This window comes from Xenorhabdus bharatensis (assembly GCF_037996705.1).
Lineage (GTDB): Bacteria > Pseudomonadota > Gammaproteobacteria > Enterobacterales > Enterobacteriaceae > Xenorhabdus > Xenorhabdus bharatensis.
Window position 1 is genome coordinate 57672 of sequence record NZ_JBBMXG010000010.1, and the last position, 57671, is coordinate 115342.

General features: G+C 44.0%; 51 protein-coding genes, 1 other RNA gene and 1 pseudogene (2 of these 53 cut by a window edge). 16 read left to right on the forward strand and 37 right to left on the reverse strand.

Features of this window, described 5'->3' with window-relative positions:
- Positions 1-1466: the start of a glutamate synthase large subunit gene (gene gltB / locus AAC855_RS11115; protein ID WP_340609645.1), read on the reverse strand. 2992 nt of this gene lie to the left of the window's left edge; the window shows 1466 of its 4458 coding nt (coding positions 1-1466); it begins with the start codon at positions 1464-1466; its stop codon lies beyond the left edge, outside the window.
- A gap of 667 nt (positions 1467-2133) precedes the next feature.
- Here gltB and arcB point away from each other — a divergent pair.
- From arcB to mtgA, 3 genes are all read left to right on the forward strand, one after another.
- On the forward strand, positions 2134-4473 hold the full coding sequence (gene arcB, locus AAC855_RS11120; RefSeq protein ID WP_340609646.1) for an aerobic respiration two-component sensor histidine kinase ArcB: 2340 nt from the start codon (positions 2134-2136) through the stop codon (positions 4471-4473).
- A gap of 236 nt (positions 4474-4709) precedes the next feature.
- Positions 4710-5363, forward strand: coding sequence for an isoprenoid biosynthesis glyoxalase ElbB (gene elbB / locus AAC855_RS11125; protein WP_340609648.1), 654 nt, complete (start codon positions 4710-4712; stop codon positions 5361-5363).
- Positions 5364-5367: 4 nt separating this feature from the next.
- On the forward strand, positions 5368-6078 hold the full coding sequence (gene mtgA / locus AAC855_RS11130) for a monofunctional biosynthetic peptidoglycan transglycosylase (protein WP_340609649.1): 711 nt from the start codon (positions 5368-5370) through the stop codon (positions 6076-6078).
- Positions 6079-6334: 256 nt separating this feature from the next.
- On the opposite strand, the gene dolP is transcribed toward mtgA, so the two are convergent.
- Genes dolP through AAC855_RS11150 form a run of 4 tightly spaced genes read right to left on the reverse strand, consistent with a single transcriptional unit; the run spans position 6335 to position 9896 of the window.
- Positions 6335-6910 (reverse strand): division/outer membrane stress-associated lipid-binding lipoprotein, encoded by a 576-nt coding sequence (gene dolP, locus AAC855_RS11135; protein WP_340609650.1) that lies wholly within the window; start codon positions 6908-6910, stop codon positions 6335-6337.
- Between the two features lie 11 nt (positions 6911-6921).
- Entirely contained in the window at positions 6922-7512 is a 591-nt protein-coding gene (diaA, locus tag AAC855_RS11140) for a DnaA initiator-associating protein DiaA (RefSeq protein WP_099122317.1), read from the reverse strand.
- A gap of 38 nt (positions 7513-7550) precedes the next feature.
- Positions 7551-7940, reverse strand: coding sequence for a YraN family protein (locus AAC855_RS11145; protein ID WP_340609651.1), 390 nt, complete (start codon positions 7938-7940; stop codon positions 7551-7553).
- Positions 7941-8000: 60 nt separating this feature from the next.
- The gene (locus AAC855_RS11150) at positions 8001-9896 is read right to left on the reverse strand and encodes a penicillin-binding protein activator (protein WP_340609652.1); all 1896 of its coding nucleotides are present in this window, start codon (positions 9894-9896) and stop codon (positions 8001-8003) included.
- A 63-nt stretch (positions 9897-9959) separates the two neighbouring features.
- Here AAC855_RS11150 and rsmI point away from each other — a divergent pair, with 63 nt between their 5' ends.
- Together rsmI and rnpB are read left to right on the forward strand one after the other, a co-directional pair.
- On the forward strand, positions 9960-10832 hold the full coding sequence (gene rsmI, locus AAC855_RS11155) for a 16S rRNA (cytidine(1402)-2'-O)-methyltransferase (RefSeq protein WP_340609653.1): 873 nt from the start codon (positions 9960-9962) through the stop codon (positions 10830-10832).
- A gap of 72 nt (positions 10833-10904) precedes the next feature.
- Positions 10905-11290, forward strand: an RNA gene (gene rnpB, locus AAC855_RS11160) — RNase P RNA component class A.
- A 246-nt stretch (positions 11291-11536) separates the two neighbouring features.
- Here rnpB and lpxP read toward each other — a convergent pair.
- Complete coding sequence (lpxP, locus tag AAC855_RS11165) at positions 11537-12460, reverse strand: kdo(2)-lipid IV(A) palmitoleoyltransferase (protein WP_340609654.1); 924 nt, start codon at positions 12458-12460, stop codon at positions 11537-11539.
- A gap of 234 nt (positions 12461-12694) precedes the next feature.
- Here lpxP and AAC855_RS11170 point away from each other — a divergent pair.
- Positions 12695-12849, forward strand: a pseudogene (locus AAC855_RS11170) (IS5/IS1182 family transposase); the annotation flags it as partial.
- Positions 12850-12892: 43 nt separating this feature from the next.
- On the opposite strand, the gene AAC855_RS11175 reads toward AAC855_RS11170, so the two are convergent.
- On the reverse strand, positions 12893-13615 hold the full coding sequence (locus tag AAC855_RS11175; RefSeq protein WP_340609655.1) for a pirin family protein: 723 nt from the start codon (positions 13613-13615) through the stop codon (positions 12893-12895).
- Positions 13616-13742: 127 nt separating this feature from the next.
- Between AAC855_RS11175 and AAC855_RS11180 the strand changes: the two genes are divergently transcribed.
- Positions 13743-14633: a LysR family transcriptional regulator gene (locus tag AAC855_RS11180; protein WP_340609657.1), complete on the forward strand. Its 891-nt coding sequence runs from the start codon at positions 13743-13745 to the stop codon at positions 14631-14633.
- Between the two features lie 67 nt (positions 14634-14700).
- Here AAC855_RS11180 and AAC855_RS11185 read toward each other — a convergent pair whose 3' ends face one another.
- From AAC855_RS11185 to AAC855_RS11205, 5 genes are all read right to left on the reverse strand, one after another.
- Positions 14701-15096, reverse strand: a complete 396-nt coding sequence (locus AAC855_RS11185; RefSeq protein WP_340609659.1) for a DoxX family protein — start codon at positions 15094-15096, stop codon at positions 14701-14703.
- A gap of 196 nt (positions 15097-15292) precedes the next feature.
- On the reverse strand, positions 15293-15586 hold the full coding sequence (locus tag AAC855_RS11190) for a YqjK-like family protein (protein ID WP_340609660.1): 294 nt from the start codon (positions 15584-15586) through the stop codon (positions 15293-15295).
- Positions 15579-15977 (reverse strand): phage holin family protein, encoded by a 399-nt coding sequence (locus AAC855_RS11195; protein ID WP_340609661.1) that lies wholly within the window; start codon positions 15975-15977, stop codon positions 15579-15581. The genes AAC855_RS11190 and AAC855_RS11195 overlap by 8 nt, the downstream gene beginning before the upstream one ends.
- A gap of 1 nt (position 15978) precedes the next feature.
- A complete protein-coding gene (locus tag AAC855_RS11200) occupies positions 15979-16284 on the reverse strand; it encodes an ElaB/YgaM/YqjD family protein (RefSeq protein ID WP_340609662.1) in 306 nt (101 codons plus the stop codon).
- A gap of 190 nt (positions 16285-16474) precedes the next feature.
- Positions 16475-17143: a DedA family protein gene (locus tag AAC855_RS11205; RefSeq protein WP_340609664.1), complete on the reverse strand. Its 669-nt coding sequence runs from the start codon at positions 17141-17143 to the stop codon at positions 16475-16477.
- Positions 17144-17825: 682 nt separating this feature from the next.
- Here AAC855_RS11205 and sstT point away from each other — a divergent pair.
- A complete protein-coding gene (gene sstT, locus AAC855_RS11210) occupies positions 17826-19070 on the forward strand; it encodes a serine/threonine transporter SstT (RefSeq protein ID WP_340609665.1) in 1245 nt (414 codons plus the stop codon).
- A gap of 89 nt (positions 19071-19159) precedes the next feature.
- Here sstT and AAC855_RS11215 read toward each other — a convergent pair whose 3' ends face one another.
- A complete protein-coding gene (locus AAC855_RS11215; protein WP_340609667.1) occupies positions 19160-21181 on the reverse strand; it encodes an oxidoreductase in 2022 nt (673 codons plus the stop codon).
- A 378-nt stretch (positions 21182-21559) separates the two neighbouring features.
- On the opposite strand from AAC855_RS11215, the gene AAC855_RS11220 reads away from it, so the two are divergent.
- Positions 21560-22156 (forward strand): GNAT family N-acetyltransferase, encoded by a 597-nt coding sequence (locus AAC855_RS11220; protein ID WP_340609800.1) that lies wholly within the window; start codon positions 21560-21562, stop codon positions 22154-22156.
- A 36-nt stretch (positions 22157-22192) separates the two neighbouring features.
- On the opposite strand, the gene AAC855_RS11225 is transcribed toward AAC855_RS11220, so the two are convergent.
- The 3 genes from AAC855_RS11225 to AAC855_RS11235 form a co-directional block, all read right to left on the reverse strand.
- Positions 22193-23137, reverse strand: a complete 945-nt coding sequence (locus AAC855_RS11225; protein WP_340609668.1) for a VirK/YbjX family protein — start codon at positions 23135-23137, stop codon at positions 22193-22195.
- Positions 23138-23597: 460 nt separating this feature from the next.
- Entirely contained in the window at positions 23598-24029 is a 432-nt protein-coding gene (locus tag AAC855_RS11230) for an acetyltransferase (RefSeq protein WP_340609669.1), read from the reverse strand.
- 18 nt (positions 24030-24047) lie between these two features.
- Positions 24048-25232 (reverse strand): MFS transporter, encoded by a 1185-nt coding sequence (locus AAC855_RS11235; protein ID WP_340609670.1) that lies wholly within the window; start codon positions 25230-25232, stop codon positions 24048-24050.
- A gap of 472 nt (positions 25233-25704) precedes the next feature.
- On the opposite strand from AAC855_RS11235, the gene AAC855_RS11240 reads away from it, so the two are divergent.
- Positions 25705-26523, forward strand: a complete 819-nt coding sequence (locus tag AAC855_RS11240; RefSeq protein ID WP_340609672.1) for an HNH endonuclease — start codon at positions 25705-25707, stop codon at positions 26521-26523.
- 97 nt (positions 26524-26620) lie between these two features.
- Here AAC855_RS11240 and AAC855_RS11245 read toward each other — a convergent pair whose 3' ends face one another.
- The 18 genes from AAC855_RS11245 to AAC855_RS11330 form a co-directional block, all read right to left on the reverse strand.
- On the reverse strand, positions 26621-27847 hold the full coding sequence (locus tag AAC855_RS11245; protein ID WP_340609673.1) for a beta-ketoacyl-ACP synthase: 1227 nt from the start codon (positions 27845-27847) through the stop codon (positions 26621-26623).
- Positions 27844-28575, reverse strand: a complete 732-nt coding sequence (locus AAC855_RS11250; RefSeq protein ID WP_340609801.1) for a 3-ketoacyl-ACP reductase FabG2 — start codon at positions 28573-28575, stop codon at positions 27844-27846. The genes AAC855_RS11245 and AAC855_RS11250 overlap by 4 nt, the downstream gene beginning before the upstream one ends.
- Complete coding sequence (locus AAC855_RS11255) at positions 28572-29066, reverse strand: hotdog family protein (RefSeq protein WP_340609674.1); 495 nt, start codon at positions 29064-29066, stop codon at positions 28572-28574. The genes AAC855_RS11250 and AAC855_RS11255 overlap by 4 nt, the downstream gene beginning before the upstream one ends.
- Positions 29066-30232, reverse strand: a complete 1167-nt coding sequence (locus tag AAC855_RS11260) for a beta-ketoacyl-[acyl-carrier-protein] synthase family protein (RefSeq protein WP_340609675.1) — start codon at positions 30230-30232, stop codon at positions 29066-29068. The genes AAC855_RS11255 and AAC855_RS11260 overlap by 1 nt, the downstream gene beginning before the upstream one ends.
- A 3-nt stretch (positions 30233-30235) precedes the next feature.
- On the reverse strand, positions 30236-30799 hold the full coding sequence (locus AAC855_RS11265; RefSeq protein WP_228858800.1) for a DUF3261 domain-containing protein: 564 nt from the start codon (positions 30797-30799) through the stop codon (positions 30236-30238).
- On the reverse strand, positions 30796-33120 hold the full coding sequence (locus AAC855_RS11270) for an MMPL family transporter (RefSeq protein WP_340609676.1): 2325 nt from the start codon (positions 33118-33120) through the stop codon (positions 30796-30798). The genes AAC855_RS11265 and AAC855_RS11270 overlap by 4 nt, the downstream gene beginning before the upstream one ends.
- Complete coding sequence (locus AAC855_RS11275; RefSeq protein ID WP_340609677.1) at positions 33092-33715, reverse strand: LolA family protein; 624 nt, start codon at positions 33713-33715, stop codon at positions 33092-33094. Before AAC855_RS11275 ends, AAC855_RS11270 begins: the two co-directional genes overlap by 29 nt.
- Positions 33712-34134, reverse strand: coding sequence for an acyl-CoA thioesterase (locus AAC855_RS11280; RefSeq protein ID WP_340609678.1), 423 nt, complete (start codon positions 34132-34134; stop codon positions 33712-33714). Before AAC855_RS11280 ends, AAC855_RS11275 begins: the two co-directional genes overlap by 4 nt.
- A gap of 3 nt (positions 34135-34137) precedes the next feature.
- Positions 34138-35865 (reverse strand): glycosyltransferase family 2 protein, encoded by a 1728-nt coding sequence (locus AAC855_RS11285; protein ID WP_340609679.1) that lies wholly within the window; start codon positions 35863-35865, stop codon positions 34138-34140.
- Positions 35856-36215 (reverse strand): ApeI family dehydratase, encoded by a 360-nt coding sequence (locus AAC855_RS11290; protein WP_340609680.1) that lies wholly within the window; start codon positions 36213-36215, stop codon positions 35856-35858. The genes AAC855_RS11285 and AAC855_RS11290 overlap by 10 nt, the downstream gene beginning before the upstream one ends.
- Positions 36202-37569 (reverse strand): class I adenylate-forming enzyme family protein, encoded by a 1368-nt coding sequence (locus AAC855_RS11295; protein ID WP_340609682.1) that lies wholly within the window; start codon positions 37567-37569, stop codon positions 36202-36204. The genes AAC855_RS11290 and AAC855_RS11295 overlap by 14 nt, the downstream gene beginning before the upstream one ends.
- Complete coding sequence (locus AAC855_RS11300) at positions 37566-38117, reverse strand: COG4648 family protein (RefSeq protein ID WP_340609803.1); 552 nt, start codon at positions 38115-38117, stop codon at positions 37566-37568. The genes AAC855_RS11295 and AAC855_RS11300 overlap by 4 nt, the downstream gene beginning before the upstream one ends.
- 113 nt (positions 38118-38230) lie before the next feature.
- Complete coding sequence (locus tag AAC855_RS11305) at positions 38231-38479, reverse strand: acyl carrier protein (RefSeq protein ID WP_340609684.1); 249 nt, start codon at positions 38477-38479, stop codon at positions 38231-38233.
- A 14-nt stretch (positions 38480-38493) separates the two neighbouring features.
- The gene (locus AAC855_RS11310) at positions 38494-38778 is read right to left on the reverse strand and encodes a phosphopantetheine-binding protein (RefSeq protein WP_340609686.1); all 285 of its coding nucleotides are present in this window, start codon (positions 38776-38778) and stop codon (positions 38494-38496) included.
- A 15-nt stretch (positions 38779-38793) separates the two neighbouring features.
- Positions 38794-39588, reverse strand: a complete 795-nt coding sequence (locus tag AAC855_RS11315; RefSeq protein WP_340609687.1) for a lysophospholipid acyltransferase family protein — start codon at positions 39586-39588, stop codon at positions 38794-38796.
- Between the two features lies 1 nt (position 39589).
- Positions 39590-40318, reverse strand: a complete 729-nt coding sequence (locus AAC855_RS11320; protein WP_340609688.1) for a beta-ketoacyl synthase chain length factor — start codon at positions 40316-40318, stop codon at positions 39590-39592.
- Positions 40319-40331: 13 nt separating this feature from the next.
- A complete protein-coding gene (locus AAC855_RS11325; RefSeq protein WP_340609690.1) occupies positions 40332-41405 on the reverse strand; it encodes a methyltransferase in 1074 nt (357 codons plus the stop codon).
- A gap of 100 nt (positions 41406-41505) precedes the next feature.
- A complete protein-coding gene (locus AAC855_RS11330) occupies positions 41506-41898 on the reverse strand; it encodes a hypothetical protein (protein ID WP_241537924.1) in 393 nt (130 codons plus the stop codon).
- Positions 41899-42477: 579 nt separating this feature from the next.
- Between AAC855_RS11330 and atzF the strand changes: the two genes are divergently transcribed.
- Complete coding sequence (gene atzF / locus AAC855_RS11335; protein WP_340609691.1) at positions 42478-44280, forward strand: allophanate hydrolase; 1803 nt, start codon at positions 42478-42480, stop codon at positions 44278-44280.
- The gene (uca, locus tag AAC855_RS11340; RefSeq protein ID WP_340609692.1) at positions 44273-47914 is read left to right on the forward strand and encodes an urea carboxylase; all 3642 of its coding nucleotides are present in this window, start codon (positions 44273-44275) and stop codon (positions 47912-47914) included. The genes atzF and uca overlap by 8 nt, the downstream gene beginning before the upstream one ends.
- Before the next feature lie 981 nt (positions 47915-48895).
- Here uca and AAC855_RS11345 read toward each other — a convergent pair.
- Positions 48896-49690 carry a class I SAM-dependent methyltransferase gene (locus AAC855_RS11345; RefSeq protein ID WP_340609694.1) on the reverse strand — a complete coding sequence of 265 codons (795 nt, stop codon included), beginning with the start codon at positions 49688-49690 and terminating at the stop codon, positions 48896-48898.
- Positions 49691-50107: 417 nt separating this feature from the next.
- On the reverse strand, positions 50108-50797 hold the full coding sequence (locus AAC855_RS11350; protein WP_340609695.1) for a hypothetical protein: 690 nt from the start codon (positions 50795-50797) through the stop codon (positions 50108-50110).
- A 686-nt stretch (positions 50798-51483) separates the two neighbouring features.
- On the opposite strand from AAC855_RS11350, the gene AAC855_RS11355 reads away from it, so the two are divergent.
- Positions 51484-52134, forward strand: a complete 651-nt coding sequence (locus tag AAC855_RS11355) for an Ail/Lom family outer membrane beta-barrel protein (protein WP_340609696.1) — start codon at positions 51484-51486, stop codon at positions 52132-52134.
- Positions 52135-52299: 165 nt separating this feature from the next.
- Here AAC855_RS11355 and tsaD read toward each other — a convergent pair whose 3' ends face one another.
- The gene (gene tsaD, locus AAC855_RS11360) at positions 52300-53331 is read right to left on the reverse strand and encodes a tRNA (adenosine(37)-N6)-threonylcarbamoyltransferase complex transferase subunit TsaD (RefSeq protein ID WP_340609697.1); all 1032 of its coding nucleotides are present in this window, start codon (positions 53329-53331) and stop codon (positions 52300-52302) included.
- 422 nt (positions 53332-53753) lie between these two features.
- On the opposite strand from tsaD, the gene rpsU reads away from it, so the two are divergent.
- The 3 genes from rpsU to rpoD all read left to right on the forward strand — a co-directional run.
- Positions 53754-53969 carry a 30S ribosomal protein S21 gene (gene rpsU / locus AAC855_RS11365; RefSeq protein ID WP_001144069.1) on the forward strand — a complete coding sequence of 72 codons (216 nt, stop codon included), beginning with the start codon at positions 53754-53756 and terminating at the stop codon, positions 53967-53969.
- Between the two features lie 114 nt (positions 53970-54083).
- The gene (gene dnaG, locus AAC855_RS11370; protein ID WP_340609699.1) at positions 54084-55832 is read left to right on the forward strand and encodes a DNA primase; all 1749 of its coding nucleotides are present in this window, start codon (positions 54084-54086) and stop codon (positions 55830-55832) included.
- A 166-nt stretch (positions 55833-55998) separates the two neighbouring features.
- Positions 55999-57671 carry the 5' portion of an RNA polymerase sigma factor RpoD gene (rpoD, locus tag AAC855_RS11375; protein ID WP_099109706.1) on the forward strand. The gene runs 175 nt beyond the window's last position, so only the first 1673 of its 1848 coding nucleotides appear in the window; the start codon lies at positions 55999-56001; its stop codon lies off the right edge, out of view.

A 57671-nucleotide genomic window follows, 5' to 3' on the forward strand; every position in this document is an offset into this window, starting at 1 on the left:
GTGTCATCGCCCATTGAACCGGTTGCTTCCTGACCATTCTCACCGAGTACACGGATAATCTGATCCAACTCTTCATTACTGTAAGCAAACTGTTTTTGATAGGTTGCCAGCATACGATCATCTAAATCTCGTTTACCAACCCGCGCTTCCGGTAATTTTTCGAATGGTGTCAGATGCCTGACGTTTTTTTCCAGCCATTCTTTATAAGGATGGCGGTTTTTTAAATCATTATCTGTTTCCGCAGAGTGCAGAATCCGGCCTTTCCGGGTGTCGATCACCATTAATTCGCCCGGTCCGACACGCCCTTTCTCGACGACTTCATCGGGTTGATAATCCCATATTCCCACTTCGGAAGCACAGGTAATCAGTTTATCCTTGGTAATGACATAACGGGCCGGACGTAAACCGTTGCGGTCAAGGTTACAAGCTGCATAACGCCCGTCAGAAATAACAATACCGGCAGGGCCGTCCCACGGCTCCATATGCATGGAGTTAAAATCAAAAAAGGCGCGCAGATCATCATCCATATCTGGATTGTTCTGCCATGCTGGCGGGACAAGTAAACGCATGGCGCGGATTAAATCCATCCCTCCGTTGAGAAACAGCTCCAGCATGTTATCCAGTGAACTGGAATCGGAGCCTGTTTCATTGACAAAAGGTGCTGCAGTTTGTAAGTCCGGGATCAAAGGAGTGCGAAACTTGTAAGCTCTAGCCCTTGCCCACTCGCGGTTTCCGGTGATCGTGTTGATTTCTCCATTGTGAGCCAGATAGCGGAACGGCTGAGCCAGCGGCCAGCGGGGAACGGTATTCGTTGAAAACCGCTGGTGGAAAAGGCAGATCGCAGATTCCATCCGCAAATCGGCTAAATCCGGATAGAAGCGTGGTAAATCAGCCGCCATACATAGCCCTTTATAAATAGTGACTACATTGGAAAGGCTGCAAATATAAAAATCTTCATCAGTAATGCGTTTTTCCACGCGACGCCGGACAATGAACAGCCTGCGCTCTAAATCCTGCGATCGCCATCCGGCTGGGGCATTTACAAAGATTTGTTCAATACGGGGAAGGCTGGACAGGGCGATATTGCCCAAAATATCCTGATTGGTAGGGACTTCCCGCCATCCAGCGATAGACAGGGTTTCATGTTCTAACTCCTGCTCAATAATATCGCGGCATGCCTGAGCGATTTGGCTATCCTGACTCAAAAACAGCATACCGACGGCGTAGTTTTTTGCCAGCCGCCACGATTGTTCATGAGCGAGCATCTGGAAAAACCGGTCAGGTTTTTGCATTAATAAACCACAGCCGTCGCCGGTTTTCCCGTCTGCCAGAATTGCTCCCCGATGTTGCATTCTGGCTAGTGCATGTATTGCTGTACGCACCACTTTATGGCTTTGTTCCCCTTCAATATGTGCGATTAGCCCAAAGCCACAGTTATCTTTTTCCTGTAATTTGTCATACAACATGGTAAATCCCTCAAGTTCTGTCCGACTCTCACATCAATTACGTGATGATATAAATCATTATTTCTACAGGCGTCTGAATTGCGCCCTCAGTCAAATGTTGCTTGTCTTATCGGCAGTACCATTTACCGCGAATAACAGACAGCAAAAATGATGTTGTGTTTCTGTATAAGGGCACTGCATAAATATGAGCTGGATAAAAAACCAGCAGGTGATTTTCAGTGAATTCCCAACTTAACGAGAAAAATAAAGTAGGTCAAATTGTGTCTAACGGTGTTTTTAATGATGGAAATAGGGTTAATTTATTGAATATATGTAATATTATCGTTAATAACCCGTTTTGTGACGTGTGTCATGACTTGGATATGATGTGATTTATATCACCATTCTACACCTAATGTGCGTTTTGAATATGCTTTAAAACTGGTTTTTATTGGTTTATTAATCTTTTTTTATCGCTTTTGTAAGAATGTATTTGTGTATTTTGTGTTTGTTAAGTGTAAATCATTGTTTGTTTTTTAGCCTGTCGTGGGCAGTTAAATTCGGTATTGATTTATTATTCTGTTTTTGTGATTTTTTATTCCATTCAGGAATGGGAAATAATATCCCCTAACGAAGTCAGGCTTTTTTTAGGCTATGATGCAATCTGGTGATTTTACTTGGAGCTGTTATGAAGTTTATCAGGGGGCTTGCCCAATATTACGTTGATTTAATGATGAAACTCGGGCTTGTCCGTTTTTCATTACTACTGGCGTCTGTTCTGGTAATTCTGGCAATGACGATGCAAATGGCCGTCACTTTCGTCTTGCATGGGGAAGTCCAGCGTATTGATTTAATCCGTTCTATTTTCTTTGGTTTATTAATTACACCGTGGGCTGTCTATTTTCTCTCTATTGTTGTGGAACAGCTTGAAGAGTCACGCCAACGTTTATCCAGTCTGGTAGCTAAGCTGGAGGAAATGCGTCAGCGTGATGCGAAACTGAATCAACAGCTAAAAGACAATATTACCCAACTGAATCAGGAAATCAGTGAAAGAGAAAAAGCGGAACAGGCACATCTGGTTCTGCTGGATAAACTGAAATTAGAGATGGAGCACCGCGAAAAAACACAGATTGAACTTGAACAACAATCCGTTCTGTTACGTTCGTTTCTTGATGCTTCGCCTGATCTGGTTTACTACCGCAATGAAGACAATGAATTTTCCGGTTGTAACCGCGCAATGGAGCTGTTGACCGGTAAAAGTGAAAAGCAATTGATTGGTCTGACACCGACAGAAGTCTACGATGAAGAAATTGCCAATAAGGTAATGGAGACGGATGAAAAAGTCTTCCGGCACAATGTCTCGCTGACCTATGAGCAGTGGCTGGTTTATCCTGATGGGCGCAAGGCCTGTTTTGAGCTGAGAAAAGTTCCTTTTTATGATCGTATCGGTAAGCGGCATGGACTGATGGGATTCGGTCGCGATATCACCGAGCGTAAGCGCTATCAGGATGCGCTGGAGAATGCCAGCAGGGACAAAACCACGTTTATCTCTACGATTAGCCATGAGCTTCGTACGCCTTTAAATGGCATTGTCGGTTTAAGCCGTATTCTGATGGATACCCACCTGACACCAGAACAAGGCAACTATCTGAAAACGATCCATGTCAGCGCAATTACGCTGGGTAATATTTTCAATGATATCATCGAGTTGGATAAGATTGAGCGCCGAAAAATTCAGCTCGACAGCCAACCAATTGATTTTACCAGTTTTATAGCAGATTTGGAGAACATCTCCGGATTGCTGGCACAGCCAAAAGGGATCCGTTTTGTACTGGAACCTGAGCTGCCACTACCGGCCAGAATATTGGCGGATGGAACCCGCCTGCGTCAGATCCTATGGAATTTAATTGGTAATGCCGTGAAGTTTTCCCAGAAAGGGGAAATCAGAGTTCGTATCTGGCGTGAAAAAGGGGATTGCCTGCTATTTGAGGTGACTGATTCTGGTATTGGTATCCCTGCTGATGAATTAGAAAAAATATTCGCCATGTATTATCAGGTAAGAGACAGCGCTGGTGGTCGTCCGGCAACAGGGACAGGGATCGGGCTGGCAGTGTCGAAACGGCTTGCTCAAGCTATGGGGGGAGATATCACAGTCAATAGCACAGTCGGAAAAGGTTCCTGTTTTACCTTATCTATTATCGCTCCTGCGATTGATGAAAATGCGGAAGGGATGGAAGAAGAAGACGCGTTGCCATTACCTGCCCTTAATATTCTCTTGGTTGAGGATATTGAACTGAATGTGATTGTTGCCCGTTCTGTTCTGGAGAAACTGGGTAATAGTGTGGATGTGGCCATGACTGGTGTCGATGCTCTGGATATGTTTGATCCTGATGAATATGATCTGGTGCTGCTTGATATTCAGTTACCGGATATGACGGGTCTGGATGTTGCCCGCGAATTACATCAGCGTTACCCGAATCACACGCTTCCCCCTCTGATCGCTCTGACTGCCAATGTATTGAAAGACAAAAAAGAATATCTTGATGCTGGTATGGATGAAGTACTCAGTAAGCCTCTTTCTGTTAAGGAACTGACTGCGGTAATGGAAAAATTCTGGGGCAGGTCAACGGAGGCTGAAACTGTATTACCGGAATTCACTGAGCCGAAGAAAGAGGAAGAGTTACTCGATACTGAGATGCTTAATCAGTATATCGATCTGGTCGGGCCGAAAATGGTCATCGATAACCTGACTATTTTTGAAGACATGATGCCGGGCTATCTTGCCTTATTGGACTCAAATATGACGGCGAGAGACCAAAAAGGGATTGTAGAAGAGGCTCATAAAATTAAAGGCGCTGCTGGCTCTGTCGGATTGCGTCATCTGCAACAGTTAGCACAACAGATCCAGTCACCGGATTTACCCGCGTGGTGGGATAACGTGCAAGAGTGGGTAGATGAGTTAAATCAGGAATGGAAAAATGATACGGAAACATTAAGAAACTGGTTAACTAACGTTACAAAAAAATAACCCCAACCGAAGTTGGGGTGCGCGAATACTGCGCCAACACCAGGGAAACTTGTTTACCCGCTAATCTAAGATTTTTTTTAGGCGCGAGTAATTAGAGAATTCTTTCACACAGAACACAAGTACCAACATAGCAAAGATAAGATTTTTTGTTACAAGATTCATTAAAATCTGTGATGAAAATTGGTGTTTAACCCTCTAAGGGGTTAAGCATTAATCTACTACAAATGGAGATAAATATGAAATCTGTTGCAGTGATATTAAGTGGATGTGGAGTCTATGACGGGAGTGAAATTCATGAATCAGTCCTAACTATGCTCTCTTTGAGCCGTTTAGGCGCTGAAGTGTCTTTTTTTTCTCCAGATGAGTCACAACATCATGTAATTAATCATCTTAATGGAGAGGAAAAACAAGAAATACGTCACATAATGGAAGAATCAGCCCGCATAACAAGAGGGAATATTCAGCCATTATCTGAAATTAATGCCGACACATTGGATGCACTTATCGTTCCCGGAGGTTTTGGCGCAGCTAAAAATTTATGTAATTTCGCATTTAAAGGATTTGAATGCGAAATAAATAAAGAATTTTTAAGTATCGTTCAGGATATGCACAAAAAAGGTAAGCCGATGGGGTTTATGTGTATTGCTCCTGTGATGGTGCCTAAAATATTAGGCGAACCGATAAAAGTCACCATAGGTAATGATCCTGAAACGGTATCACAGATAGAGAAAATGGGCGGGATTCATATTGAATGCCCGGTTGACGATATTGTTATTGATTTTGAAAACAAAATTGTAACAACCCCAGCATATATGCTGGCTCAATCCTTGTCTGAGGCTGAAATAGGGATCGATAAACTAGTCAGAAAAATATTGGAAATGATTGAGTAACAGGATGCGAAACTCTTTTTCAATATTATGGCGCTGGTTGAAGAAAATTGTGCTTACGATCACTTTTTTGTGGTTTGTTGCTGTAATCACATTTTCATTTCTGCCAGTGCCGTTTTCTATGGTGATGCTGGAAAGACAGGTAGATGCGTTGATCTCAATTAATTTATCTTATGTTTCTCGCTCTGTTTGGGTGGATCAAGATCAAATCTCACCTTATATCGCATTAGCCGTGATTGCTGCCGAGGATCAACGATTTCCAGAACACTGGGGATTTGATTTTTCTGCGATAAAAATGGCCGTGGAACATAATAAAAAAGATCAGAAACGGATACGTGGTGCTTCTACCATCACTCAGCAAACTGCCAAGAATTTATTCCTGTGGGAAGGGCGCAGTTGGGTAAGGAAAGGCTTGGAGGCAGGAATGGCAATGGGTCTGGAGCTGATGTGGTCAAAGAAACGTATTTTAACTGTCTATCTGAATATTGCTGAATTTGGCAGGGGAATTTTTGGTGTGGAAGCCGCGTCCCGACACTATTTCGGTAAACCCGCCAGCCGGCTGACCGCTTCTGAAGCTGCTCTTCTGGCGGCAGTATTACCAAATCCGATACGCTACCGGGTTGATGCACCTTCTGCCTATGTGCTGCAACGCCAGCAATGGATATTACGCCAAATGCAGTTATTGGGAGGGAAGCATTTTCTGACTCAAATAAACTGAAGATATAATGTGGTATATGGTACTGCCTGAAAAAAGATGGCGGATATATCCCCGTCGTCTTTTAAGTTGCCTCTTTGTTGGCTGCGCTCACTCACCCCAGTCACCCAGTCACCCAGTCACCCAGTTACATAGTTATCTATGCTCCCGGGGATGAATTCGATTACAGCCGTGATGCAACCCGAAATCCATAGGGTATAGAAGTACAAGCAAAGCAGCTCTGTTTTATGCTGCTCTGCTTGTAAAAATAACCCGCCGGTTAGTCGAGATAAGTAAATGCGGTAGTTACACGTTTAATGCCATCAGTTTCACTGGCAATTTTTGCCGCATCAGCGCCTTCTTGTTTGGTCACAATCCCGAATAAAAAGACTTCGCCATTTTCAGTCACCACTTTGATATTTGATGACTTCACAGCATCGCTGGCCAGAATTTTTGAACGTACTTTCGTTGTCAGCCAGGCATCTACTGATGCAGTACCAAGAGAAACGGGTTCTCCCTGCCTGATTTCGTTATAGACCACACTGACACCTTCAGTTTTCGACGCTATCTGTTTTGCCCGCTCTGCCAACTGCATATTCGGGCTTTGTCCGGTTAACAGAACCTTTCCCTGATAAACCGTCGTTACGATACGGGACTGAGACTTAATTTGTGGATCTTTGCTAATGGCATTACTGACACGAGCTTCCAGAGTTGTATCGTCCACTTGTTGCCCAACCGTCCGTGGATCCGTTCCTGCTTTGGTAGCAATTGCTGCAGAGCCTACGAGGGCTGCACCAATACACCCCTGTAGTAACATTGTGCTGCAAAATACCAGTAATAGAGAGAGTAACCGCATTATTTGGCTCCTTAGTCATCCTGATGAGGAAATAAAGTATTGTCGATTAAGTCACACAGACAGTTAATTGTCAGCATATGGACTTCCTGAATCCTGACACTGTGGTGAGAAGGAATACGGATTTCCACATCCTGTGGTCCCAGTAATCCGGCTAACTCACCGCCATCGAAACCTGTCAGTGCAACAATAGTCATATCGCGGGTAACGGCGGCTTCTACGGCTTTAATGATAGCCCGGCTGTTACCATGCGTAGAAATAGCCAGCAGAACATCTCCGGCCTGCCCGAGAGCCCGGACCTGCTTAGCGTAGATTTCTTCCGGCTGTCTGCTGCCGGCGATGGCAGTGATAACAACATTATCAGCATTCAATGACAATGCTGGCAGACTTGGCCGCTCTGTTTCAAATCTATTTATCATACTGGCGGCAAAACGCTGTGCTGTCGCGGCGGATCCGCCATTGCCACAGCAGAGGATCTTGTTGCCATTCAGCAGTGATTGAACCATCATCATTGCGGCGCGTGAAATGGCGTCCGGTAATGCCTCTGCTGCCGCGATTTGCGTTTGAATACTTTCGGTAAAGCAGACTTTAATTCTATCCAGCACGTTATGACCTATATTATTGATAATATATTTATTGAAATTCAGAACCTATCAGATAGGTTTTCATTTAAATTGAAGGCATCTTTCAGCCATTCAAATTTTTGACCGGTAATTGCGCAAACATCAAAACGGCAGGCCGCAGTATCAAGAGATTCATTACGCTGGTAAAGCCAGACCGAAGCCGTATGCAATAACTTTCTGCGTTTGCTCTGGGTAATTGTAGCAATGGCATCACCATATTGTGCATTCTGGCGGAAACGAACTTCAACGAAAACCCAGACCTGCTTGTCACGCATAATCAGATCGATTTCTCCACCACGAATTTTCACATTCTCTGCGATAAACACAAGACCTTGTTTTTGCAGAAACTGTTTAACCTGCTGTTCGTAATGGCATCCCTGCGCGTAACGATTAATTCGGGGCTTTTTCATCCTGAAATGACCACTCAAAAGAAGATGTTATTTATTGAGCTGACTTACTGCATTCAGGCTCTATCCGGCATTATTGTCAGTAGCTGAGCTATCTGTAGTATTGTTCAGCGTACTGTCAGTATTTCCGGCTGCGTTATTTTCTGTCATGCGGCTCTCCGACATAATGCGCCCGTTGCTGAATTGCATCCATGGCAACTGGCGATATATTGTACAACCATTTGTGGTGGAGAGTTCACCTGATTCACCATTCATATTAAAACCGCTGGCTTGTTGTAGTTGGGTAAAATGATTAGCCAGTGACCAAGCATCAATTCCCATTGCGTAGAGGCGCATCAGAGAGTAATCATTTCCGAATTTACTGGCAGCCTGCCTCATCAATGGAACATTCGCTCCTGTCAATAATGGGACATCGCTGAACTGCATGCCATCCATTTCCAGACGAAAATCCGGGCCGGCATCGGCTTTATTACTGCGTGAACTGGCATAAAGAGCCGGTTTTTTGCGGGAGCTGATTGCCATATCAATCATTGGCTTGATGAGTGTCAGCTCATCGGTTGTTGCTACAATGTAGACCGCATCAACCGAGCCATGAGATGTGCTGGTGACAACGGGTAAGAGCTTATCTGCTTGTGTTGTATCAGCAAATTGCGTTTCATTGTCATCAGGAGCAGAACTGCTGACCGGGATTGCGGTTCCGGACATACGGATGCCGACACCACGGTTCATGGATTTTCTCATTTCCGCCACTGTGCCGAAGGATTGCTGTAATACTGTGGAACCTCCTAATTGCTGCCATTCAGTTGCGAAGGCATTTGCCACTCTGCTGCCTAATGCAGAGCGTGGTACTAATACCAATGGATTATGTTTCTGTTGCTGCCAGATATGCTGCGCTGCGCTTTTAGCCTCGTCCTCAGGTGACAGGGAGAAGTAACAGAAATTAGGATGAAGTTGTGTTGTATCCGGTTTATTCAATGCCAGAATATTTAACGGAGTATTTATCTGTACTAACTGTTCTACCTGAGGTTTCAGCAGAGGGCCGACGACGAGAGTGACTCCGTCCTGCTCTGCTTGTGCCAGCAGATTAGCCAAAGGCTGGCTGTCGGTATCATAGATTTTCACCACCTGATGATTGACAGGAACTGAATTAATGGTGAATTGCCCTGTCATATCTGTTTCGGCGGTATCCGCTGTTATCGCCTGATCGGCTTCCACTGTCTTGGTCATGCTGCTATCAACAGAATTCGTGTCAACAGAATTGGTATCAACGGAATCAGTATCAACAGAAGTATTAGAAGTATTATCGACGGCACCACTCGGCGTTACAGTTGATGTATTTACAGGCAGCTCAGGCTTTGGCAGCCCTTTTTGTGCATCCAGAAACCCCTGACGAATCGCATCACCAAATGCTTTCGCCTGACCACTCAACGGCAGGAAAAGCCCGATACTGGCCTGTTGGTCTTGAGTGACATGCAACATTTGTTTCAGAGAGGTAGGCAAGCTCTGAACAGCGGGGTTTTCCGGATAACGAATTTGCCAGTCCCGAATGGCAGAACGAAGTTTGTCAGTATCCTGTTTATTGGTCTGATAAGCATTGAGTAGGTCGAGCCAACCCTGAAGAGTGTATTCATTGGCATTAATGACCAATTCGCTGAGCTGCTGGGCAGTGAGGTGAGTCAGTGCCTGCCAAGTATCATCAATGTTTTGCTGGTGTGCGGATTCATTTTCTATCTTGGGCTCCAGTGCGATATAAGCACGGATGACCTCCAGAGAAGGCTGGTTGCCTGCACTATCAATAATGGCTTGATAGCGGTTAATCTCTGCGCTGATCTTGTCTTGTGGCTCAGAAGGTGGTTGCCCTTGTGGTGTAGGCATGGTACACCCTGCAATAATCATAGTTGTCAGCAATGCTGTGCAGACTAAACCAGTTTTGAAACGCACAAAAATTGAGGGAAGCATACTGTATCCAGTGATGTTTTTTTCAAAGATGCTCAATTTTAAATCGGTCATTCGGATGAAACAATGAATCAAACCAATCGAGCAGTGGTTACGACATCTACGCTGTATGTTGTGCCAACTCCTATCGGAAATCTGGGGGATATCACTCAGCGCGCACTTGAAGTTCTTAAACATGTCGATTTGATTGCTGCCGAAGATACGCGACATACCGGCCTGTTACTTCAACATTTTGCCATTAATGCGCGCATGTTCGCACTTCATGATCATAATGAACAGCAGAAAGCAGATCAATTAATTGCGAAATTACAACAGGGTTTAAGTATTGCGCTCGTCTCTGATGCCGGAACACCATTAATTAATGATCCGGGCTATCACCTTGTCCGCCGCTGTCGTGAAGCCGGAATTAGTGTTGTGCCGTTGCCGGGGCCTTGTGCGGCAATTGCGGCATTATCTGCTGCCGGTCTGCCTTCAGATCGGTTTTGCTATGAAGGTTTTCTGCCCGCCAAAAGCAAAGGGCGTCAGGATGCGCTGCGTGATTTGGCACAGGAATCAAGAACAATGATTTTCTATGAATCCACGCATCGTTTGCTGGACAGCTTAGAAGATATTGTTGAAGTCTGGGGAGCAGAGCGATATGTGGTGTTGGCGCGAGAGCTGACGAAAACATGGGAATCTATTCAGGGTATGCCTGTGGGAGAGTTACTGGCATGGATCAGGGAGGATGAAACTCGCCGTCGCGGAGAAATGGTGTTGATTGTTGAAGGGTATCATAAACCCGCAGATGACAGCCTCCCGCCGGAAGCATTACGGACATTGGCATTATTACAAAAAGAGCTGCCGTTGAAGAAAGCAGCGGCTTTGGCCGCTGAGATTCACGGCGTTAAGAAAAATGCCCTGTATCGCTATGCTATTGAACAAAATGAAGCTGAAATGTGAAATCCATTGTGTATAAGGGGAATGTATGAAAACTCCTATACATCAGGAAATAAACCCCTTATAATCCGCGCCGGAGTTGGCTAGACAGTCGCTGCTTTACTGCTCTCTTCGGGGAAAAGTAAAGGGGAGGAAAGTCCGGGCTCCACAGGGCAGGGTGCCAGATAACGTCTGGGGGGTGAAAGCCTACGACCAGTGCAACAGAGAGCAAACCGCCGATGGCTCAGCCTTTCTTCGTGAGAAGCTGAGATCAGGTAAGGGTGAAAGGGTGCGGTAAGAGCGCACCGCGCGGCTGGTAACAGTCCGTGGCACGGTAAACTCCACCCGGAGCAAGACCAAATAGAGGTTCACATGGTACGGCCCGTATCGAACCCGGGTAGGTTGCTTGAGCCAGCGCGTAAGTTCTGGCCTAGATGAATGATTGTCCACGACAGAACCCGGCTTATCGGCCAACTCCACAGATTCAGCCCCATAAAGCGTCAGCTTTATGGGGCTTCTTCTTTTATTCAGGATATTAGGGCGTGTAGACGTTTGCTCGAAGGAAATTGAGTGAATTGGCGCAAAATTATGCCAGCACATTGGCACTGGCATTTGTCATTATCTGGGTATCCATGTGGGTCGAGTCAATGATGGAGACAAAATATCAACACGCTCTAGTCGCATGTGTGGCATGAAACAACCAAATAGATTGGTAACCTACTTTACACTTAGCCATATAGTGATTTTTCACCTGCTGGACGGGTTTTAAAGCGGCGGTGTAACCAAAGGTATTGTTCGGGAGCATACATTATTTGCCTTTCAATGACTTTGTTCATATAAGCGGCTGCGGATGCTTCATCAGTATGAGGATAATTGTTAAGTGCCGGTTCGATAATCAGTTTATATCCATCGTTATTTTTATTACGGATCAATATGATTGGTACCATCGCAGGTTTAGCCAGACGGAATAAAACAAAAGTGCCATTGGTTGTCGCTGCTTTTTCTACCGCGAAAAATGGCGCAAAGGTACTGCCTTTAGGGCCGTAATCCAAGTCTGGAGCAAACCAAACTGATTCGCCTTGTTTCAAAAACCGAACCATCTTTTTCAGATCTCGGCGATCAATCATTGCCTTATTTGAACGCATACGGCCTTTAGTCTGAACATATTCCATGACTAAGTTGTTATGCGGCCGGTACATTGCCATCATCGGTTGGCACAACCCACTGATACGGCCACCCAGCTCCAGTGACATAAAATGTATACCGATTAACATCACTCCATTTTTTTCACCCTGTGCGGAATGTAAATTCTCCAGACCTGAAACATTAAACAAGCGCTTTACTGCACGGTCAGACCAGAACCAAGCGATACCGGTTTCAGCCAGTGCCATCCCCAGCGATGCAAAATTAGCCGCAATCATATTCTCTTTTTCTTCTTCACTAATGTGAGGAAAGCAGAGTTCGATGTTACGGCAGGTAATACGTTCGCGGCGTTTAAGGAAGTGACGGGATAGTTTACCTGCGCCAGCTCCCAGTCGCATCAGAACAGGGTAAGGAAGCTGAACTAGCAACCATAGAATAGTGAGACCAAACCATGTAAACCAATAGCGTGGGTGCAAAAATAAAGGACGGAACCGAACTTCTTTTTTCATTATAACTTTCTTAAGTGGCATTGGGGCGTGTTGACGCTGACTCAAAGGGAATTGATCGGCATGATAATTTGGTATCTTATTTTCGCCAAAAAACTCGTCACCCGAACTATCATGCCACGACCCATGTTATCAGATCCCGTGCGGCAGAAGCTAAGCTATTTGTCTTCATGCTACAAAACCGGCTTGTCTACCATAAAAAACGCATCAAATAACCGGAATTCGGATAAAAAGATGGATAAGGATTTATATCGTTATCGTCATTTAGTCGAAAATAAGTTTTTCAGAATAAAATATTTCCGTGCAATTGCAAAAAGATACGAGAAATTAGCGCAAAATTACGCCAGTACATTGGCACTGGCATGATATGGCTATCTATGTGGGTTGAGTAAATGATGAATACAAAACCTTAATATGCCCTAGTCAGAAAGCAGGTCAGGGTGATTGATTTCCCAAATCGATCAGCACCCCCTGAAATGCAGAAGTTGCCCGCAGGTTCAGTTGTGTTTCATCCTGAATAAATATTCCATCTCCACACCTGATATGGGCATGATTTGCTGTGCCGGACTTACTGTCAGCATGGATTTCAGCATTACCACTGACAGATTGTAGGTAGGCACGTTTCCCCTGTAAGGGAAGGTTATGAGCGTCACCCGCTTGTAGCATAAGGTAGCTTATCCATGCTGATTGGCGCAGGTGCATGCTGTTTTTCCCGGAAGCTGGTGAAGCCAGTAATGACAGTGGCTGAGTGCTTAACCTCCTGCATTGTACCGGTTGCGGAGCCTGATGCGGTTTGGCATCAAGCCAGATTTGCAGGCGATGCAGAGGTTTTTTCTTACTGAGATTATGCTCGCTGTAGCGTAGATCCTGACGAGTGGAAAATAGCAGGCAGTCCCCCTGATGCGCCTGAATGTAGTTTCCTGCGCTATCACGATATTCCGCTTCACCCTGTAGAATAATATTCAGGATATCGACATGAGGATAAGCCTTTGGCTTGAGTTCTGTTTGTGGGGCGAGTATTTCCTGATTAAGAACTCGTAGTGCCCCATAGTTCAAAAAATTTGGGTCAAAATAGTGACCGAATGAAAAAGTATACTGTGCTTTTAACCAACCGTAATCGGCTCTTCCGCACTGATTTGCTGTTCTGGTTATTATCATGAGTATGTTCTCCTTGCCACACACCGTTAGTCTCAATCTTAATTATCTGGACGTTGAAATGTTAGCCAGTTAATCTGCTCCCTATATTCAAATTTACTGACTGAGAAATTGTGGGTAACGGACATATATGGGTAAAGAACGAGCGTTAACACTGGAATCCCTGCGGGTTATGGATGCAATAGAACGTCGGGGAAGTTTTGCGGCCGCAGCGGATGAATTGGGAAGAGTGCCTTCTGCATTAAGTTATACCATGCAGAAATTGGAAGAAGAGCTGGATGTTGTGCTGTTCGATCGCTCAGGGCATCGCACAAAATTCACCAATGTTGGCCGGATGCTGCTCGATAGAGGCAGGGTGCTGCTTGAAGCTGCGGACAAACTTACCACTGATGCACAGGCGCTTGCCCGTGGCTGGGAAACCCATTTATTTATCGTCTGTGAAGCCTTATTTCCCGTTGAGTCACTCTTTCCCCTTGTGGATAAGCTGGCGAATAAATCGAATACTCAGCTTTCATTAGTCACAGAAGTGCTGGCAGGTGCTTGGGAACGTCTGGAAACGGGTTATGCCGATATTGTGATTGCGCCAGATCTTCATTTCAGGGCATCAGCAGAAATCAATTCACGTCCTCTTTACTCCATCAAAAATGTTTATGTTGCTAGTGTGGATCATCCTATCCACAATGAACCCGAACCTTTATCCGATGCCACGCGGGTTAAATATCGCGGGATAGCGGTGGCAGATACGGCAAGAGAACGCCCTGTGCTGACCGTTCAGCTACTGGATAAGCAACCCCGGTTAACGGTCAGTTCACTGGAGAATAAACGGCAGGCGTTGTTGGCCGGTCTGGGGGTTGCAACAATGCCTTATCCAATGGTGGAGAAAGATATTGCAGAAGGTCGTCTGCGGGTTGTTGGTTCGGAATATATCCATGAAACTAACATTATTATGGCATGGCGGCGTGACCGGATGGGAGAAGCCAAGGCATGGTGCCTGCGGGAAATTCCTAAATTATTCAAATAGCCATGATAACAAAGCCCCTGAGTGAGGGGCTTTGCTGGATGAGGGTATTTTGTTTTATGGCAGGTAATTACCAGTTCTTTTTCAGCAAACGGTCAATACTGAATTTGCCCGGTCCCATCATTGCCAGCAACAGATAACCTGCACCGATGGAGAAGTTTTTCAGGAACATCGTCTGGTTCATATCGTCTGAAAAATCATAGTGGAACAGTAGTGCACTCAGGATACAGAAAATAAAAGTAAATACGGCTGTCGTGCGGGTCAACAATCCGAACAGCACAGCGAGACCACCGCCAAGTTCAAGTAAGATAGTAAGTGGCAGTAAAATTCCGGGCACGTTCATGGCTTCCATGTATTCCTGTGTGCCTGCATAAGCACTTCCTAACTTTCCATAGCCTGCAACAATGAACAGGAGTGAAATTAAAATACGTGCGACTAATAAACCACTATCTTCAAATTTTTTCATGAACGTCTCCAGGCGTGTGTTCTAAAAAGTACAATTAAGCTCATCATTTATTGATGGTATTTGTTGATGGAGAGTATTCTAAGGAGAGGTGTCGCTGGTTGATAGTAAGGAATATTAACAATTTAATGCAATTTTTTTGAAGGAATACCTCAATATACGTAAAGAGATTTGAAAAAGAATCATCCGGTAGAAAATATTAACGCCTGTTGAAGATATTGCGGGCAGTATCAATGAGTTTCCAGACCCCAAGCATACGGAGCGACCAACGATAAAGCTTTTTGGGGTGGCGGATGCCATAGAGCAGTAATATACCACTGCCGACAGCAAAATAAGGCTTGAAAGAGAGAAGCGTCTGCCAGCTATGATCGTAAGTGTGGGTGAGAGTGAGCCATCGTTGACTGTGCTCTGAAAGAGACTGGCGCTGTAGCTGGATTTGTTGCAGTAATGTCTGCTTTCGTTGTTCTCTTTGCAGGCGTCGCGACTTATTCATGGTCGTCTTCCAACATATTGCGATCGATTTTGAGTTGTTCCCGGGTGGCATTGAAAAAAGCCAGATGGCGGGATTTTCTGATAATCCAAATCGTGCCAAGCACGGCGAGAAGCAGCAAGGTTCCTGCGGCAATAGCGATAATGGTAATCTGGTAGACCGGATCAACGGCCAGAAAAACCAGTATTAACAAACATGTTATACCAAGGGCTGCGAATAACAGCGTGAACCCTACCAGCAACAGTAATTTAACCAGCGTGGCGGCGCCCTCTTCCAGCTCAACTGCTGCAAGCTGAACTCGGGTTTCAACCATGCCGACAATCAGGGTTGCTACTCGCCGTAAGGTATTAAATATTCCTCTCCCCGGGCCTTGTGAATGGGGTAATTGCGTCATATTAACGTCTTGCCAGTAATACACCCAGTACGATACCTACTGCTGCGCCGATACCCACACCGGTCCAAGGATTATCGCGGACATAATTATCTGCACGATCCGCTATTTCTTTAGTCTGGCCTGTGAGTTTATCACCGGCATCATTGATAACTGCGCGGGCATCTTTCAACATTTTCTCTGCTTTATTGCGAATTTTCTCCAGTTCTGCTTTGGATTGTTCACCAGAGCTGTTGAGAACGTCTTCCAGAGTATCCGCGAGGGATTGCAATTCAGCACGTAATTCGTCAGAGTTTTTTTTCTGTGGCATGGAACTCTCCTCGTATATATACGGTGAATGAATTTCTACCATAGACGTTTTTATAATGAGTTTAAAGGCAAGATGGTGAAAAATTATCACATGATGCGACAGATTAATCCTAAATATATTGCTGGAATTGGCGTTCAACCCCCTGCAACATGGTGATCCGCAATGCTACAGGGGAAATAAAGAGGGAGAATTATTGAGTAGAATTATTTGTGCGTTTTTTGCGCCAGATAAACGTCAGGCTACCAATCAAACCGATAAGTAACAGACCGACTGGCAATAGCACCAGAAAGTTCATCAGATAGTGTTCATACTCGCGGAATAGGGGACTTTTACCGAGAGCATAGCCCAGAGTCATCAGAATAATGACCCATAAGAAACCGCTGAGCCAATTGAATACCTGAAAACGTGTATTATTCAGCCCGGCAAGGCCTGCCAGAGTGGGTAATAATGTTCTGACAAAAGCAATGAAACGGCCGATTAGCAGTGCTGACAAGCCATGACGATGGAAGAGATTATGGGCACGTTGGTGATAATGGGGAGGAAGATGCGACAGCCATCCCTGAACTAATTTTGTGTTCCCCAGCCAGCGTCCCTGAAGATAGCCAACCCAGCAACCGAGACTCGCACCCGCAGTAAGAACAATTAATGTCGTGGAAAAATCCATTGTATCCTGAGCAACCAGAACGCCAACTAATATCAGTAAACTATCGCCGGGCAAAAATGCCGCAGGTAACACCCCATTTTCCAGAAACAGGATGGTGAATAGCAGAAGGTAAATGACCCAAACTAATGAAGGGTTAGCTAGTGTTACGTAATCTTGGTGCCAAAGTGCATAAATAAGGTCTGTTACAATTTCCATCAAATGTTCCTAAAACGCGGGTTAAGGATTACATCTTACTTTTATGGTGTATTTATGATTTTTTACTATTAAATAATCATGATATACAAAAAGTTATATACGGATTGACAATTATAAGCCTTCAAACTCCTTTCAAATGGCATGAATAAATGACAGGGACACTCTAACAAAATCATCAGTAGTGAAACAGAAAATTTTGGTGAGCAATTGAACATTTGTATGAATATAAAAGTAACATCGTCCAGAGATATCAATTAATTAATTCAGTTATGAAGTTTTTATAAAATAACCCTGTTTTCTGATTTTTCCTGTTGTATAGCTGTATTTCTGCTTTTTCCGGCCAGAAAAACTTCGTTTTATCATCACATAGTAAAAAAAATCCATAAATAATATTGGAGATAATGCCGATTGTGGTGACTATCACCAAAGCAGGTTATTCATATATTTATTTGATTTTAAAGTATAAATTTCAATACCTATTCTTTTTGAGATTTCAAGAGTGCCTGATGAAATAGGAAATGTGTAGAATGGATCACACAAATGTGACTATTTTGTTATCGCTTATTGAGTTAGTTGTATATTTTTATTAATTATTATTTTCAGTTCTACGAACTTTCCTATACTGGAAAAGCAAACACAAAACCAACAGGCTGATTAAGCCAAAATATCAAATGGATAGGCTATGGAAAAACAACAAAAAGGCTTTGTGCAATATATTGTACAGGGAAGCCTAGTCACTCAAATTATTATTGGATTAATTGCAGGGATATTACTGGCATGGATAATACCTTCTGTTGCTCAATCAGTCGGTTTATTAGGGGCTCTTTTTGTCGGAGCTTTGAAAGCTGTCGCACCAGTTCTGGTGTGGGTTCTGGTGATGTCTTCTATTGCGAATCATAAAAAAGGCCAGAAAACTAATATCCGACCGATTGTCGTTCTCTATATCATGGGAACCTTCCTTGCTGCTGTTGTGGCTGTTATCGGCAGTATGTTATTCCCCTCGACATTAATACTGGTGACTAATGATGCCCAAATGTCACCGCCGGATAATATCGTTGAAGTCTTGAAGGGAGTATTGCTCAATGTAGTTGCTAACCCGATTGATGCGATATTAAAAGGCAACTATGTTGGTATTCTGGCGTGGTCGATTGGGTTAGGAATTGCATTACGTCACGCGAAGGAATCAACTAAATCAGTAGTTCAGGATTTGGCTGAAGCGGTGACTCAGGTTGTTCGTGTCGTTATTCGTTTGGCTCCTCTCGGAATTTTTGGTCTGGTTGCTTCTACTATTGCGACAACGGGATTCGAGGCATTACTCGGTTATGTACATCTCTTGGTTGTACTTCTGAGCTGTATGATTATTGTGGCACTGGTTGTTAACCCATTAATTGTATATTGGAAGATACGTCGCAACCCTTATCCTCTGGTTTTTGACTGCCTGCGTGAAAGTGGTGTGACCGCTTTCTTTACCCGTAGTTCTGCGGCCAATATTCCGGTTAACATGGCAATGTGCCGCCGGATGAATCTGGATGAAGATACCTATTCCGTCTCTATTCCATTGGGGGCTACTATCAATATGGCTGGTGCTGCGGTGACTATCACGGTATTGACACTGGCGGCGGTGAATACACTGGGTATATCAGTTGATATTCCAACGGCAATACTGCTGAGTGTGGTTTCAGCAATTGCAGCGTGTGGAGCATCGGGGGTAGCGGGGGGATCACTATTATTAATCCCTCTGGCGTGCAGTATGTTCGGCATCTCCAATGAACTCGCCATGCAGGTTGTTGCGGTAGGCCTGATCATCGGTGTATTGCAGGATTCGGCTGAAACTGGCCTTAACTCCTCAACCGATGTACTGTTTACTGCCGCAGCCTGTCAGGCTGAAGATGCCAAACGGGTACCTGAAGAGTTAGCACGGCGCTAATGATAAACAGGAAGGGTGACTATAAATTGTAGGATTAAGTCACCCTTTTTTATCCGCTCTTTATTTTGTATTACCTCTGCATTTCTGCACTAAATCTTGACTGCCAGCCGGGTTCCCTGATCGATCGCTCTGCGGGCATCCAGCTCGGCTGCGACATCGGCTCCACCAATTAAGTGTACGTTTTTACCCATTGCCTGTAGTGGCTGATACAGTTCTTTCAGCGGCTCCTGTCCTGCGCAGATAATCACATTATCGACTTCAAGACATTGTTGCTCACCCTCACGGCTGATATGTAATCCTTGCTCATCAATTTTCAGGTATTGCACATTATTCAGCATCGTGATGCCGCGCATCGACAGACTGGTTCGGTGGATCCAGCCCGTGGTTTTACCCAGACCTTCCCCGACTTTAGTCTCTTTGCGTTGTAATAGATAAATTTTCCGGGGTGCACGTTCTACTCGTGCCCCTTCTGGCTGTAAGCCGCCTCGGTAAGAAAGTGTCTGGTCGATCCCCCATTCCTGAGAGAATGCGTGGCTGCTCAGGCTACTGCTTTGCCCACTCTGGCTCAGATACTCCGCCGTATCAAAACCAATCCCACCGGCACCGATAATAGCAACGCGCGGTCCGACATGACGTTTATGCTTTAACACATCCAGATAAGTCAGGACTTTTTCATGATGAATGCCATCAATAGCGGGTGTTCGTGGTGTAATGCCGCTGGCAATGACGACTTCATCAAACGAAGCAAGTTGTTCTGTTGTTGCCGTGTGATTGAGTTTGACGTCAACACCATTCAGCGCCAGTTGACGTTCAAAATAACGCAGTGTTTCATGGAACTCTTCTTTACCCGGAATCTGCTTAGCAATATTAAATTGCCCACCAATTTTATTTTCACGCTCAAATAATGTGACATGATGCCCACGGTTGGCGGCTGTGACGGCAAAGGATAAACCAGCCGGCCCGGCTCCGACTACGGCAATAGTTTTGGGAGAAGTCACAGGTTCAGCAGTAAATTCTGTTTCATGGCAGGCGCGTGGATTGACCAGACATGAAGTCAGTTTGCCGACAAATATTCTGTCCAGACAGGCCTGATTACAGCCAATACAGGTGTTGATTTCATCTGCCCGATTTTGTTCTGCTTTTAGCATAAATTCCGCATCGGCAAGGAAAGGGCGAGCCATAGAAACCATATCGGCACAGCCTTCGCTGAGTATCTGCTCTGCAACATGAGGGTCATTGATACGGTTAGTCGTAATCAAAGGAATTGTTACTTTTCCCATCAGTTTCTTAGTAACCCAACTAAATCCGGCTCTGGGCACCATTGTGGCGATTGTCGGGATACGGGCTTCATGCCAGCCAATACCGGTATTGATGATGGAGGCACCAGCCTGTTCAATAGCCTGAGCCAGTTGCTCGATTTCCTGCCAGTTAGATCCCTCTTCCACTAAATCCAGCATGGAAAGGCGGTAAATAATGATGAACTGCTCCCCGACAATAGCGCGCACGGTTTTGACAATTTCTATGGCAAAACGCATGCGGTTTTCGAAACTGCCTCCCCATTGATCCTGCCGATGATTAGTACGGGCAACCAGAAACTGATTAATGAGGTAGCCTTCTGAACCCATGATTTCAACACCATCATACCCGGCTTGCTGCGCCAGTTGAGCACAGCGGGCAAAGTCACTGATGGTTTGTTGTATATCCTCTTCAGTCATTTCTTTGGGGATAAATGGATTAATCGGAGCCTGAAGAGCAGAAGGCGCAACAAGTTTTTTTTGATAACTATAACGCCCGGTATGCAGGATCTGGAGCGCAATTTTGCCACCGGCCTGATGTACTGCATCTGTAATGAACTTATGGTGAGGTAACTCATCTTCACTATTCAGCACACTTGCACCTGCTGAAACTACGCCTTGTGGATTGGGAGAAATACCACCTGTGACAATAAGGGCTACTCCTCCAGCAGCCCGTTCGGCATAAAATTGAGCCAGCCTGCGGGTTCCGTCAGGGTGTTCTTCAAGCCCTGTATGCATCGAACCCATCAGGACGCGGTTCTTTAAGGTAGTAAAGCCTAAATCCAGAGGGGTAAATAAGTGAGGATAATTGCTCATTACAGTCTCCATCGAATAATTTGACGACTCACACATTATTATTGTTTTCAATATGGCTTAGCGATTTGCTAAGTGGTCGGATGAGATTGGTACAAATTTAGACGGTTCCAGTCTGATTGGAATCACTTTGTTAATTGATTGTGACAGATATCATGAAATCATCTTACTCAATGGGTTTGAGGTTTTAGTTAAATAAGTTTCATTTCGAATAAATCTCACAAAAATCACTTCACATTACTTTAATATTTATTTAACTTTTATTTGGGGTGATGATTATTTTTTCAGTTACCCTGTCGTCGGTAAAATCAGCCATGTTATAGGTTTTCTTTAAAAAAGTGCGTAGAAGAAAAAGTGAAAATATTCCAGGATAACAATATGATGCAAAGCATAACTGAACAAGTCACTTTAACAGGGAAACATGTCACTTTAATACCTTTGACACAGGAAAGGCATGATGAGTTCGTCAGCGCTATTGAAGATGGTCAATTACATCAGTTGTGGTACGCAAATGTACCTGCTCCGGATGGTGTGAAAGCCGAAATTGAACGCCGTCTGAGCCTGCATGCACAGGGAAAAATGCTGTCTTTTGCTGTTATTGATAATCAAAGGAATGTGGCAGTGGGGATGACATCCTATATGAATATTGATAACACGCTTCCCAGGCTGGAGATTGGTTCGACCTGGTATGCTGAATCAGCGCAACGTACGCCTATTAATACAGAAGCAAAATATCTGTTATTGGAGTACGCGTTTGAAAAACTTGGTTGTGTTGCTGTGGAGATACGCACTCATTTTCTGAATCAGCAGAGTCGCAGAGCAATTGAACGCTTGGGAGCAAAGCTGGATGGCATTCTGCGTAATCATTTACGGACAAAAAATGGCACAATTAGGGATACTTGCGTATACAGTATGATACTCAGCGAATGGCCTGCCATAAAAACGCATCTTACATGGTTAATGGCGAAGCCTCGCTGAATGTCGTATCAGAAAACCCGTTTTTTGTGATGATTATTAATTGGTGAGAGCACTTTTAATGTGGCTCTCCAAATCATCCAGTAACTGATAACGGCGACGATATTCTGAGCGTTTTTTGCTGGGGATCTCATCCAGTGGTTTTCTTTCAATGATTGATGGCAGATGAAAATCATTATTATCTTTTCTGGAGCCGCTCAGAGATTCCCAAAACGCATTATAGTCAGCCACCATCAGGTGTTTTTTCTTATGCCAATAACGGATACTGCGATAGATATGAGTTTCGTTGCTGACGGCTAAGATCTGTTCACAATTGGTCTGTTCAGCAAAATGACAAATAGACTCGATCAATAAACGTTTAGGGAATAAGCCATGGCACTCTTTTGTTGCATGACGGATAATATCCAGAGAATTATCCCCTTTGGCTGGGCCTTGCAATACACCGATAAATAATGTTTGCTTGTTATTGAGTGTTAATAAAGTAAATGCACATTTTGCCAGAATGACATTTTCTTCTGTAGTCATATATAAAGATAGTTCACCTTCTTTGTTTAAATTATCTAAAGAGTCTATATATATATTAAACGACTCAGTTTTTCCCTGAATAGTTGCCAGTAAATAAGCATCAGTATTAAAAATCTTGTCAATAACAGTTGGCGTAAGCTGTTGGAATAAAATTTTATAATGCTCACTAATTGCATGAACTATCTGGTTTCGTTTGAAGTTAATACTCAAATATGGACGGTGTGGTTTACAGGGTAAACTGGGTTGTTTTTTTAAAATATCCTGATAAATAGGTGTATTGGCAATTCTGTCCAATAGTTTAAATGTAGAAACAGGTGTAAAAAAACTGCGTAAAGCAAATTTCGCCCGATTACTGGAGGAATGCCAGTGTAGCCCTGGTGTAATACGTTTTCCGACAAGATCGGAAAACAGTTTTATGCCTGAATACGTTTTAGTTTCAGATTGTTGTAGATACTTCATTGGTTATAAATCCAAAATAATAAAAGCAGTGGGGCTATTCTACCACTTTTTTATTGGATATATACTCAACATCTTTCAGATTTTCTCTTTGGTGATTTATAGTTACTCGCTAAAGTTACTACTTTGATGAGTCGATGGTTATCTATGAACCCTAGAAAACCGGTTATCTGAGCATTATAATGTCGCTATGAATCTGCCAAGTATCTCATATTGGGTTTAGAGAATTCTTTAACTTTATTTTTGTTATTTTTACATAAATTTTCATTTTTATAGTATTTTCAATATAGATTGTATTTTATAGATGTTGAGTGATCATATTTATTATTTAATGAATATATGAGGTGTTTTCTATAAATAACACGATAACTGTTGATAAACTATTAATCCGAAATGTTAACCCGGAATATTAATTTTTATTCCGGGTGGTGAATATATTTTTTGCAGATAAGATAAATGGATATTACGCAAGCTTCATATGAAGTAACGGAAATGGATTCCCTTGCCCATCAGTTTCTGAGCGGGAAAAAATTTTAAACCCCATATGTTGGTAGAAACCCACACCTTGTTGATTCTGTTCATTCACATCCAGCTCATTAATTTTTAATTCACTGATTGCAAACTCTAACAACATTTTGCCTACGCCTTTGCCACGCATCTCTGGTGATATAAATAGCATTTCCACCCGATTTTTCTCGACACTCAAAAACCCTGCCACGTTATTCTGATCGTTCACTACCTTATAAACGCTCAGATTGGGTAAGTATTCATTTACTAATGGACGCAGCTCATCGATCATCCCCAAAGGTAAAAAATCATGGGTGGCGCGTACTGAGGCTTCCCAAATTTGAATAAGTGCCGGGAAATCATGTTCGGTAGCGTGCTGTATCTGCATTAAAATATCTCCGTGTTTTTAATTTGCCAGTACACGATCTTTGCGACAAATAGCTGCTAATAGCATATAAACCGCAGTAGTCAGTAAGACAAGGAAGAAGAAATCCATTAATCCATTATTCTGCATTGTTCCGGTATGTTGAACCACATGATGTTGAAACATGAAGTTCCCAGCCCCTAATGGACCCATGGCAGAACCGATACTATAACTTAGCAGCATAACCTGAGTAGCGGCAACAATATAGGATGAATCCAGTTTGTCACAGGCAAGTGTGATGGCGAGTGGGTAGAGGGCAAAAGACGACATACCTAACAGCGCCAGCGCCACGATCATGACGATATAACTTTCAGAAAGGTAGGTCATACCGACAGCAAATACACCTAACAGTGAAGCCATGGCCAGTAGCAGGGTTTTACTGACTATAATGGACAATTTGCTGATAATAGGCTGAATGGCCATTCCACCCAGAATAATTGCAGCCATTAATACACCGACCTGTTCGGTATTAAACTTACTTTGGCTCAATGCTAAAGGCATCAGGCCATAGATAGTCCCCATCACAATCCCTGAGGTCAGACAGCCGACAATTGCCGGTTTACTGAAACGAGTAATTTTTTTCAGTGACAGACGCTGATGCTGTAATGCCGGAGGCTGACCCTGACGTAAAAATAATGGCGGCAGTGTTGCAATCAGCAATAATGCTAAAATAACGGCAAAAGGAATCACGCCCTGCGTGCCGATAAAGCCAATGCCCAGTTGACCGAGAGTTGTACCACCATATAGCGATGTCATGTAAAGACCCAGACGTTTTGCACGTTCTTTAGGGTTATCGCCGATCAGTAACCAGGATTCAACCACGACAAAAACACCGGCAACAGCCACCCCAGCTATGCAGCGAATAAGCAACCACATTTCCTTATTGGGGAAAAAAGGCAATACCATAACTGTTGCTGCTAAAAGCAGCAAAAAACTTACAAATGAAAAACGGTGCCCTATTTTGGCAATAACAGGTTCAATCATGAGTGAGCCTATTAATAAACCAACGTAATAAGAACTGGCTAACCAGCTTGCGTAGCTTGTATCAATGCTGAACCCCGCCATTGATAACGGAATTAAGCTCATCAGGTAACCAGAAGCAATCGCAAACACAGTCAAGCCCGCAACAGGTACAAATGCACTGTCATTCTTGCGCAGCAGTTTCACTACTGTCGTCTCCACATAAAAAATCAGTCAGGTATGCGCTGCTTCTCATCAGGATCTTGCCGAATGGCAATAACGACATATACCAAGGACAAGGATATGTCGTAGTGATTCAAGCAGTGATAATTTGCTCAAGAGTCTTGAGTTGTGCGGACTATAGCCCTTTCTATCAAATAGATACAATGAGAAAAACTGATACTGATGAATGAAAAGATTTATGAAGACAGGGAAAATAATGAAAGGATAATTATTCGCATTTATTGTAGTTGAAATCTAATAGTTCATATCAGGTTTTGAATGCAATTAAATTTAAATGATTGTTTTTAAATGATTTACTGGAGTTTGGATAACCATGAGTTTAGTATTAAAATTATTAGGCTAATTATTATAAGAGATCATTAAAATTACTATGCGGTATATGCTATGCCGATTTTATAGCGCTTAAATTTGGCTGAAAATGTCATGAGATAACCCAATGAAAAAAATCAACGCACTTAAGTCAGGTGATGAATTCAATAATAAACAAATTTGTGAGATTTTTTGTTGTGGCCCACAAGGTGGCATGCGCCGATCACATAGAAAAAACGCCTTAATACTCGTTTCCAATCACATAAAGTCTATTTATGAGGATAGATGGGACGGGAATATTCTCCATTACACCGGTATGGGGTCTAAGGGTGATCAAAGCTTGAAATTCAGCCAGAATAAGACTCTTTTTGAGTCTAAATCTAATGGTGTAAAAGTTCACTTGTTCGAGGTGCTTAAAGACAAAAAATACACTTATGTCGGGGAGGTTGAGTTAGCTGATGAGGTCTACACCGAGAAACAACCAGATATCGAAGGAAATGAGCGCTTCGTTTATGTGTTTCCGATTAAATTAGTAACAGGAACGCGTATTGTCTCAAAAGATGACATTTGCTCTATCTATGAACATAAAATACGTAAGGCAAAAAAACTTGGTTCAGATGAGCTTAAACGACGAGCTAAAAGTGCCCGCAGAATCTCAGGACGTTCTACTCAGATGTCGATTCGATATGAACGTAATGCATATGTTTCTGAATATGCCAAACGTATAGCTAAAGGCATTTGTCAGCTTTGTTTAGTTCCCGCACCGTTTTGTAATTTACAAGGAGAGCCCTATTTAGAAACTCATCATATTGAATGGCTTTCAAAAGGGGGGTTAGACACGATAGAGAACACGGTTGCATTGTGCCCAAATTGCCATAAGAAGATGCATATTGTTGATGCGGATAAAGATAAGGAACTCCTTCGTCAAAGAGTCATTGAGCTGTAGTATTGCGCTCTATATTTTGTGTTTTAGCCTGTTTGGGATAAAAACAAGAAGTATCATTTTAACTTCAATTCGACTTCTTGTTTTTCCATTCAAATCATTACCAACGTTTGATTACCAATGAAGTATTAATCCCGCCGAAAGCAAAGTTATTGCTTTGGATAAACTCAGTCTGGATTAAACGCGGCTGGTGTATAATGTAATCCAGTTCTCCGCAATCCGGATCAACTTCATTCAGGTTGATGGTCGGTGCGAACCAGCCTTCATTCATCATTTCAATACTGAGCCATGCTTCCAGAGCACCACAGGCACCCAATGTGTGACCGAAATAGCTTTTCAGTGAGGAGATCGGCGTTCTGTTACCAAAGATGTTGGCAGTGGCCTGACTTTCCGCGATATCACCACGCTCAGTTGCTGTACCGTGAGCGCTGATATAACCAATATCTGCAGGTTGAAGCCCGGCTGATTTTAGCGCCATTTCCATACAAATTTGCATTGTTTCTGATTTTGGCTGGGTGATATGAGAGGCATCACAGTTAGTGGCAAACCCGATAATTTCACCGTAAATTTTTGCACCACGAGCTCGGGCATGTTCCAGATCTTCGAGAATAAGGGTCCCTGCGCCTTCGCCAATCACCAGACCGTCACGATTAGCATCAAATGGGGAAGGTGTTGTTTTTGGTTCGCTGTTTTTCTGGCTGGTGGCGAATAAGGTATCAAATACAGCGGCTTCTGATGGACACAATTCTTCTGCACCACCAGCAACCATTACGGTTTGATAACCATTACGAATGGCTTCCCATGCATATCCGATGGCCTGACTGCCAGAGGTACAGGCACTTGAGGTTGGAATGACTCTGCCACGTAGCCCGAAAAACAGACCGGTGTTGACCGCAGTAGTATGAGGCATCATCTGCACATAAGTTGTACCGGTAATATTATTGGTGTGTTTTTCGGTCAGCATGGTGGCGAATTCACTGACGGGTTTAGTACTGCCTGTTGAAGAACCATAAGCAATACCGGTTTCACCATTTGTCAGGATGGGATCGCCAATTAGCCCTGCCATTTCAAGTGCCAGCTCAGTTGCCCGAGTGGACATCAGTGAAACACGTCCCATAGAGCGGATACGCTTGCGGGTATAGTGATCAGGCAAAGTAAAATCAGTAACGGGGGCGCCGAGATGAGTATTAAGCCCATCATATTCTGCCCATTCTGGCATTTGCTGAACTGCATTCACGCCGGATTTTAACCCAGAGGAGACCGATTGCCAGTCGTGCCCCAAAGCGGTGATCCCCCCCATTCCTGTGATGACTACTCTGCGGGTCATAGCATTCCTCCGTTGACCGAAATTACCTGACGGGTGACGTAGCCTGCAATATCAGACATTAAATAGCTTGCAAGCCCAGCAACTTCATCTGCCTGTCCCATGCGTTTCATCGGGATCATATTCATAGCTTCTTTTAAAGCGATTTCTTCAATTTGGATCATATCGGTATTGATCAATCCTGGTGCAATGCAATTCACGGTGATTTTTCGTTTTGCTAGTTCGATTGCAAGCGCTTTAGTTGCACCGATAATACCAGCCTTAGCAGCACTATAGTTGACTTGTCCACGGTTCCCCATCAAACCGGAGACGGATGACAACGTGATAATACGACCACCCTGACGCAGTCCAATCATTGGCATCACACAGGGATGTATCACATTGTAAAAACCATCCAGATTAGTATGAATAACACTATCCCAGTCACTTCCGTCAAGCATTGGGAATGCAGCATCTTTAGCGATACCAGCATTACAAACAATGCCGTAGTAAGCTCCGTGTACTTCGATATCTTTTTCTAACGTTGTACGGCAGGCACTTCGGTTTGAGATATCAAAATTTAATATCCGTCCATTGCCACCATTAGCCTGAATCTGTTCCAGCGTTTCTTCCGCGCCTTTCACATCGCGGTGATAATGAACAATAATGGTGAATCCATCTGTTGCTAATTGGCAGGCAATTGCTCTACCGATCCCTTTGCTGGCACCAGTAACTAAAACTGAACGCATTATACTGCTCCATCCCGTTTAAATAATTGTTTAAGTTCTTCTTTTTCTGGTTGGTAGGTATTCAGTCGGCCTGTTACCAGTACGGTACCGTTACAGCTAACTTCACCTTCAAAGCTACCGAATTTTTCATCCTGCAATAACAGGTTCATTCGAATATCCAGAATACTACCGTATGTGAACGCTGAAACCTGATTGCGCACTGCCCTACCGCCAAGCAGCATACCCAGAGATGAATCCTCTTCCTGCCGTTCTTTGCGATGCCAGCCAGACCAAACTCCGACAGTTTGTGCCATCATTTCAATAGCAAACCAGTTTGGCAGGTTCTTTTCTGTGTTAAGGAAAGGTGCCAGTACACCTTCATGGTTAACTGTTACCTGACAATGCACGCTTTCACTGGAGACACTAATAACCTTTTCCAATAGCACCATCGGAGTTTCGTGGGGGATATAGTGATGAACAGGTAAATAAGGGTGAGTGGGTGAGTAGTCAGACATTATACAGCTCCTAGAATCAGGCTGGTGTTATTTCCGCCAAAAGCAAAGGAGTTGGACATGACAACAGGTTTTTCTAACGGTACAGGTTGTGTCAGAAGGCCACAACTTGCCAACGAAGTATCTATGCCTGAGCGGGAGAAATCCTGTGCTGGTAATGGTAATTTTTGGTTCAGCAATAGCCAGCATAAACCGGCTTCACAGGCTCCTGCGGCACCGAGGGTGTGGCCTGTCAAATGCTTGGTTGAACTGCATGGTACTTTCTCACCAAAGATCTGATTGATAATCAGCGATTCCATCTGGTCATTGAGTTTTGTCCCAGTTCCGTGAAGGTTGATATAGCCAATCTCTTGTGGGGAGAGTCGTGCATTGCTCAATGCCATATTGATGGCTTCTGTAGCTCCCTTTCCTTCAGGATGAGGGGCTGACATATGCCAAGCATCACTAGATTCCCCAGCACCAAGTAGTGCTACAGAGTGAGGTTCCCGTGTCAGCAGTAATAGGGTAGACGCTTCGCCGATAGTGATGCCCTGACGATCTTGGCAAAATGGCTCGCATAATGTTTCCGAGAGAGCCTCAAGGCTATTGAAGCCGTTAATCGGCATACGGCTAAGGGTATCCGCACCGCCCACAATGGCCACATCTACCATATCCATTTCAATTAGACGCTGACCACTGATAATCGCCCGTGAACTGGATGAGCAGGCAGTGGAAATGGTAAAAGCCGGTCCTGCCAATTCAAGGTAATTGGCAATAAATCGGGAAGGATCGCCTAGTTCCTGCTGATAATAGTGATAGGATTCATCGGATTGTTGATTAACTGCTCGGTTAACATGAGTATCTCCTTCGTTCAGGCCGGAAGTACTTGTTCCCATAATGACTGCGACCCGCTCCCGTCCATATTGTGCTATGGCTTTATCCACTTGGGGTTTTATCTGCATTAAGGCAGCCAGTAATAGCCGATTGTTGCGGCTATTATGCTGGTGCAAATACGAGGGAATAGCAGGCAATTCAGTATCAACGCCTCCCAGACAGCAGGTTTTATCAGGTTGTAACCAACCTGAACGTTCATACATGCCGGGAGCGTGCCCGGAAACCAGATTCAGTGCAATGTCATCTACATTATTACCCAAGGCATTTAGCATGCCTACGGCAGAAATATAAATCATGTTTTACTCTTCTAAATGCTGAATGGCGATGTCATAACCAAAAATAAACTGCCGGACGTGTACCGGATACCGTCTGCCATTTTGGGTATCATATTGAATTTCAGTAATTAAATGACCTTTATTATCATGCAATTGTCTGATGTTATCCGTGTCCTGTAACGTCCATCCTTCGGGCAGGAGTGGAAGCCATGAAGAAACCGGCCAGTAACTGAGCATGATATCGGCCAAAACCTGACTGGCAGGCGGAATTTCCGGTAGTACCAGAGATTGTTCCGCATGGATGCCATTATGGTCATAAGTCAGTTTGAACAGACGAATGCCCAGTGATGATAAGCCAGCTAGTGATAACTGGTCTTCACTAGCGTTTAGCAGAACAATTAATGACTGCTGTTTGCCTTTCACTGTTGCGGTCAATAATTGCTGTTCATTGATGGCTGGTGTGATACCCGGTGCAGGAAGTGAGACACGCACACCCGGTTTCAGCCATGCTCTGGGAGAGCCATTTTCCGGCAAATTAGTACAGGCTGCCAGCAGACATACCAGTGGCAGGATAAATAATCGCATCATGCTTTTTTGTTCCTTTTGGGACGTTCAGGCATTGCTAGTGGTGAAAGTAGAAACGCCGTGAAAATTCCGCTACATAATACAATACCAAAACTACTGATTGCTTGAGTACTGCTGAATACAAGCATGCCCAGAGTGAGCAGTGACGTGCACATTGCAACGGTGATTGCCAGTAGCGAAGTCAGTGGTGTACCACGAGGATTGCTGAAAAACAGGGTATAGTTAATACCGATCCCCAGAACTAGTACTAGTGCCAGTATTGAGAATAGATTGAGACTGTAGCCGCTGAAGCCGAGAACAGCCAGTGCGCAACCGAGTGATAACAGAGATGGCAGGATACTGACCGCACCACAACGCAGGCCAAGCCTGATCATGTAACTGACTCCGATTAAGATAATAGAACCCACCAGCAGCCAGCCGAGTATGGTGCGATAAAACTGGAACATCTCATCGAATGCCAGTTTGCGATCGACCCAACTGATACCGGTTTGTTTCTCGGCTAACTGACGCATAAGGATACTGTCTTTCACACCTGTTACCGGAAGCAGAATCCCACTCTGGCCATTTGGCAACGTAATCCACATCAGGCGCCAGCCCTCGCTGACCACACTGTTGAGCCAGTCATCAGGCATGACAGTCATTGGGTGTAAATCCGGCTGTTTTACCGGCAGCCCTGTTTCTGTCAGACGTGCCATGATATTTGGAACAGCAGCTTTGAGTAGCTTCAGATCTTTCTGCTGCTGAGCAAGAGAAGATAACGGCAGCCGTTGATAGTTTTCGAACGTACCTCGCTGTTTTTCCAACTCCAGTAGGGGGATAAAATTTTCCAGACGTTGTAGTGTCTGTTCTGCATTATCGCCATAAACAACAAACCATTTCTGATCACTCCTTTGTCCGGTTAGTTCGGCGATACGTTTTTCCTGTTGGTGAATATCCTGAGGTAGCGCTTGTAGCTGAGCGATATCATCATTGATGTGTAAACGAGAAATACCGATTAGAGCAAATAGAGTCAGAGTGACAGGCAGCCCGATGTAAAACAATTTGTTACGTCGCCACAATGCCAGCCAGCGCATTAGCATAATCATCGCCGGGATTGGGCGAACGGGCAGATTCTTAGCCAGTATGGGATACCAGCAGATCACTGTCAGGCAAGAAGCGGTTAAGCCCGCAGCAGCAAATACAGCGAGCTGACGTAAACCGGGGAAGGGAGCAAACATCATGATTAAATAAGCAATGACGGTTGTTGCCAGTGCCATCAGCAGAGCAGATAATACTTTGCGCATACTTTGCCACGGATTAACTTCCTGCCCGTGAACCATACGCTCGGTCAGATAATAAATCGCATAATCAGCAGAAATACCGATGATACTGATGCTCATAACCAGTGTCATAAAGTGAAGTTCACCGAATATACCCAGTGTCACAACTGTGCCAGCCAATGCACCCATACTGATGGAAAGAATACACAACAGCAGCGGCTTAAGGGAACGAAACACACCGTAAATCAGCAGTAGCACACCCAGTACGGTTGCACTGCCCAGTGTGGAAATATCATGTTTTGCCTGCTGACTGGCATAATCACTGTAAAACAGAGTTCCCCTTGAGATCACTTTTGCATCAGGGAAACGAGCTTCCAATGATTGCTCCAGCTTACCCAGTTCAGTGACAGCCTGATGTGCCTGCTGCATATCAAACGAAGAGCCATTCAGTTCAGCATGGAGCAGATACCAGATCCTTCCTGTACCGTCTTTGGCTGTTAGCCAGCCATGCTGTAGCCGTAACCGACTGGATGTCTGCTGAAGAGCCAGCTGTGATCCCCTGACCAACATCAGTGGGTCATTGCTGAGTTCTTGCCCACTGACACCTGAGAAAGTTGAATAGACCTGAGACAAAATCCAGTTTGCCTGTTGAATCCCCTCTGATTTCAGCCGGTCACGGGTCGTAGGATCAAGCATGGCATTACGGTGCTTGTAGTAAAAAGTACCCCATTCTTGTTGTTGCTCTGCATTTATCGGTCCTTTGACATGAGCCAAAAACGGTTTTTTTTCCAGCTGTTCCTGCCAATACTCAGCTGGTGCTGAATTATCTTCCGTTCCAGGGCTGACCATCCACACCAACTGGCGATCAAGCCGCTGCATAAATTCATCTTTTAATGCCGGCGGCATATCTCCGGCGCTTTGTGCAGGTAGGAGTGCCAGCACGCTGGTGGACAGACGCGATTGTGGTAGTAGGATCGCTGATGAAACCACGAGAAGAGTGCATATCAACAGCCAAAATAGTGCCAGCAGACGCGGATTAAAATTTGAAGTGTTGCTCTTCTTCATTACTCAGCATCTCTGGTGTTAAACGGTGTTTGGAAAAAAAGAGTTCAGTGCGATCACCTTGTTTATCGAGCAACAGAATCGAATTGAGATTGTCTTTGCCTTTTAGGGTAATGATGGTGAACAGTTTATCCAAAGGGGATGTCTTTGGTGTGAGTTCCAGTTGCCATGTTTCCTGTCCAAGTTCTTTGAACTCAATTTTAAAATTTTCTTCCAATACAGCCCGATCTGCCTGAAATAGAGCACGCATCAGGTGGTTGAACTGAAACATTTGAGGATTTGAATCCGCAGTAATAACCTGAGGTGCTTGCCCTACGATAGCCTGAACCATGCGGTTGTCATCCAGCACTAAGGTGAGAGGAAAAGGTTTTTGCTGATGCCACCAAAGCCCTTTATACTGAGCGACCAGCATTTCACCGCTGGAATTTAGTGGTTGAGGCATACCCTGAATATGGCGCTCTTGAGTGAACTCAGCCCGTACTACAGGTTGTGTAGAGAAGCGTTGTTGCAGTTCTTCAAGCGTGACGGCATGAGCACAGTTATTGATAGCTAGGCTATTAATAGATAATAGAAGTATTGCCAACCAGAACTTTCTCATGGTTTGACTCCCATTCGTTCAAACAGAATATTCGGGCTGACAAAGGACATTTCCTGAGTTTTCTCTGCAACTGCCACCTGAATGGTGTAACCCGTTGTTGTTTTGCTGCCGCTTTCAGCATCAAAAATTTGATAAACCAGCTTTAGACGGTTTTCAAACTCTTTGATGGTGGCTTGTACACGTATTTTCTGACCGAATTCTATTGGGCGACGATATTTAATTTTTGCATCAACAACCGGCCAGACATAGCCTGATGCGATCATTTCACGGTAGCCATAATTGAGCTGTTCCATCAGTGCTTCACGAGCAATTTCAAAATAACGAAAATAATTACCGTGCCAGACTACGCCCATCGGGTCGGTGTCATGGAAGGGTACGGTTAATTCAACCTCGCTGCTAAAACGGGGCGCTGTCAGCATTCCTTACTCCTTGGCTTTATTTGTAGGTAATTGCCAAAAATCGAAAAAGTTAAACCAATCAAGCGGAGATAACAGAGCATAATGCTCGAGGCGAGAGGCATAATGATCAACCGCCTGCTGTAATGCCTGTTCTCTCTGTTTACGGGGAAGTTCCAAAGGATCGGCGAAAGGTTCACAATAAATTCTGAACCGGTGATTTTGCCTGAGAGCAAACATCAGCAAAACCGGGCAGCGTAATACGGATGCCAGAATAAACGGCCCTTGGGGAAAAGGTGCTGAATCGCCAAGAAAAGGGCTCCAGATGACTCTATGCGTACTGATACGGGATGGATTAACGGCGATGCGATCACCGACAATGGCTACCCATTCCCCGGCTTCAATTTTTTCTTTCAGCAAAATAGCGGTATCTGCGCCTATATCGGTCACTGGCAATAAATTAATACCCGCCTGTGGTGAGACTTCTTCAATGATTTGCTTAAAACGCTGGGCATGTTCAGTAAACACCAGAGCATTAATTGTCCGCTGTCCGGCATGCTGAGCCAGTGCCCGGCAAACTTCGATATCGCCCAGATGAGAAACCAGCAACAGTTTTCCGCGAGAATCGCCACCTAAAAGAATATCTTCTGCACCATCAGAAAACTCGATATCTTTGCCCCATTTCAGATCACCGCGCCAGCTTGCTATTTTATCCAACATGGCACCACCAAAGCGCAAATAATGGCGGTAGCTGTTAAGCCCGGAAGGAATAGCAATCTTTTTGTGCTGCATGGTCTGTTTCAGACGGATAAGGTATTGCTGTGATGCCTGACGTTGTACTCCGCCGGTTGCCCAGAAATAACCGACGACTGGATAAAGTAACCATTCAAATGGCTTGCGTCCGAGGCTGCGGTAAACTGCCAGCATAAACTTCATGCCAGCTAAACCCTTACGCTCTTTAATAGCAGACCAATGACGTCGATTACCCCACCAGTGGCTAAATAAAGAACGCTTACGCCATAATAAAGCAGGAAATCGTGGCAACATGGCAAAAAACAGACGGGTATGCATCCAAGAAATACTGAGGTTGTCGCGTAAAGCATGAAAATGGGATAGCCCATTTTCGGGATAAGTCACTTGTGTCGGGACAAATTCACTTTCCGTACCCTGCCAGTACAGGCGGACCATAATTTCAATATCAAAGTCCATCCTGCGTCCGATACTCTTTTTTGTCAGCAAATTAAGTGTGGGAACCAATGGATAAATCCGAAAGCCGCACATGCTGTCTTTAATGGAAAGAGAAAGGGTTTCTATCCAGACCCAGAAATGTGTTATATAACGCCCGTAAAGCCGAGATTTGGGCACTGAGGCGTCATATTGTGGCAGGCCGGAAATCATACGATCCGGATATTGCTGAGCTTTGGATAAAAAAAGCGGAATATCCTCAAGGCAGTGCTGACCATCTGCGTCAACTTGTAGAGCGTGACTATAGCCAGCGTTTGCTGCTGCCCGCATTCCAGCCATCACAGCACCACCTTTTCCCTGATTTTGTTCAAGGCGGATTAGAGTAACATTGGGTGTTACCGTGGCCAGATTTTCGAGGCAATGCTGTGTAGTTATGTCGCTGCCATCATCAACGATAAAGCAGTGAAGCTGATAGTGGGATAGCTGTGCCAAGACAGCGGACATCGTTGCCCCATGGTTATAGCAGGGTATAACCACGCATGGTGTAATCGTGTTTGTGCTCAACGACATAATTTGATTTTTCCCTGACTTGCCGTTTTGTACTCGCCACTATCAGAAGATTCCACATCATACTGAAAAGTAAGCCGATGCTTGGTTTCTTCCCAGTGAATTTTTAAGCGCAGATTATCTTTGGGTTGCAGAGGTAACTGAAATTTCACCATCTCAACAGAAGCGCAATCCCAGCCCGGAGCCAGCAGAGTCTGTGCATAATGCATAACCCAATCGATCTGAGCGACACCGGGTAAAAGTGGCTGAACGGAAAAGTGACCGCGAAACCAATTCAGGTCAGTATCTAAATACAGGCGAATAATGGCCTCGTTTGGAGCTGGTTGCTCAATATGGGTTTCAGTGGGTTTCATTAAATAGTTCCTGTAACTCAGGCCATGAGCGTTTACTTTGGGCATTCAGGGGAATAGCAGTGGTTACTCGCCAGTAGCGAGGTAGCGCAACAGGTTCCAGCCAGGGCATGAGCTGACGGCGCCAACTCTGTGAACACTTCCCACTACCTTGTTGGCGATAGTACTGAAATGCTTCATCATCTAAAACAAGGACAGCTCCAATATAGCTGCGTTTCCCTCGATTGATGATCAGTGCTGCAGCATCGATAATCCCATCGATTGCACATAAACGGTGTTCAATTTCAGACAGAGAAATGCGTTTTTCTTCGATCTTAACTAAGCGATCTCGACGCCCCTGAAGTGAGAAACTCCCCTTTTCATCAAATAGCAGTCGATCATCCAGAACTATTCCATCTGTAGCAGAAAGCAGGGGGGAGTAAACGCGTAAGTTATTTTCCTTATCCTGCCGGAAAGAGACGCCAGCGAATGTTTTCCAGACTGCATGTTCTTCCCGGCGAGCTCGCCAGGCTATAATGCCTGTTTCGGTACTGCCATAAATTTCATTTGGGGTGGTCTTGAGCCATTGTGTGACCCGCTCTGCATCAGCAAAATTTAGTGGCCCTCCGGCTGAAACGACGAAAGAGCAGTTTGGGGCAGGAAGGGTATCATCTAATCGTTGTAGAAATGCTGGACTACTGATCAAAGCGTAACGTGTCAAAGGTGCTTGTGGACACTGGGTTAACTGTTCAGGAAATTCCACCATTTTACGCTCGAATGGTAAAGCAACAGACATTGGTAACCAGATTCGGAAAGTTAAACCATACAAATGCTGGTGGCTGACTGATGCGCGGATAACACAGGATTGCAGTCTGTCCAGCCATAAAGAAGCTAGCCATTGGGTTTCGAGATCCATCACAGTCACGGGTTTGATGACTTGTTTAGGTATTCCGCTGGATCCAGAAGTGAACATGACCAGTATTGCATCCGGGGATATATCAGGTAACGTTGTTTCAGAGATAATATTGCCTTGCTGAGGCGAAAAAATTTGCCAGCATGGGCAAGATAATTTTAGGGATAGATCGGTCAGTACACCATCAAAGCTGGATTGTTGTTCCTGTAGCTGTGCTTCACGGCAGTGTCCTGGAATGACCGGTGTTTTTCCGGCATGCAGAGTAGCCAGCAAGGCAACACAGAAATAATAACTGTCATCAAAGCATAATGCCCAGCGAGATGCAGTATGGTTTTTCAGGCGATGACAGAGTACCGTAACATCCTGCCGGAGTGTACTCAGTCTGATACAGTGATTGCCCCAGGTAATGACTCTGTCAGAGCCATTACCTGCTGATAACCATTGGGATACAGGAAAGGTTTTCATCTCTTTTTCACACGTTGGCGTACCAGCCATTCAATAACGATAAGCAGCCCAATTAGCAGGTAACTGATCATGCCATTCCATAGTGTCCATAGTGTCATATCGTTATACAGGCAAGTACCGAGAGCGGCTGTGCCATTTAAAATAAAAAATAGGCACCAGATGTAAGTCACTCTGCGCGTATAGACGATACCCTCAGGAGGCAAATTCGGTTCTTTGAGCCGGGCCAGCCTTTCCACAACAGGAGGCCCGTAGTACAGCGAACCGCCAAAAAGGGTAAGTAAAACGATATTAACGACGACTGGGTAGTACATCAAAAGCTGGTGATCACGCAGGATAAAACTGGCCAAACCCAGTGAAATTCCGGCAATTGACAGTATCCAGCCAGTATTCCAATTTATGTTTTGCAGCTTATCCGTTTTTTTTCTGCCTATGGTTTTACGACTTAGTAATAAGCGTAAAACAAAAAACAGGATGATAACGGGCAATACGATATTAAATTGCCCATAGCTGACCATCGCCCATACCAAAAATGGCCAAGCGATTAACATTACGGTATTGGCAATGCCAAACAATAAAGTCAATAATTTCAATTTCTTACCCGGCGTTTCCCTGCTGTATATTTCAACGTTTTAATACATTAAAGCCTTATGGCTGATAGAAATTACTCTTCTTGCAGCAGCTGCTCGACGGCATCCACCACATCTTGAACGGTGCGGACAGATTTGAATGCTTCGGGTTTAATTTTACGCCCTGTCTTTTTCTGTAAATGAACAACCATATCAACAGCATCAATGCTGTCGAGTTCCAGATCTTCATAGAGGCGTGAATTAGGCGTGATATCTTCGGGAGAAAGCTCAAACAGTTTGACCAAAAGTTGTAAAATTTCCTGATAAATTTGTTGTTTTTCCATGAGTGACTCTGCTGTTATCCCTGTTGTGACTCGATATAAGATGACAATGTAGCAACAGAAGAAAAATGCTGACGCATATCTTCACTTTCGGCGGATAGCACAATGCCATAGCGGGTTTTAACCGCCAGACCTAACTCCAACGCATCAATGGAGTCTAATCCCAGCCCATCACCGAACAGAGGTGCTTCGGTTTCAATATCAGCAGGGGTGATATCTTCCAGATTCAGGGTATCTATAATGAGTTGTTTTATTTCGATCTGTAAGTTTTGGTTTAGTTCTTGCGTGTTTGATTCTTGCATTATTGTATCCAACATCTAGTAATTTGATGGTGTTAATAACCGAGTGAGTTGACGATTGAGTTGGCGGGCAGCAATAGCGTATCCGCTCTCTATATCGGCAGAAAAATCCTTATTGGCGAGTTGCTCACCAACGGTAATGGTATAAATCGGTTTTTTGGGTGGGATTTGATACCACTTACTTTTTTTATCCAGCATCTTTTGGCTGCATGTAATGTGTACAATCCGGACATCACATTCACAGCGGACCGCAATATTGGCTGCACCGCGCTGGAGTGAAATAGGATGACCGGGCGTTGTACGCGTCCCTTCCGGAAAAATCAAGATATTGCCACCGGTAGTCAGCCTCTCGCGGCATGCAGGTAGCAAAGTTTCGGCATCACTGTTGATGAGATAGCGAGCGGAGCGAACCACACCACTGAGAAAAGGGTTACGTAGCAGTGCAGATTTGACGATGCAATCCACATCCGGCAGATTCGATGCCAGGATGACGTAATCCAACAAAGTAGGGTGATTGGCGACGATTAGGCAGCCTTTATCTGTGCGTAGCTTATCTGCACCATTAAAGTGATAATCCAATACTCCCAGTTTTCTGGTTAAAAACAGGAACAGGCGAAAACAGGTTGAGATACTACGCCGTGCGATACGGAGCCGTTTCTCAGCATTACGCTGAAAAATTAATAATAAATTAAACCAGATCAGAGAAAGCAATAACCCACCAATACCAAACAGGGCAAAACAGAACCCAGTCATCAGCAGGCGCCAAAGCCAATTAGCCTGCTCAGTTATGCGGTCTGTTATCTTTCCTTCCATACTATTTGCTCCTGTTGCTCCAGTGCCATGTACAGTGATCTCCAGCGACGGTAAAGCGTGGTTTTCCCTTTAGCCAGCCGTGTAAAAACTGAAGGCTCTGGGGAAGGGCAGGCTCTGTCTCCGGTGACGGATGCTTTTCACAATGCAGGCTATTTCCTTGCGCAAAAAGCAATGCAACAGCGAATGGATAGGTGGGCGTATTTTCATCTATCTCATTGTGGTAGAAATCAGGGATCTTGCCGTCAAAATCGACAAGTAACACGTTGTTATAACCAGCATGATGCAGGGTCGCGACTTCAAATAACCCCTGCTGAAAACTGTCAATTCCGGCAGAAACTGAAGAAGAAACCAGCGGTGCTTTGGCAACAATAGTAAGGTTCCCCACAGACGAATTATGAACTGACATGGCGAAGTTAGTTGGGGAAACAGGTTCGGTTTGTGCCAGATTCATTAGTATCTGATAATTGCGCTCCAGTTCACCATGGCGGCTGGTATAGACTATGGCATCCACTTTATTCCGGCGCAAAATGCTTAAACCACAATCTACAGCTAGGCGGCTGCCCGAATTGAGACGGCGGGCAGTCATCATCGGGAGCTGAGAGCATTTTGCCAGAGGGTGTGATCCATCTATGGCAGTAGGTGAAATGGCAGACCATTTTTCCCATTCTTCAGGAACAGAAAGGCCCGGAGCTACGGCTTGCCAATCTGTAATATCCAATGTCAATTTCATGAAATACCGTCAATTATTTTTTCTTGCAAACCAGTAGCGTATGCCCAAGCCCTAACTGATTAATTTTGTTTTCTACTACAAATCCGGCTTTATCGAGGAATTGATTAAAGTTGTCCATACTATAAAAACGGCTATTGCCATTTGCCATGCAGGTAAAATAAAGCGAAGTTGCATTGAGGCTATAAGCAGCCGCTTCAAATGGTTGACAGTCCCAGAATAATTCCATGATGCATACTCTGGCATCTGGTTTCATTGATGCAGAGATCTTGCATAAAATATCAATAATCTGTGTTTCGGAAAAACAATCGAGGAACTGACTCATCCACCAAATATCGGCATCTTTAGGTAATTCACAATCCGATAACATATCAACAGGGTGGCCTGAAATACGTTCAGCCATTCCCTGACTGCGGATATTTTTTTCAGCCAGTTCAATTTGCTGGGGTAAATCCAGAATAGTGACGCTGACTTTACTGTCATATTGGCAACAGCGCAATGCCCATTTTCCTGTATTTCCACCAACGTCATAAATCAATTTGGGATTCAGGGAAAAAATAGCTTTTAATGCTGCATTGAAAGCAGAATCAGAGTAAAAATGGTCAAATGAGAACCAACTTGTTTTAGCTGGCTCTGGTAGTTGGCTGAGAGCAGGATAAATGGTTGACCACTCACCAAATACTTTTAAACCGGCAGGCTTATTTTCTTGCAGCGATTCTTTAAGATGAAACAGGCCTTGGTAACATACGTCCTGAGTAAAATCCATATTGACGCGAGTCATTTTGTCATGCAACAAATAATGACCAATTTTACTGAGGAAATAATGATCATCGCGCTTCAGGATAATTCTGCCACTTAACCCCATATCCAATAAAACACCTATTCCATAGCTGTCTAATTTTGAACCATTACAGATTTCATCTTTTGTTGCTCCCTCTTTATGGTGTTTATCCAGAAAAGATAAGATGCCAAAATCACGTAGGCAAATTGCCGTCTGAAATAGCATGGGTGCAAAAGCAATGCGCTGAGCTTCAGTAATTGCTTCAAACGCACTTAAATCATCTTTGTCGTAATTATGGGGAGTGGTCATATATCCGTATATCCAGTGGAATATTTAAACCCTAATAGAATTAGGGTTAATGTGTTGATAGGGCTACGTTCGCGTGAAATACGCCAGTAACATGGAGAAATTATTGGTTAGCCATAGTAGCTAAACGCACTTGAATGTCATTATTCAATGTATTAGTCCACATATTATATTTACGGTGGATCTTTCCGTTTTTAGCCTTTAGTCCTTTACTGCTGACATAGTGAATAGAATAATTTTTATTCGTATAGGTAATACGTATCTTAACTTCGTGCCCACGAGTATTCAGTAATCCGTCGATAACGCCCGGAGAAACTTCATTCATTATCCATTTACGTTTTTGCCCTGCCTCAAGGATCGCTTTTTTCACTGTAGGCAGTGAATTTTTTGTCACGATTGTGGTTTGTTGAGTATTTATTGGGGTTGTGCGGGCACAGCCGGCGAGCATAACGACACAGGCCAGACTAACTAATATCTTGGATGTTGTTTTCATCATTTTTCTCTTTTGGGGTCGGGATGGATCACAAGCAATATGTCTATTTTCGACGCTATATTAAATAAATAATGATGATATCGCTACACTTACTGCCCACCCTTAACTGAACAGTGATTTGTTGAGCATTAATTGACTCGTTGTTATTGCTATCATTTATAGATAGTTCGTTATAAAAGTTTGTTTGTAAAATGAAATTGTTTATATTTACCTATAATTTTGTAATTTGACAGGTTAAGTGAAATATAAAAAATATACTGATATTTTAATAAAAAGTTGGACGCAATTTATTCTCTCTCTAATAATGATCATTCATATTTATTCTCTATTTTTATTCAAGTGATTTATTCACCAGATGAATAATAATCACCATATTTATTCTTATTATTGCCATTCATTTTCTTATCGTTAATCGGCTGAGTTAAAAGTAAGCACCATTATTGTTCAACTCATGAACCATCATAGTGCAAATGATTAGATCTCATCTTTTCCCCAACCTTAATTAGTTGAAAAAAAGCATATTACTATCTTGGCATGTGTATTGCTGTGTAAACCCTATTATATCTACAGGAGTACCACAGCATGACATCAATGACTGGCTGCACCTTAAAATACTGGCATGAGCGGATACGACAGGATGTGGAGTCCGTTTTTGCTTTACTGCGACAGCATCTAGATTCCTTTTTACCTGATGATAATGCCTGGATTTATCTTGCAACACCGGAACAGTTGCAGGCTCAAATTGGTTTACTGTTACCTGCCTATCAGCGTAGTCCCGACGCATTTCCATTATTCGGTATTCCTTTTGCCGTTAAGGACAATATTGATGTTGCTGGCTGGCCGACAACGGCGGCTTGCCCAGCGTTTGAATATATTGCAGATGAAGATGCGACAGCGGTTGCCAGACTAAAAGCGGCGGGAGCGATCGTCGTGGGAAAAACGAATATGGATCAGTTTGCAACCGGATTAGTCGGCACTCGTTCACCTTATGGCGTGGTTAAAAACAGTTTCAATGATCGTTATATTAGCGGCGGCTCCAGCTCTGGCTCTGCTTCTGTCGTTGCCAGAGGATTAGTGCCATTCGCGCTTGGGACGGATACCGCTGGTTCCGGACGAGTGCCTGCTGGCTTCAATAATATTGTCGGTTTGAAACCCACGAAGGGCTGGCTTTCCGCCAAAGGGGTTGTTCCTGCCTGTCGACTCAACGATACCCTGTCTGTTTTTGCCCTGACAGTTGAAGATGCTTTCAGTGTTGCGGATATTGCCGGAGGATTCGACGACAATGATGCTTATTCCTGCATAAATCCGGCATCTACTCCCGCAACATTGCCGGATCAACCTGTATTTGCTATTCCTGCAAATCCTGTATTTTGCCATGACACGATTGCCGAATCCGCATGGCAGAAGGCTTTGTACGAGTTACAAAACATGGGGGTAACTCTTCAGCCAATTGATTTCTTGGTATTCAGCCAACTGGCTGAACAACTTTATCAGGGCGCATGGATTGCTGAACGCACGACGGTTGTGAATGGCATGCTGAGTTTTCCTGCAATGATGGTTCCAGAGGTGTACCAGATTATTGCTGGTGGTAAAAAGTACAGTGCCGTCGATACGTTTAAGGCCGAATACCAGCGGGCAACACTGGCGAGGAAGATCCAGCATATATTAGCCGGCTTTGACGCCCTTATTGTTCCTACTGCACCAACGATCAGAACGATTGAAGAAATTAGACGGGAGCCGATTCACTATAATTCCGAACTTGGCATTTATACCAATTTCACCAATCTTGCCAATCTTTCCGCACTTGCTTTGCCTGCCCCTTTCCGAACTGACGGATTACCCGCAGGTGTTACCTTACTTGCACCAGCCTGGCATGACCGCGCACTCGCATCATTTGGTTTGCGCTGGCAGCAGCATCTTGCATTACCACTTGGTGCCACCGGCCAATTACTGGATGGGGAAGCAATGGTGCTACCACCATCCGGGCAGCATATTCGGTTAGCAGTCGTCGGAGCCCATCTTCGGGGCATGCCACTGAACAATCAATTAATCGAACGTAACGCCGTATTTGTTGAGGCCACACAGACCGCATGCTGTTACCGACTCTACGAACTAGCCAACACTCAGCCCCCCAAACCCGGATTAGTCAGGGATGACACAGGCGCATCAATCAGTATTGAGCTTTGGGATATCCCATTGGCCTATTTTGGTGCGTTTGTCGGTGAAATACCGCCTCCGTTAGGTATCGGTTCACTGGAATTAGCCGATGGTCGCTGGGTAAAAGGTTTCATCTGCGAACCGGTTGCACTGAATGGTGCAACGGATATTACCGCGTTCGGTGGCTGGCGTAATTGGGTTATCAGTCAGGAGAAAAATAATGTTTAAAACGGTATTGATTGCTAACCGCGGAGAAATTGCCTGCCGAGCTATTCGTACTTTGAAACGGCTCGGGATTGTCAGTGTGGCTGTATATTCAGACGCAGATAAAAATTCACAACATGTTAAAGATGCTGATATTGCATTGCCGCTAAACGGCGAAAAAGCCAGTGAGAGCTACTTGTGTATCGACAAAATTATAGGAGCAGCACAACAGAGCCATGCAGAGGCCATCTGGCCGGGATATGGCTTTCTGTCTGAATGTCTACTGTTTGCAGAAGCGTGTGAAAAAGCAGGTATTGTCTTTGTGGGCCCGACATCACATCAGATTGGTGAATTTGGCCTGAAGCACCGCGCCCGCGAACTGGCCGCAGAAGCAGGTGTACCGATGACACCGGGAACAGGGTTGCTTAATTCACTGGATGAAGCGCTTAGTGCTGCTGAAACTATCGGTTATCCGGTTATGCTGAAAAGCACTGCGGGTGGTGGTGGGATCGGCCTTAGTTGTTGTTATGACGAAAATGCACTGAGTGAGGCATGGGAGAGTGTGCGCCGTCTTGGTGAACAGTTTTTCAGTGATACCGGCGTATTTTTGGAGCGGTGTATCAGGCAGGCCCGCCATATTGAAGTGCAGATTTTCGGCGATGGTAAAGGTAATGTCGTCGCGCTGGGAGAGCGTGATTGCTCTTTGCAGCGCCGGAATCAAAAAGTCGTCGAAGAAGCACCGGCGCCTCATTTACCGCAACAAACCCGAACGGCATTGCTGGATTCCGCAGTGCAATTGGGCCGGCTGGTGAATTATCGCAGCGCAGGTACGGTGGAGTACATTTATGATGTCGAACAGGATGAGTTTTACTTTCTTGAGGTTAATACTCGTCTGCAAGTCGAACATCCCGTGACGGAATGCGTGACCGGGCTTGATTTAGTGGAGTATATGCTGCGGGTGGCGGCTGAGCTACCCATTGACTGGGCGGATTTAACGCGGACACCGGTTGGAGCTGCGATTGAAGTGCGGCTGTATGCAGAAAACCCACTGAAAAACTTTCAGCCCGCTCCGGGAGTCCTGACGGAAGTTAAATTCCCTGAAGGTACACGAATCGATAGTGGAGTGCGCACGGGCAGTGAGGTGTCTGCATTTTATGATCCGATGATCGCTAAAATGATTGTTCATGCAGAAAACCGGGAAAAAGCGCTGATCAAACTGCGTGAGGCACTGGATTCCTGCCAATTGCATGGCATTACAACCAATCTGGAATACCTGCGTCAAATTACAGCCAGTAAGTCATTCCAGCAAGGGCAAGTCTGGACCCGAATGCTTGATAGTTTTGAACCTCAGGCAAGTGCTATCGAGGTTCTGCAAGCGGGAACCTGGAGCAGTGTTCAGGATTATCCCGGTCGGTTGGGGTATTGGGATATCGGTGTTCCGCCATCCGGCCCGATGGATGATTTGGCTTTTCGGTTAGCCAACCGGATTGTCGGTAATCATGAGTCGGCAGCCGGACTGGAGTTTACGCTGGAGGGGCCAACCTTACAGTTTCATTGTGATGCATTGATCGCGTTGACCGGAGCAGAGAGTACCGCATTATTAGATGGAACAAACGTACCTTATTGGCAACCACTGAATATCAAGGCCGGGCAAATACTTGAGATAGGACGGGCAAAATCCGGCTGCCGTACATACCTTGCGGTCAGAAATGGCCTTGATGTTCCTTGTTACCTCGGAAGCCGTTCCACCTTTGTACTCGGGCAATTTGGCGGGCATGCTGGTCGTATCTTAAAAATTGCCGATATGCTTCCCATCTCACAGCCTGCCTTACCTGCCTGCACAACGCCTGCGCCAATCAGCCTACCGCAGGCACCTGAACCTGCCGCGATCCCCGTTTATGGTGATATATGGGATATTGGCGTACTTTATGGGCCGCATGGTGCGCCTGATTTTTTCGCTCAGGACTATATGGATGAATTTTTCTCCACTGAATGGCAGGTGCATTACAATTCAAACCGTCTGGGTGTACGGCTGACAGGCCCAAAACCTGTCTGGGCGCGCCCTGATGGTGGTGAAGCAGGTTTACATCCTTCAAATATTCATGATTGTGAATATGCGATTGGTTCTATCAATTTTACGGGCGATTTTCCTGTCATCCTCACCCGTGACGGGCCTAGCCTCGGTGGTTTTGTTTGCCCGGTTACTATCGCCAAAGCTGAATTGTGGAAAGTCGGTCAGGTCAAACCGGGAGATCGTATCCGCTTCCATCCCATCAGTATTGAAGAGGCGGTCACTCTGGAAGAGCAGCAAAATCGTATTATTGCCACGTTGAGATCAACGTCGGAAGCACCGTTAAAACTAGAACGAACGTTACAGATAGCAGAAGAAGCGCATTCTGGTGCCGTGCTGGCAGAGATTTCCGCCACCCATTCTGCTCCGGCGGTTGTTTATCGTCAGGCGGGGGATAACTATATTCTGATCGAATATGGTGAAAATATTCTGGATTTGGCGCTACGCCTGCGGGTACATCTGTTGATGGAAAAATTACATGCTTTAGCTGAACCGGGAATTAACGAAGTTGCTCCGGGTGTCCGTTCTTTGCAAATCCGCTATGACAACCGGCAAATTGAGCAGCAAAAACTCATTGCTTTGTTGCTCGATTTGGAAAAACAGCTTGGCAATGTCAGCACGATGAAAGTGCCATCACGCATTATCCATCTGCCGATGGCATTTGAAGACAGTGCAACACTGGGAGCAGTGAACCGTTATCAGAGCACGGTAAGATCCAGTGCGCCGTGGTTACCGAATAACGTCGATTTTATTCAGCGTATTAACGGGCTGGTTGATCGTGAAGCTGTGCGCCGTATCCTATTTGATGCCAGTTACCTGATCCTCGGTCTGGGCGATGTGTATCTGGGTGCTCCGTGCGCTGTTCCAATCGACCCTCGTCATCGTCTTTTAAGCTCAAAATACAATCCGGCACGTACTTTTACTGCAGAAGGAACAGTGGGTATTGGCGGTACGTATATGTGTATCTATGGCATGGATTCTCCCGGAGGTTATCAGTTGGTGGGACGAACCCTGCCAATTTGGAACAAATTTCTGAAAAATGAACAGTTCGCGGAAGATAAGCCGTGGCTATTGCGATTCTTCGATCAAATACGTTTTTATCCTGTTACTGAACCAGAGTTAGAGCAGTTACGGGAAGATTTTCAGGAAGGGCGTACAGCTATCCATATTGAAAATACGCAGTTTGATTTTGCCGAACACCAGCGCTTTCTGAAAGAAAATGCCGAAGATATTGCCTATTTTAAACTAAGGCAGGCAGTGGCTTTTGAAACCGAGGTCATGCGCTGGCAACAGGAACAGTTGGAGGAAGAGAGTCCTGTTCAGGATGGAGAAGAACAGTCACAAGAAGAACTTAATGAGGATGGTTTGCAAATTAGTGCGGATATGAGTGGGAATATCTGGAAAGTATTGGTCAAATCAGGCGATGACGTGGAAGAAGGGCAGCCGCTGATTATTGTAGAGGCCATGAAGATGGAGCTGGCCATTCATGCTCCACAGGCTGGCCGTGTTACAAGGATTAGCTGTCAGCCGGGGAGTGCGATTAGCCCCGGAGATGCATTGTTGTGGTTGGGTGCGGGAGATAGCTGATGTATCAGTGATATCACATAGCCGTAATAAATAATAATACCCTCGTCTGAGGGTAAACTACGCCTTAGTTAGCCTTCAGATGGGTAAAAATATTAGCTCTTCACACCTACTATTAAAAATATTACTTCAGGACACTTTATTGTCATTGATAATAAAAAATATGAAAATTTGAGTTGTCACTGTATGAAAAATAGATAGAGTTACTCTCTTAAACGGACGATTTTTCCATTCATCTCAAATTTTAGTTAAAAAAACATAGGATATCTATGCGTAAAAAACATTTAGCCTACTATATTATTAGTAGTTTGTTTGCACTATTTACAGTCATATCCAATATTCACCTTGCTTATATTGTTTTTCCTTCCGTTAATTTCGGTTTGTTCGGAAAAATATACCTTTTCAAAAAAACATTCATTATTGCTCTCGCTTTATATGTTATCATCCTTAACGAAATAGCAAGAAGAGAAAAAAGATGGAGTTTTTGCTTTGACTTGATTAAAGGACGAAAAGATATAGCGATAGAAAAAACAGATTTATTTATTATATTTTCAGTCTCTTTGACATTCATTTATTTTTCTTTCTTTATTTTAAATTCTTTTTCTTTATTACTAATGATCTACACCAACTTTAGGTTTGAATATATTTCGTATTTTAGTATGTACATAATATCTTGCTTAATCAATTTAAGCATCATTATTGTCTCTATGATACCGTTATTTAGAGCAATGAAAATATATAGAAAACAAAAAAAACAAAATCACTTGGTGTGAGTACAGCTTTTTTGCTGGCACTTGATGTCAGCAAAAAAATGGGTCATGCTTCCAATTTATAATTTATAATTTATAATTTATAATTTATAATTTATAATTAATGATATAATGACAATTACCTTGAAAATGATCAACCAATCTATCTATTGAATTTTCTTAGCCAAAGGCCCACCTCTGGTGAGAGGCTGAAGCCTTGTATTTTGAAAAATGGTCATGCATGTAATGTGTTGATGTTTTTCCTTCCCCAGACAGCAATATTAGCCGCTCCAAACGCCCAAAAATCTGGTGAGTTGAGTAGCTGTAAACCCCGCTCAAATTTGTCCAAAGATAATGAGGAGTCTGCCAGCATTTTTTCACGTATTTGCACCGCAGTTAATTCAACGAATTTAGCTGCCGCCCCTCCACCTTGAATGACAGGAAGATCTCCTTCTCCTCCAACTTGCGTCAGTTCCGTTGTAGCAATAATTTTTGGTAGGTTACGCATACAAAAGCCATCTCGCCCAGATGATGTGGCCATTGCATTGGCTAAAGCTGTCATAAACTCACGATATACAGCAGATGAGGAAGTATTTATTGGGAAAAAATCAATGTCTTCTAATAATAATATTCCAGATGGACGAAGTGCATTAATCATCCGTTGGATCACATATTCCAGATTTGATGGTAAATGATAAAGAACCCAACGAGCATGAATAAAATCAAATGATGAGTCCGGTAGTTCCGATTTGAGAATATCATGCTCCCATATTTCAAGATTGGGGAGCTCGATATGCTCAAGTAATGTTGTATTGATATCCGTTGCCACTACACTGCCGCTAGCTCCAACATGCCTACACAACCATTTAGCGATTGAACCATTTCCAGCACCAATCTCCAGACAACGAGAACCTTGGGCAAGGTCAAGCATTTTTATACGACGCTGAGTCATAGGATCTAAATGATGTTCTAATAACGATAAACGATAGCTTGCCTGTCTATAAGAATTATCCAATGTATAACTTGACATAAATAACATCCAATATTGCGTGTGAGTACTATTTTATCGAGCAATCGAATAAAAATAACTTAATTATTTCAAGTGGTAATATTATAATTTGATAAGCCTTGATCTTTTTTGAAGCCTTGGATGTGAGGTGTCTTGCGCAACCCAATTGACAATATATTCAGGATAGGTTAGTGAGAAATTACGCTAAATAACTTTTCAAAATGATAGGAGTACTCCTTACCCCGCGTGACACGCGGGGTAAGGAACACCGCATGCTGATACTCTCACTATTATGAAAAGGTATATAGTATGTTGGCTCTGGAGTTAATTTTTGAGTGTAACCATACAGGGAGTAAATCCGATCATAAGTACAAATGCTGGCTTAATTCTAGGGTAATTAAGCCAGTTTGTTTCAATTATTATCAGTAATTTTTTGCGTTAAATATGCAATCCATTTTCAATGCTCTCAGCAAGCATTCCGGGGTCTCCAATACCTCTAATATTCTTTATAAATGGAAGATCCAGTTTATCAGCCAACTCATCAATATTGATACCATCTTCAATAGATTGCTCGAATGTCAATTTTGTTATCTGGTTCCATAAATTTCCGGCAAACCACGAGCAATTTGTTATAGGTGTGTATACCCCATTCTTCATATCTTCAGAGGTAAGTTGCATCAGTTTTGCCAACTGGTTACTTTCATCTATTAACTTAGGTATAAGTTTCATTTCTATTAGTTCAGGATTTATCGCTTTACTATCAACCTTCACACAGCGCTGAAGGTGGAATTTCCTCTCTGGAGAATCATTGGTAAATTCTGAGTTTTTTACGAAGCCATATCCTGCATGAAAAGCATAGGATGTATTATCTCCTTCTTTTGCACTATTGAAGTAAATAACCCATGCATGACCAAAGCCACCTCCGCCAAAGTCACTTCCCAATACTTTAAATACTTCTCTAATTATTGTGTCTTTCTCACTCCACGGATACTGTTGCCCTATAGCCATCGCTTTTTCTATTATTGGCTTCATATTCGTACGGTCAACCGTTCGATTGGTACGAATACATATTTGTGGATAGCCGACACTTTCATCTCCGAATGGTTGATATTTGTCTGCCTTGATCATAATTACCTCCTTGAGATTGATATATGATAAAAAATAATTTAAATAAATAGCGAGATAAATTGTCACTTAAATACTGATTCTTCCCTTTATTAGAAGAATTCGTATTCTTGAGTAGTGAGCAATTTTTAAAGTTAGACTAAAAAATAGACTGTATTTTATTGCATCAGTTATTAATACATATTCCATTGTTTTATTTAAAAACAGGATTTCTCAATAGTAACTCCTGTTCTTGTTAGTAATATTACAAACTTTATTTTTTATAATGAAATTACCACCACTGTATGACATATATTACAATTACCTCACAATGGATTTATAATACTCAAATTAAACCATAATAAATGAAATTATATCATCGAGTGATTATAAGGATTGCCAAAGTATCAATTTGAAAAATAGAGAAGAGAGCGTTCGCTTGAGATAAATATCAGAGAATGTAAGAAAGGGAGTAATTATTGGGAAGGGATATGCATTCTGTTAATTTAAAGTCATAAACTTCATATGACATGTAATCATTCTAAATAAACATGATGTAATTCAGAAGTCATATATCGCCATTTTTATTGGATATAAATTAAATAATATATAACCAATTGAGATTAATTATACCTTCATGATTTTTCACTTGTTTATTTTATAAATCATCTATACTTGATTCAGATAATAAACATTGAAGGTATGTAATCATGGTAGCAAAAAAACTACTTATAATAACTTTGGCCACTCCCTTCTTTATATATGGTTCATTAGCAAAGGCTGATACTCAGACTTTCGGCATAGGATATTCAAATAGTCAAATATCAACGCCAGCTAATACCTATCTTGATGGAGTTAATGTCCATTATCGTTATGAATGGGACTCGCCAGTCAGTATTATAGGTACATTCACTCATATGAGAGGTAGCACAGATCAAGTCGTAAAATATACAAATTCAGCCTCTGGAAATCATCAAAACACACAATTTGAGCAACCAGTCGCGTTTAAGTCAAAATACTTTTCCCTAATGGTAGGCCCCGCTTATCGTATCAATGATTATCTGAGTATTTATAGCCTAATCGGTATTGCTCATGTAACAAATCGTGCACATAAAACCGCCATAGATACTAATGATGGAGCTAATTCTGGTGATTTTGATATTTTACCGGCTGCTGATGAAACGCTGAAAACGAATGAGCTTGCTTATGGTGCAGGTATTGAAATTAATCCGGTGAAAAACTTCAGCGTTTATCTTGCCTATGAGGTTACTACGTCAAAACATGCTCCCAGAGGATCGCGTAACGAGGGCGTTAACAACTATATCAATGGATTTAATGTCGGCGTAGGGTATCGGTTTTAAGAAAAAATGTGTGGTAGTGCTTTAGTGTTTATTCACTTTTACAGAAACAAAGCGCTATTCAGGGCTAAATATCCTTTAATCCTGAATAGTACTTGTGACTTTATGAATTCCCCGTCGCTTGCGGCGGGGAATTAAACCCTGAGAGATTAAAGGTATTGACTTAGATTATAATGAAGGAAGCTCAGATAACGGCCAGCGCGCTTTCACCGTTACACCTAAATTGTTCTTTGTTCCGTTAGTCAAACGGATCATTCCAGCCAATGCGATCATTGCCCCGTTATCAGTACAAAATTCAGGGCGGGCGTAAAAAACTTCACCATGCAATTTTTCTGCCATATTTTGCATTCTGATACGCAATGTACGGTTTGCACTCACCCCTCCTGCCATAACCAACCGCTTGAAGCCAGTCTGCTCCAATGCCCGTTTACATTTTATGACCAGAGTATCAACAACAGCCTCTTCAAATGCGTGTGCAATATCTGCTTTGGTTTGTTCATCCTGTTCAGCATCACAGCCCGCTACATGATTACGAATCGTATTCGCTGCAAACGTTTTCAAACCAGAAAAACTGAAATCCAGCCCCGGACGATCGGTCATTGGACGAGGGAAAACAAAACGCCCTGCTTTACCTTGCTGCGCTATACGAGAAAGAACAGGCCCCCCGGGGTAATCCAGACCCAGTAATTTTGCCGTTTTATCGAAAGCTTCACCCGCTGCATCATCAATCGACTCACCAAGCAGAGTATACTTGCCAATACCTGTCACGCTAATAAGCTGAGTATGACCACCAGAAACCAGTAAAGCGACAAAAGGAAATTCAGGTTTATTCTCTTCCAGCATAGGCGCTAATAAATGCCCTTCCATATGATGAACAGGAATAGCGGGTACATCCCATGCAAACGCCAGTGAACGACCAATAGTCGCTCCAACCATCAATGCCCCCACTAAACCGGGGCCTGCGGTGTAAGCAACAGCATCAATATCTTTACTTGTCAGACCCGCTTCTTTCAAAGCCGCCTGAATCAGAGGAACTGTTTTACGGATATGATCACGGGATGCCAGTTCAGGCACAACTCCACCATAATCGGCATGTAGTTTTACCTGACTGTACAATTGATTGGCTAGCAGGCCGGATTTGTCATCATAAATTGCGATTCCAGTTTCATCGCAGGACGTTTCTATACCTAAAACTCGCATTGTACTTGTTATCTCGTCACGGTAGTTAAAGCAAATAATTAAAGCGGAGGCCAGTGTATCACTATCTATTTATTACCACATCTGTTTACAACCACTATTCAGTTAGACTCCATTAGTTTTCGGGTATGCATATTTAACGCAATGACAGGCAATAGGTTCCATTTACATGCTGACTCTTTGCTCTGTTTAGTCTATAATCAGTCCCCTACTTGAATATCCAGTGTGGTTAAGTGAATAACGTCGGCCCGGATTGCTTGTTTTGCGTACAAAAAAGCGACCTATAACCTGCGACGTTGTGTGTTTCAATTTTCCACGGCCCTTTACAAAGCCGTGCTCATTGAAGTAAAATTCCGCACCATTTTAAAGACGGCTGGCACTATCACGCCAGCGACAAACCCGATTTCTATTGAGGTGAGAGGCACATGCCAGTAATTAAAGTACGTGAAAACGAGCCATTTGACGTAGCTCTGCGTCGCTTCAAGCGTTCTTGCGAAAAAGCAGGCGTATTAGCAGAAGTTCGTCGTCGTGAGTTCTATGAAAAACCAACGACTGAACGCAAACGCGCTAAAGCATCCGCGGTTAAGCGCCACGCTAAAAAGCTGGCTCGTGAAAACGCACGTCGCACTCGTTTGTACTAATCTTTGCGGCCCGTCCGCAAAGTGTTTGTTTTAACAAACAACTGCAGTTAAAGGCCGTGCTTTCTCTGAGAAAGCGCGGCTTATTCTCGTTCATCAACAGGCGTAAAAGGGCTTATGGCTGGACGAATTCCACGCGCATTTATCAATGACTTGTTAGCAAGAACCGATATCATTGATCTAATTGATGTCAGAGTGCCTCTCAAAAAGAAAGGTAAAAACCATCAGGCGTGTTGTCCTTTTCATAATGAGAAAACCCCTTCATTTACTGTTAATGGCGATAAACAGTTTTATCATTGCTTCGGGTGTGGAGCCCACGGTAACGCCATCGATTTCTTAATGAATTATGACAGGTTAGATTTTGTCGAATCCATTGAAGAACTGGCTACAATGCACGGGCTGGAAGTCCCTTACGAAGCAGGCTCAGGCGGCGGGCACATCGAACGTCACCAACGGCAAAATCTTTATCAGTTGATGGATAAACTAAACAGTTTCTATCAACGTTCACTGACGACACCAAACGGACAGGCCGCCCGGCAATATCTGACCAGACGCGGGCTCAGTGAAGAGGTCATTCAGCGTTTTGCAATCGGCTTCGCCCCTGCAGGGTGGGATAATGTCCTGAAGCAGTTTGCCCATAATACCGAAGACCGCAAGCAGTTAAGCGATGCAGGGATGCTGGTCACGAATGATAACGGCCGCACTTATGACCGTTTCCGTGAACGTATTATGTTCCCTATTCGTGATCGCAGGAGCCGTGTCATTGCATTTGGAGGCAGAGTCTTGGGGGATGCACTTCCCAAGTATCTGAACTCACCGGAAACGGAAATTTTCCATAAAGGCCGCCAGTTGTATGGTCTTTATGAAGCGCAGCAAAGCCACAATACCCTTTCTCGGTTATTGGTGGTTGAAGGTTATATGGATGTCGTCGCACTGGCTCAGTTTGGCATTGATTATGCAGTAGCCTCGTTAGGAACATCGACGACAGCCGAGCACGTTCAGCTACTTTTCCGGACAACCGATAGTGTTATCTGTTGTTACGATGGAGACCGTGCAGGCCGCACTGCCGCATGGAGGACGCTGGAAACAGCATTACCTTATCTGAATGATGGCCGGCAATTACGTTTTATGTTCTTGCCTGATGGCGAAGATCCAGATTCACTAGTACGCAAAGAAGGGCGGGAAGTATTTGAACAGAGAATGGAAAAGGCACTGACTCTGTCTGAATTTCTGTTTGATTCACTATTGTTACAGGTTGATTTAAGTACCCCAGAAGGGGCAACTAAGCTTAATTCACTTGCGATGCCACTGATTAGTCAGATTCCGGGCGAAGCGTTGCGGCTTTACCTGCTAAAAGAACTTGGGAAACTGCTGGGCATACCTGATACTACACAATTGGAACGATCTTTAGCAAAGCTTGTCAAAAAAGATACCAATACTTATCAGGCGCTAAAACTGAAACCAACGACAATGCGCATACTAATCGCATTACTGGTACAGAACCCGCATTTAGCGACATTAGTCCCTTCATTACAGGGAATGTTTTCTGCTCAGGTAGCGGGATTACCGCTATTTATTGAGCTTGTCGACACATGCCTTGCTCAACCGGGGTTAACAACCGGTCAACTTTTGGAGCAATATCGCGATAATAAGTACGCAAAACAGCTTGAAAAACTCGCCGCATGGAACGATATACAAGTAGAAGAAATTGCTGAAAAAACGTTTAGTGATGCGTTAAATCATCTTTTTGCATCAGCGCTAGAAGAACGTTTTAACTTTTTGGTTGCTAAAGAAAGAACTGAAGGTCTGACACCGGAAGAACGTAAAGAAGTCTGGCTGATTTCTGAATCCAGCGCTAAAAAATGAATCCAGAATTTACGGCTTAAGTGCCGGATGAGGTAGGGAGATAGCCCTACAATTGCCGCTATTGAGGGCAGTGGCAATACAACGAAATGCCCCCTAAATGTTATTGTTGGCATATTTGTTTCGCCGACTGACACCAACCAATACTCTGAAGTGTGGATACTGTCTTATGGAGCAAAACCCGCAGTCACAGCTGAAGCTACTTGTCACCCGAGGTAAGGAGCAAGGCTATCTGACCTATGCTGAGGTCAATGACCATCTGCCGGAAGATATCGTCGATTCTGATCAGATAGAAGATATCATCCAAATGATCAATGACATGGGCATCCAGGTGATGGAAGAGGCACCTGATGCCGATGACCTCATGTTGGCAGAAAACACAAACGACACCGATGAAGATGCGGCAGAAGCAGCTGCGCAAGTGTTATCCAGTGTCGAGTCAGAAATCGGTCGTACTACTGACCCGGTTCGCATGTACATGCGTGAAATGGGTACAGTTGAACTACTGACTCGTGAAGGTGAGATTGACATTGCGAAACGCATTGAAGATGGCATCAACCAAGTACAGTGCTCCGTTGCCGAATATCCTGAAGCTATTACCTATCTGCTAGAACAGTATGACCATGTTGAAGCAGGTGAAAGCCGCCTGTCTGATCTGATTACAGGATTTGTTGATCCTAACGCAGAAGAAGATCTTGCACCAACAGCGACTCACATTGGCTCCGAGCTTCCTCAGGAAGAGCTCGACGAAGACGATGATGAAGATGAAGACGGTGAAGATGATACTGACAGTGACGATGATAACAGCATCGATCCGGAACTGGCTCGCCAAAAATTCATGGAATTGCGTGAGCAATATGAAGTTACCCGTCAGTCAATAAAAAGCCACGGTCGCAGTCATCCAAGCACTGCCGCTGAGATTTTGATGCTGTCCGAGGTATTCAAACAGTTCCGTCTGGTACCAAAGCAGTTTGATTATCTGGTCAACAACATGCGTTCCATGATGGATCGTGTGCGTCTTCAAGAGCGTCAAATCATGAAGATGTGCGTTGAACAGTGCAAAATGCCGAAGAAAAACTTCATCACTTTGTTTTCCGGTAACGAAACAACTGAGACATGGTTCACTGCTGCAAAAGCAATGAACAAGCCTTGGTCTGATAAACTGCCGGAAGTTGAAGAAGAAATCATGCGCAGTCTGCAAAAACTGCGTCAGATTGAAGAAGAAACTGGCCTGACCATTGATCAAGTCAAAGATATCAACCGTCGCATGTCAATTGGTGAAGCAAAAGCCCGCCGTGCGAAGAAGGAAATGGTTGAAGCTAACTTACGTCTGGTTATTTCAATTGCCAAGAAATATACCAACCGTGGTCTGCAATTCCTTGATTTAATTCAGGAAGGTAATATCGGCCTGATGAAAGCGGTTGATAAATTCGAATATCGCCGTGGTTATAAGTTCTCAACTTATGCTACTTGGTGGATCCGTCAGGCGATTACTCGTTCTATCGCCGATCAGGCGCGCACTATCCGTATTCCTGTACATATGATTGAAACGATTAACAAACTTAATCGTATTTCTCGTCAGATGCTACAGGAAATGGGGCGTGAACCATCACCGGAAGAGCTGGCAGAACGCATGCTGATGCCGGAAGACAAAATCCGCAAGGTGCTGAAAATCGCCAAAGAACCCATTTCTATGGAAACGCCAGTTGGTGATGATGAAGATTCACATCTGGGTGATTTCATTGAAGATACTACGCTGGAACTGCCGCTGGATTCTGCAACCTCAGAAAGCCTCCGTTCAGCAACCCACGATGTGCTGGCAGGGTTAACTGCGCGTGAAGC

Excerpts from the sequence above, each read along its gene's own strand:
- AAC855_RS11225 (WP_340609668.1), bottom strand. The coding sequence starts at position 23,137 with ATGAAGTATCTACAACAATCTGAAACTAAAACGTATTCAGGCATAAAA.
- AAC855_RS11190 (WP_340609660.1), bottom strand. The coding sequence starts at position 15,586 with ATGAATAAGTCGCGACGCCTGCAAAGAGAACAACGAAAGCAGACATTA.
- AAC855_RS11215 (WP_340609667.1), bottom strand. The coding sequence starts at position 21,181 with ATGAGCAATTATCCTCACTTATTTACCCCTCTGGATTTAGGCTTTACT.
- AAC855_RS11220 (WP_340609800.1), top strand. The coding sequence starts at position 21,560 with ATGCAAAGCATAACTGAACAAGTCACTTTAACAGGGAAACATGTCACT.
- AAC855_RS11275 (WP_340609677.1), bottom strand. The coding sequence starts at position 33,715 with ATGAGAAAGTTCTGGTTGGCAATACTTCTATTATCTATTAATAGCCTA.
- AAC855_RS11175 (WP_340609655.1), bottom strand. The coding sequence starts at position 13,615 with ATGATAATAACCAGAACAGCAAATCAGTGCGGAAGAGCCGATTACGGT.
- AAC855_RS11345 (WP_340609694.1), bottom strand. The coding sequence starts at position 49,690 with ATGTCAAGTTATACATTGGATAATTCTTATAGACAGGCAAGCTATCGT.
- AAC855_RS11255 (WP_340609674.1), bottom strand. The coding sequence starts at position 29,066 with ATGTCTGACTACTCACCCACTCACCCTTATTTACCTGTTCATCACTAT.
- AAC855_RS11300 (WP_340609803.1), bottom strand. The coding sequence starts at position 38,117 with ATGTTAATCGCTTGGCCATTTTTGGTATGGGCGATGGTCAGCTATGGG.
- atzF (WP_340609691.1), top strand. The coding sequence starts at position 42,478 with ATGACATCAATGACTGGCTGCACCTTAAAATACTGGCATGAGCGGATA.
- AAC855_RS11305 (WP_340609684.1), bottom strand. The coding sequence starts at position 38,479 with ATGGAAAAACAACAAATTTATCAGGAAATTTTACAACTTTTGGTCAAA.
- AAC855_RS11315 (WP_340609687.1), bottom strand. The coding sequence starts at position 39,588 with ATGGAAGGAAAGATAACAGACCGCATAACTGAGCAGGCTAATTGGCTT.
- rpsU (WP_001144069.1), top strand. The coding sequence starts at position 53,754 with ATGCCAGTAATTAAAGTACGTGAAAACGAGCCATTTGACGTAGCTCTG.
- tsaD (WP_340609697.1), bottom strand. The coding sequence starts at position 53,331 with ATGCGAGTTTTAGGTATAGAAACGTCCTGCGATGAAACTGGAATCGCA.
- dolP (WP_340609650.1), bottom strand. The coding sequence starts at position 6,910 with ATGCGGTTACTCTCTCTATTACTGGTATTTTGCAGCACAATGTTACTA.
- elbB (WP_340609648.1), top strand. The coding sequence starts at position 4,710 with ATGAAATCTGTTGCAGTGATATTAAGTGGATGTGGAGTCTATGACGGG.
- rsmI (WP_340609653.1), top strand. The coding sequence starts at position 9,960 with ATGAATCAAACCAATCGAGCAGTGGTTACGACATCTACGCTGTATGTT.
- AAC855_RS11145 (WP_340609651.1), bottom strand. The coding sequence starts at position 7,940 with ATGAAAAAGCCCCGAATTAATCGTTACGCGCAGGGATGCCATTACGAA.
- AAC855_RS11205 (WP_340609664.1), bottom strand. The coding sequence starts at position 17,143 with ATGGAAATTGTAACAGACCTTATTTATGCACTTTGGCACCAAGATTAC.
- AAC855_RS11310 (WP_340609686.1), bottom strand. The coding sequence starts at position 38,778 with ATGCAAGAATCAAACACGCAAGAACTAAACCAAAACTTACAGATCGAA.
- AAC855_RS11230 (WP_340609669.1), bottom strand. The coding sequence starts at position 24,029 with ATGCAGATACAGCACGCTACCGAACATGATTTCCCGGCACTTATTCAA.
- AAC855_RS11245 (WP_340609673.1), bottom strand. The coding sequence starts at position 27,847 with ATGACCCGCAGAGTAGTCATCACAGGAATGGGGGGGATCACCGCTTTG.
- sstT (WP_340609665.1), top strand. The coding sequence starts at position 17,826 with ATGGAAAAACAACAAAAAGGCTTTGTGCAATATATTGTACAGGGAAGC.
- AAC855_RS11195 (WP_340609661.1), bottom strand. The coding sequence starts at position 15,977 with ATGACGCAATTACCCCATTCACAAGGCCCGGGGAGAGGAATATTTAAT.
- AAC855_RS11290 (WP_340609680.1), bottom strand. The coding sequence starts at position 36,215 with ATGAAACCCACTGAAACCCATATTGAGCAACCAGCTCCAAACGAGGCC.
- AAC855_RS11355 (WP_340609696.1), top strand. The coding sequence starts at position 51,484 with ATGGTAGCAAAAAAACTACTTATAATAACTTTGGCCACTCCCTTCTTT.
- AAC855_RS11325 (WP_340609690.1), bottom strand. The coding sequence starts at position 41,405 with ATGACCACTCCCCATAATTACGACAAAGATGATTTAAGTGCGTTTGAA.
- lpxP (WP_340609654.1), bottom strand. The coding sequence starts at position 12,460 with ATGAAAAAAGAAGTTCGGTTCCGTCCTTTATTTTTGCACCCACGCTAT.
- arcB (WP_340609646.1), top strand. The coding sequence starts at position 2,134 with ATGAAGTTTATCAGGGGGCTTGCCCAATATTACGTTGATTTAATGATG.
- AAC855_RS11280 (WP_340609678.1), bottom strand. The coding sequence starts at position 34,134 with ATGCTGACAGCGCCCCGTTTTAGCAGCGAGGTTGAATTAACCGTACCC.
- AAC855_RS11320 (WP_340609688.1), bottom strand. The coding sequence starts at position 40,318 with ATGAAATTGACATTGGATATTACAGATTGGCAAGCCGTAGCTCCGGGC.
- AAC855_RS11270 (WP_340609676.1), bottom strand. The coding sequence starts at position 33,120 with ATGAAGAAGAGCAACACTTCAAATTTTAATCCGCGTCTGCTGGCACTA.
- mtgA (WP_340609649.1), top strand. The coding sequence starts at position 5,368 with ATGCGAAACTCTTTTTCAATATTATGGCGCTGGTTGAAGAAAATTGTG.
- AAC855_RS11350 (WP_340609695.1), bottom strand. The coding sequence starts at position 50,797 with ATGATCAAGGCAGACAAATATCAACCATTCGGAGATGAAAGTGTCGGC.
- AAC855_RS11260 (WP_340609675.1), bottom strand. The coding sequence starts at position 30,232 with ATGATTTATATTTCTGCCGTAGGCATGCTAAATGCCTTGGGTAATAAT.
- AAC855_RS11200 (WP_340609662.1), bottom strand. The coding sequence starts at position 16,284 with ATGCCACAGAAAAAAAACTCTGACGAATTACGTGCTGAATTGCAATCC.
- AAC855_RS11285 (WP_340609679.1), bottom strand. The coding sequence starts at position 35,865 with ATGTCGTTGAGCACAAACACGATTACACCATGCGTGGTTATACCCTGC.
- AAC855_RS11150 (WP_340609652.1), bottom strand. The coding sequence starts at position 9,896 with ATGCTTCCCTCAATTTTTGTGCGTTTCAAAACTGGTTTAGTCTGCACA.
- AAC855_RS11185 (WP_340609659.1), bottom strand. The coding sequence starts at position 15,096 with ATGAAAAAATTTGAAGATAGTGGTTTATTAGTCGCACGTATTTTAATT.
- AAC855_RS11180 (WP_340609657.1), top strand. The coding sequence starts at position 13,743 with ATGGGTAAAGAACGAGCGTTAACACTGGAATCCCTGCGGGTTATGGAT.
- AAC855_RS11265 (WP_228858800.1), bottom strand. The coding sequence starts at position 30,799 with ATGATGCGATTATTTATCCTGCCACTGGTATGTCTGCTGGCAGCCTGT.
- AAC855_RS11295 (WP_340609682.1), bottom strand. The coding sequence starts at position 37,569 with ATGAAAACCTTTCCTGTATCCCAATGGTTATCAGCAGGTAATGGCTCT.
- dnaG (WP_340609699.1), top strand. The coding sequence starts at position 54,084 with ATGGCTGGACGAATTCCACGCGCATTTATCAATGACTTGTTAGCAAGA.
- AAC855_RS11330 (WP_241537924.1), bottom strand. The coding sequence starts at position 41,898 with ATGATGAAAACAACATCCAAGATATTAGTTAGTCTGGCCTGTGTCGTT.
- AAC855_RS11240 (WP_340609672.1), top strand. The coding sequence starts at position 25,705 with ATGAAAAAAATCAACGCACTTAAGTCAGGTGATGAATTCAATAATAAA.
- uca (WP_340609692.1), top strand. The coding sequence starts at position 44,273 with ATGTTTAAAACGGTATTGATTGCTAACCGCGGAGAAATTGCCTGCCGA.